This window comes from Curvibacter lanceolatus ATCC 14669 (genome assembly GCF_000381265.1).
GTDB classification, from domain to species: Bacteria; Pseudomonadota; Gammaproteobacteria; order Burkholderiales; family Burkholderiaceae_C; genus Curvibacter; species Curvibacter lanceolatus.
Genome location: NZ_KB906262.1, coordinates 56,102 through 113,554, shown reverse-complemented (window position 1 = coordinate 113,554; position 57,453 = coordinate 56,102). Strand labels below are relative to the sequence as shown.

48 protein-coding genes (1 of these 48 running past the window's edge) are annotated in these 57,453 nt (G+C 68.5%); 22 read left to right on the top strand and 26 right to left on the bottom strand.

Annotation, left to right across the window (positions count from 1 at the left end):
• Positions 1–176 precede the first annotated feature (176 nt).
• Complete coding sequence (gene putA, locus F624_RS0118055; protein ID WP_019575740.1) at positions 177–3,962, bottom strand: trifunctional transcriptional regulator/proline dehydrogenase/L-glutamate gamma-semialdehyde dehydrogenase; 3,786 nt, start codon at positions 3,960–3,962, stop codon at positions 177–179.
• 147 nt (positions 3,963–4,109) lie between these two features.
• On the opposite strand from putA, the gene F624_RS0118050 reads away from it, so the two are divergent.
• The 6 genes from F624_RS0118050 to F624_RS0118025 all read left to right on the top strand — a co-directional run bounded on the left by F624_RS0118050 (position 4,110) and on the right by F624_RS0118025 (position 9,353).
• Entirely contained in the window at positions 4,110–5,111 is a 1,002-nt protein-coding gene (locus F624_RS0118050; protein ID WP_157443510.1) for an LLM class flavin-dependent oxidoreductase, read from the top strand.
• 287 nt (positions 5,112–5,398) lie between these two features.
• Positions 5,399–5,878 carry a cupin domain-containing protein gene (locus F624_RS0118045; protein ID WP_245573679.1) on the top strand — a complete coding sequence of 160 codons (480 nt, stop codon included), beginning with the start codon at positions 5,399–5,401 and terminating at the stop codon, positions 5,876–5,878.
• Between the two features lie 32 nt (positions 5,879–5,910).
• Positions 5,911–6,876 (top strand): VOC family protein, encoded by a 966-nt coding sequence (locus F624_RS0118040; RefSeq protein WP_019575737.1) that lies wholly within the window; start codon positions 5,911–5,913, stop codon positions 6,874–6,876.
• A gap of 53 nt (positions 6,877–6,929) precedes the next feature.
• Positions 6,930–7,157, top strand: a complete 228-nt coding sequence (locus tag F624_RS0118035; RefSeq protein WP_019575736.1) for a recombinase-like helix-turn-helix domain-containing protein — start codon at positions 6,930–6,932, stop codon at positions 7,155–7,157.
• Between the two features lie 26 nt (positions 7,158–7,183).
• Positions 7,184–8,221 carry an aromatic ring-hydroxylating oxygenase subunit alpha gene (locus F624_RS0118030; RefSeq protein ID WP_019575735.1) on the top strand — a complete coding sequence of 346 codons (1,038 nt, stop codon included), beginning with the start codon at positions 7,184–7,186 and terminating at the stop codon, positions 8,219–8,221.
• 172 nt (positions 8,222–8,393) lie between these two features.
• Entirely contained in the window at positions 8,394–9,353 is a 960-nt protein-coding gene (locus F624_RS0118025; RefSeq protein WP_019575734.1) for a PDR/VanB family oxidoreductase, read from the top strand.
• Between the two features lie 123 nt (positions 9,354–9,476).
• Here F624_RS0118025 and F624_RS0118020 read toward each other — a convergent pair whose 3' ends face one another.
• The 9 genes from F624_RS0118020 to F624_RS0117980 form a co-directional block, all read right to left on the bottom strand.
• A complete protein-coding gene (locus F624_RS0118020) occupies positions 9,477–10,544 on the bottom strand; it encodes a PDDEXK nuclease domain-containing protein (protein ID WP_019575733.1) in 1,068 nt (355 codons plus the stop codon).
• 214 nt (positions 10,545–10,758) lie between these two features.
• Positions 10,759–11,538 (bottom strand): SDR family oxidoreductase, encoded by a 780-nt coding sequence (locus F624_RS0118015; RefSeq protein ID WP_019575732.1) that lies wholly within the window; start codon positions 11,536–11,538, stop codon positions 10,759–10,761.
• 65 nt (positions 11,539–11,603) lie between these two features.
• Positions 11,604–13,076: an aldehyde dehydrogenase gene (locus tag F624_RS0118010; protein WP_019575731.1), complete on the bottom strand. Its 1,473-nt coding sequence runs from the start codon at positions 13,074–13,076 to the stop codon at positions 11,604–11,606.
• Positions 13,077–13,084: 8 nt separating this feature from the next.
• The gene (locus F624_RS0118005) at positions 13,085–13,912 is read right to left on the bottom strand and encodes an aspartate dehydrogenase (RefSeq protein ID WP_019575730.1); all 828 of its coding nucleotides are present in this window, start codon (positions 13,910–13,912) and stop codon (positions 13,085–13,087) included.
• Positions 13,909–15,582: a thiamine pyrophosphate-binding protein gene (locus F624_RS0118000; RefSeq protein WP_031255444.1), complete on the bottom strand. Its 1,674-nt coding sequence runs from the start codon at positions 15,580–15,582 to the stop codon at positions 13,909–13,911. Before F624_RS0118000 ends, F624_RS0118005 begins: the two co-directional genes overlap by 4 nt.
• Entirely contained in the window at positions 15,579–16,400 is an 822-nt protein-coding gene (locus tag F624_RS0117995; protein ID WP_019575728.1) for an IclR family transcriptional regulator, read from the bottom strand. The genes F624_RS0118000 and F624_RS0117995 overlap by 4 nt, the downstream gene beginning before the upstream one ends.
• A gap of 31 nt (positions 16,401–16,431) precedes the next feature.
• Positions 16,432–17,250, bottom strand: coding sequence for an alpha/beta fold hydrolase (locus F624_RS0117990; protein ID WP_019575727.1), 819 nt, complete (start codon positions 17,248–17,250; stop codon positions 16,432–16,434).
• A 16-nt stretch (positions 17,251–17,266) separates the two neighbouring features.
• Positions 17,267–17,776, bottom strand: a complete 510-nt coding sequence (locus F624_RS0117985) for a cupin domain-containing protein (RefSeq protein WP_031255442.1) — start codon at positions 17,774–17,776, stop codon at positions 17,267–17,269.
• Between the two features lie 141 nt (positions 17,777–17,917).
• A complete protein-coding gene (locus tag F624_RS0117980; protein WP_019575725.1) occupies positions 17,918–18,691 on the bottom strand; it encodes an SDR family oxidoreductase in 774 nt (257 codons plus the stop codon).
• 424 nt (positions 18,692–19,115) lie between these two features.
• Between F624_RS0117980 and F624_RS0117975 the strand changes: the two genes are divergently transcribed.
• From F624_RS0117975 to F624_RS0117950, 6 genes are all read left to right on the top strand, one after another.
• Positions 19,116–20,129, top strand: a complete 1,014-nt coding sequence (locus F624_RS0117975) for a Bug family tripartite tricarboxylate transporter substrate binding protein (protein WP_019575724.1) — start codon at positions 19,116–19,118, stop codon at positions 20,127–20,129.
• A gap of 64 nt (positions 20,130–20,193) precedes the next feature.
• The gene (locus tag F624_RS0117970; protein ID WP_019575723.1) at positions 20,194–21,204 is read left to right on the top strand and encodes a Bug family tripartite tricarboxylate transporter substrate binding protein; all 1,011 of its coding nucleotides are present in this window, start codon (positions 20,194–20,196) and stop codon (positions 21,202–21,204) included.
• Positions 21,205–21,315: 111 nt separating this feature from the next.
• On the top strand, positions 21,316–22,344 hold the full coding sequence (locus F624_RS0117965) for a porin (RefSeq protein ID WP_019575722.1): 1,029 nt from the start codon (positions 21,316–21,318) through the stop codon (positions 22,342–22,344).
• A 132-nt stretch (positions 22,345–22,476) separates the two neighbouring features.
• Entirely contained in the window at positions 22,477–23,085 is a 609-nt protein-coding gene (locus F624_RS0117960; protein WP_245573672.1) for a MarR family winged helix-turn-helix transcriptional regulator, read from the top strand.
• A gap of 99 nt (positions 23,086–23,184) precedes the next feature.
• A complete protein-coding gene (locus F624_RS0117955; protein WP_019575720.1) occupies positions 23,185–26,250 on the top strand; it encodes a sensor domain-containing protein in 3,066 nt (1,021 codons plus the stop codon).
• A 29-nt stretch (positions 26,251–26,279) separates the two neighbouring features.
• Complete coding sequence (locus F624_RS0117950) at positions 26,280–26,681, top strand: VOC family protein (protein ID WP_019575719.1); 402 nt, start codon at positions 26,280–26,282, stop codon at positions 26,679–26,681.
• Positions 26,682–27,010: 329 nt separating this feature from the next.
• Here F624_RS0117950 and F624_RS0117945 read toward each other — a convergent pair whose 3' ends face one another.
• A complete protein-coding gene (locus F624_RS0117945) occupies positions 27,011–27,469 on the bottom strand; it encodes a CYTH domain-containing protein (RefSeq protein WP_019575718.1) in 459 nt (152 codons plus the stop codon).
• 220 nt (positions 27,470–27,689) lie between these two features.
• Between F624_RS0117945 and F624_RS0117940 the strand changes: the two genes are divergently transcribed.
• On the top strand, positions 27,690–28,373 hold the full coding sequence (locus F624_RS0117940; protein WP_019575717.1) for a nitroreductase: 684 nt from the start codon (positions 27,690–27,692) through the stop codon (positions 28,371–28,373).
• A 28-nt stretch (positions 28,374–28,401) separates the two neighbouring features.
• On the opposite strand, the gene F624_RS0117935 is transcribed toward F624_RS0117940, so the two are convergent.
• Both F624_RS0117935 and F624_RS0117930 read right to left on the bottom strand, forming a co-directional pair.
• Positions 28,402–30,039, bottom strand: a complete 1,638-nt coding sequence (locus F624_RS0117935) for a 3-(methylthio)propionyl-CoA ligase (RefSeq protein ID WP_031255435.1) — start codon at positions 30,037–30,039, stop codon at positions 28,402–28,404.
• A 25-nt stretch (positions 30,040–30,064) separates the two neighbouring features.
• Positions 30,065–31,294, bottom strand: coding sequence for an ABC transporter substrate-binding protein (locus tag F624_RS0117930; protein WP_019575715.1), 1,230 nt, complete (start codon positions 31,292–31,294; stop codon positions 30,065–30,067).
• Between the two features lie 203 nt (positions 31,295–31,497).
• Between F624_RS0117930 and F624_RS0117925 the strand changes: the two genes are divergently transcribed.
• Positions 31,498–33,084, top strand: a complete 1,587-nt coding sequence (locus F624_RS0117925; RefSeq protein WP_019575714.1) for an MFS transporter — start codon at positions 31,498–31,500, stop codon at positions 33,082–33,084.
• 85 nt (positions 33,085–33,169) lie between these two features.
• Here the strand turns inward: F624_RS0117925 and F624_RS0117920 are convergent, their stop codons facing one another.
• Positions 33,170–34,375, bottom strand: coding sequence for a GGDEF domain-containing protein (locus F624_RS0117920; RefSeq protein WP_157443509.1), 1,206 nt, complete (start codon positions 34,373–34,375; stop codon positions 33,170–33,172).
• Positions 34,376–34,761: 386 nt separating this feature from the next.
• On the opposite strand from F624_RS0117920, the gene kdpF reads away from it, so the two are divergent.
• The 7 genes from kdpF (at position 34,762) to kdpE (ending at position 43,288) form a co-directional block, all read left to right on the top strand.
• A complete protein-coding gene (kdpF, locus tag F624_RS0117910) occupies positions 34,762–34,860 on the top strand; it encodes a K(+)-transporting ATPase subunit F (RefSeq protein ID WP_019575711.1) in 99 nt (32 codons plus the stop codon).
• Between the two features lie 6 nt (positions 34,861–34,866).
• Entirely contained in the window at positions 34,867–36,666 is a 1,800-nt protein-coding gene (gene kdpA, locus F624_RS0117905; RefSeq protein WP_031255431.1) for a potassium-transporting ATPase subunit KdpA, read from the top strand.
• Between the two features lie 25 nt (positions 36,667–36,691).
• Positions 36,692–38,782 (top strand): potassium-transporting ATPase subunit KdpB, encoded by a 2,091-nt coding sequence (kdpB, locus tag F624_RS0117900; RefSeq protein WP_019575709.1) that lies wholly within the window; start codon positions 36,692–36,694, stop codon positions 38,780–38,782.
• Positions 38,783–38,833: 51 nt separating this feature from the next.
• A complete protein-coding gene (gene kdpC, locus F624_RS0117895) occupies positions 38,834–39,406 on the top strand; it encodes a potassium-transporting ATPase subunit KdpC (RefSeq protein ID WP_019575708.1) in 573 nt (190 codons plus the stop codon).
• Between the two features lie 12 nt (positions 39,407–39,418).
• Entirely contained in the window at positions 39,419–39,757 is a 339-nt protein-coding gene (locus tag F624_RS0117890; RefSeq protein WP_019575707.1) for a hypothetical protein, read from the top strand.
• Positions 39,758–39,858: 101 nt separating this feature from the next.
• Positions 39,859–42,564, top strand: coding sequence for a DUF4118 domain-containing protein (locus F624_RS0117880; RefSeq protein ID WP_031255429.1), 2,706 nt, complete (start codon positions 39,859–39,861; stop codon positions 42,562–42,564).
• A 10-nt stretch (positions 42,565–42,574) separates the two neighbouring features.
• The gene (gene kdpE / locus F624_RS0117875) at positions 42,575–43,288 is read left to right on the top strand and encodes a two-component system response regulator KdpE (protein ID WP_019575704.1); all 714 of its coding nucleotides are present in this window, start codon (positions 42,575–42,577) and stop codon (positions 43,286–43,288) included.
• 14 nt (positions 43,289–43,302) lie between these two features.
• On the opposite strand, the gene F624_RS0117870 is transcribed toward kdpE, so the two are convergent.
• From F624_RS0117870 to F624_RS0117840, 7 genes are all read right to left on the bottom strand, one after another.
• Positions 43,303–44,112, bottom strand: coding sequence for an enoyl-CoA hydratase-related protein (locus F624_RS0117870; RefSeq protein ID WP_019575703.1), 810 nt, complete (start codon positions 44,110–44,112; stop codon positions 43,303–43,305).
• Positions 44,113–44,144: 32 nt separating this feature from the next.
• Positions 44,145–45,119, bottom strand: coding sequence for a branched-chain amino acid ABC transporter permease (locus F624_RS0117865; protein WP_019575702.1), 975 nt, complete (start codon positions 45,117–45,119; stop codon positions 44,145–44,147).
• A 9-nt stretch (positions 45,120–45,128) separates the two neighbouring features.
• Positions 45,129–46,001 carry a branched-chain amino acid ABC transporter permease gene (locus F624_RS0117860; RefSeq protein WP_019575701.1) on the bottom strand — a complete coding sequence of 291 codons (873 nt, stop codon included), beginning with the start codon at positions 45,999–46,001 and terminating at the stop codon, positions 45,129–45,131.
• A 13-nt stretch (positions 46,002–46,014) separates the two neighbouring features.
• On the bottom strand, positions 46,015–46,755 hold the full coding sequence (locus F624_RS0117855; protein WP_031255428.1) for an ABC transporter ATP-binding protein: 741 nt from the start codon (positions 46,753–46,755) through the stop codon (positions 46,015–46,017).
• Positions 46,752–47,552: an ABC transporter ATP-binding protein gene (locus F624_RS0117850; protein WP_019575699.1), complete on the bottom strand. Its 801-nt coding sequence runs from the start codon at positions 47,550–47,552 to the stop codon at positions 46,752–46,754. The genes F624_RS0117855 and F624_RS0117850 overlap by 4 nt, the downstream gene beginning before the upstream one ends.
• A gap of 7 nt (positions 47,553–47,559) precedes the next feature.
• Entirely contained in the window at positions 47,560–48,750 is a 1,191-nt protein-coding gene (locus F624_RS0117845) for an acetyl-CoA C-acetyltransferase (protein WP_019575698.1), read from the bottom strand.
• A 102-nt stretch (positions 48,751–48,852) separates the two neighbouring features.
• On the bottom strand, positions 48,853–49,635 hold the full coding sequence (locus F624_RS0117840) for an SDR family NAD(P)-dependent oxidoreductase (RefSeq protein ID WP_019575697.1): 783 nt from the start codon (positions 49,633–49,635) through the stop codon (positions 48,853–48,855).
• Between the two features lie 233 nt (positions 49,636–49,868).
• Here F624_RS0117840 and F624_RS0117835 point away from each other — a divergent pair, with 233 nt between their 5' ends.
• Positions 49,869–52,586: a winged helix-turn-helix domain-containing protein gene (locus F624_RS0117835; RefSeq protein WP_019575696.1), complete on the top strand. Its 2,718-nt coding sequence runs from the start codon at positions 49,869–49,871 to the stop codon at positions 52,584–52,586.
• A gap of 25 nt (positions 52,587–52,611) precedes the next feature.
• Here the strand turns inward: F624_RS0117835 and F624_RS0117830 are convergent, their stop codons facing one another.
• From F624_RS0117830 to F624_RS0117810, 5 genes are all read right to left on the bottom strand, one after another.
• Complete coding sequence (locus tag F624_RS0117830) at positions 52,612–53,514, bottom strand: SDR family oxidoreductase (protein WP_019575695.1); 903 nt, start codon at positions 53,512–53,514, stop codon at positions 52,612–52,614.
• A gap of 30 nt (positions 53,515–53,544) precedes the next feature.
• Positions 53,545–54,339: an enoyl-CoA hydratase/isomerase family protein gene (locus tag F624_RS0117825; RefSeq protein ID WP_019575694.1), complete on the bottom strand. Its 795-nt coding sequence runs from the start codon at positions 54,337–54,339 to the stop codon at positions 53,545–53,547.
• Positions 54,332–55,459, bottom strand: a complete 1,128-nt coding sequence (locus F624_RS0117820; protein WP_019575693.1) for a CaiB/BaiF CoA transferase family protein — start codon at positions 55,457–55,459, stop codon at positions 54,332–54,334. The genes F624_RS0117825 and F624_RS0117820 overlap by 8 nt, the downstream gene beginning before the upstream one ends.
• A gap of 121 nt (positions 55,460–55,580) precedes the next feature.
• On the bottom strand, positions 55,581–56,432 hold the full coding sequence (dinD, locus tag F624_RS0117815) for a DNA damage-inducible protein D (protein WP_019575692.1): 852 nt from the start codon (positions 56,430–56,432) through the stop codon (positions 55,581–55,583).
• A gap of 108 nt (positions 56,433–56,540) precedes the next feature.
• Positions 56,541–57,453 carry the 3' portion of an indolepyruvate ferredoxin oxidoreductase family protein gene (locus F624_RS0117810; RefSeq protein ID WP_019575691.1) on the bottom strand. It continues 2,696 nt past the right edge of the window, so the window shows 913 of its 3,609 coding nt (coding positions 2,697–3,609); its start codon lies off the right edge, out of view — the gene reads right to left on this strand; its stop codon occupies positions 56,541–56,543.

Below are 57,453 nucleotides of genomic sequence, written 5' to 3'. Positions count from 1 at the left end.
TTCTTCCCTGCATGCCTTTCAGCCCTTCAGCGGCTTGGCGCACTGTTCGCCAAGGCTTGACGACAAATGGGCTGAGAAGCCTTCCGAATGTAACAATCCGATACGAAATCCGCAAGCCCGACCGGCGCCCACGCCAGCGCCAGAGGGAGCGGCGGATCGATCTGGCGGCGTCGCGCTCAGGCCAATGTCATCAGGCTGGCATTGCCGCCTGCCGCCGCGGTATTGACGCTCAGGGCTCGTTCGACCAGCAAGCGCTCCAGCGGAATGGCCGCCTCGCCCGGCAGCAGGCCGGTGATGCCGACAATCGGGCCCGGGCGCTGGGCCACACGCAACGCCACCTGGCGCAGGGCCGCAGGCTCACCCTGGTGCAGCACGGCATCGAAATGGGTTTCGGGGCGGGTCCAGTCGCTGCACAGCACGATGCGGCCCTGCACGGCGTCGGGCAGGCGCTGCAGCAGGGCCTGCGCCTTGTCGGGCCAGACGGCCTGGCTGCCCACGGCCAGCACGGCGGCCAGTTGGCGCAGGCGGTCGTCGTCCTGATCGGCCAGGCACAGCACGGCCTCGCGCGGCAGCAGGGTATAGACATTGCGCTCTCCGGTCGGGCCGCACAGCAAGCGGGCGTGCCCGGCGCGGGCCTGCGCGCCCCATTGCGCACAGGAAGCTGCCACCGCCGTCTGGCCATTGCGCTCAGACCACTCGGCCAGGGCCTGCAACGCGGCCGGCAACACCTCCGGCTGGTGGCCGGATTGCGCCGGGGCGCCAGCCTCGTCCAGGCTGCGGGTCAGGGCCGCCTCGGGGCGCTGCGCCAGCAGGCGGTACAGGTACAGGGGGCCGCCGGCCTTGGGGCCGGTGCCCGACAGGCCCTCACCGCCAAAGGGCTGCACCCCCACCACGGCGCCCACCATGTTGCGGTTCACATACACATTGCCGGCGCGGGCCCCGGCCACCACGCGCTCGATGGTTTCGTCGATGCGGGTGTGCAGGCCCAGGGTCAGGCCGTAGCCCGTGGCGTTGATCTGGTCCAGCAACTCGGGCAGGGCCTCGCGGCGGTAGCGCAGCACGTGCAGCACGGGGCCGAACACCTCGCGCTGCAGTTCGCTGAGGCTGTTCAGTTCAATCAGGGTTGGCGGCACGAAGTGGCCGTGCCGGGTATCGTCCAGCCCGCCCCGGCCCAGGGGCTGCTGCACACGGCGGCCCTGGGCGCGCAGAGCGTCGATGTGGCGCAGCAGGCCGGCTTGCGCCTCGGCGTCGATCACCGGGCCCACGTCGGTGTGCAGCTGATCGGGGCGACCCAGGCGCAATTCGGCCATCGCACCGGCCAGCATCTCCAGCACGCGGTCGGCGGCTTCTTCCTGCACGCACAGCACGCGCAGGGCCGAGCAGCGCTGGCCCGCGCTGTCGAAGGCCGAGGCCAGCACATCGGTGACCACCTGCTCGACCAGCGCGGACGAGTCCACGATCATGGCGTTCTGGCCGCCGGTTTCAGCAATCAGGGGCACGGTGCGCCCCGCCGGGCTCAGGCGGCCGGCCAACTGGCGTTGCAGCAGGCGCGCCACCTCGGTGGAGCCGGTGAACATGACGCCCTGCACGCGCTCATCGCCCACCAGGGTGGCGCCCACGGTCTCGCCGCGGCCGGGCAGCAGTTGCAGCACGGCGTCGGGCACACCGGCCTGGCGCAGCAGGCGCACAGCCTGGGCCGCCAGCAAGGGGGCCTGCTCGGCCGGCTTGGCCAGCACCGGGTTGCCGGCAGCCAGGGCCGCCGCCACCTGGCCCGTGAAGATGGCGAGCGGAAAGTTCCACGGGCTGATGCAGACCACCGGGCCCAGTGGCTGGTGCGGCAGATCCGCCAGGTCGCGGCGCGCCTGGGCGGCGTAGTAGCGCAGAAAATCGACCGCCTCGCGCACCTCGGCCACGGCATTGGCGCAGGTCTTGCCGGCTTCGCGCACCAGCAGGCCCATCAGCACGCCCAGCTGTTGCTCCATCAGGTCTGCCGCCTGCTCCAGGGCCAGGGCACGCTGCGCCGGGGCGGTGGCGGCCCAGGCCGGCGCGGCCTCGGTGGCCGCCTGCAGCGCCCATTCCACCCCCGCCAGGGTGGTTTCCTGCACCCGGCCGACGCGGTCGCGCAGGTCGGCCGGGTTGAGCACCGGCTGGGCGGGTTCGGCCCACTCGGCCCGGGCTTCGGGGTCGGCCAGCAAAGGCTCGGCCTGCCATTCGGTATGGGCGCTGCGCAGCAGATCGGCGTGCAGGCCGGTCAGCGCGGTATCGCAGGCCAGGTCCACGCCCTGGGAGTTGCGGCGTGCCACACCGTACAACTCAGGCGGGGTGGCGATGGAAGGATGCGGCAGGCCCAGCGTGCCTTCGCGCAGGGCCATCTGCTCGACGGTCTGCACCGGGTCCTGGACCAGCTCGTCCAAGGGCAGGCTGGTGTCTGCGATGCGGTTCACAAAAGAGGTGTTGGCGCCGTTTTCCAGCAGGCGGCGCACCAGGTAGGCCAGCAGGGTTTCGTGGTTGCCCACCGGGGCGTAGATGCGGCAGGGGCGGTTCAGGCGGCCGGCGGCCTCGGGGCCCACCACCTGCTCGTACAGGGGTTCGCCCATGCCGTGCAGGCACTGGAACTCGTACTGCCCAGGCTGGTAGCGCGCCGGGTCGGCCAATTGGTAGATGGCGGCCAGCGTGTGGGCGTTGTGGGTGGCGAACTGCGGGTAGATGGCCTCGGGCGCGGCCAGCAGGCGGCGTGCACAAGCCAGGTAAGACACATCGGTGTAGGCCTTGCGGGTGTACACGGGGTAGTCGCTCAGGCCGTCGAGCTGGGCGCGCTTGATCTCGCTGTCCCAGTAGGCGCCCTTGACCAAGCGCACCATCAGGCGGTGGCCGCTGCGGCGGGCCAGGTCGATCACGTGGTCGATCACGTGCGGGCAACGCTTCTGGTAGGCCTGGATCACAAAGCCGATGCCGTTCCAGCCGGCCAGCGCGGGCTCGAAGCACAGGCGCTCCAGCAGCTCCAGCGAGAGCTCCAGGCGGTCGGCCTCTTCGGCGTCGATGTTCAGACCGATGTTCTGGCCCCGCGCCTGCAGCGCCAACTGGCGCAGCACGGGGTAGAGCTCGGCGTGCACGCGATCGTGCTGGGCACGGCTGTAGCGCGGGTGCAAAGCCGACAGCTTGATCGAAATGCCGGGGCCTTCATACACGCCGCGCCCGCCCGAGGCCTGGCCGATGGCGGCAATGGCCTGCTGGTAGTCGCGCAGGTAACGCTCAGCATCGGCCGTGGTGAGGGCGGCCTCGCCCAGCATGTCGTAGGAGTAGCGAAAGCCCTGGGGCTCCAGGGTGGCGGCATGGCGCAAGGCCTGGGCGATGGTCTCGCCCGTCACGAACTGCTCGCCCATCATGCGCATGGCCATGTCCACGCCCTTGCGGATCAGGGGCTCACCACCGCGCGCGGTCAGCCGCCCCAGGGCTGCACCCAGGCCGCTTTCGCTGTGAGTGGCCACCAGCTTGCCCGTCAGCAGCAGACCCCAGGTGGTGGCGTTGACGAACAGAGAGGGGCTTTTGCCCAGGTGGCGTGCCCATTCGCCATGGGCGATCTTGTCGCGGATCAGGGCATCGCGGGTGGCGGTATCGGGAATGCGCAGCAAGGCCTCGGCCAGGCACATCAAGGCCACGCCCTCTTGGGACGACAACGCGTACTCTTGCAGCAGCCCCTGCACCAGGCCGGCACGGCCGCCAGCGCTCTTGCGTTCGCGCAGGTGACGCGCCAGGCGCTGGGCCAGTTGCTGGGTGGCCTCGGCCAGGGGCTGGGGCAGTCGGGCCTGCTCCAGCAACTCGGGCACCACCTCGGTCTCCGGCCGGCGCCAGGCGGCGGTGATGGCGGCGCGCAACGGGCTGGCCGGCTGCAGGCCTGGCGTGAAGGGCTGGAAGGGGGTGCAGGTGTCGGCAGCGGGGCTCAGGGGCGGGCGGATGGACATGGGGTGGCTCCTCGGATTCGGTGAATTGCGCTATCTTCTTAGCCATTGGTGTGAATATTTATCCATATTTGCAATCAAAGACCGAATAAATCACCACGCAATTCACCTCCCGTGCGCAGGTCATGCGAGCGCCGCACAATGGATGGCATGAAACCACTGCAAGACATTGCCCTGTCCATGCTCGACCTGGTGGCGGTGCGCGAAGGCGGCACCGTGGCCGACGCGCTGGCCATCGCCCTGCGCACCGCCCAGCACGCCGAAAAGCTCGGCTTCACGCGCTACTGGCTGGCCGAGCACCACAACATGAGCGGCATCGCCAGCTCGGCCACCGCCGTGCTGGTGGGCCACATTGCCGGCGGCACCGAGCGCATCCGCGTGGGCTCGGGCGGCGTGATGCTGCCCAACCATGCGCCGCTGGTGGTGGCCGAGGCCTTCGGCACCCTGGCCGAGCTGTACCCGGGCCGCATCGACCTGGGCCTGGGCCGTGCGCCGGGTACCGACGGGCTGACCATGCGGGCGCTGCGCCGTGACCGGGTGGAGACCGAAGAAGACTTTCCGCGCGACGTGGCCGAGCTGCAGCGCCTGCTGGGCCCGGCGCAACCCGGCCAGCGCCTGATCGCCATGCCGGGCGCCGGCACCAACGTGCCAATCTGGCTGCTGGGTTCCAGCCTCTTCTCGGCCCAGTTGGCCGCCGAGCGCGGCCTGCCCTACGCCTTTGCCTCGCACTTTGCGCCACGCATGCTGCTGCAGGCGGTGGACCTGTACCGGCGCCTGTTCAAGCCCTCGGCCACACTGGAGAAGCCGCATGTGGTGATCGGTGTGCCCTTGATCGCCGCCCCCACCGATGAAGAGGCCGAGTTCCTGGCCAGCAGCACCTACCAGCGGGTGCTGGGCATCCTGACCGGCGACCGGCGCCGCCTGCAGCCCCCTGTGCCGCACTACCGGGCCCAGTTGGCCCCGCAGGAGCGCGCCGCGATCGATGATTTTCTGGCCGCCGCCGTGGTGGGCGGGCCGGGCACCGTGCGCGAAGGCCTGGCCCGGCTGGCCGACCTGACCCAGGCCGACGAGTTCATGCTGGTCAGCGATGTGTTCGACCCTGCGCTGCGCCTGCGCTCGCTGGACATTGCCGCCGCAGCGCTGCGCGGCTGAACCGCCCCCCCCCGGGCGCTGCGCGCCCGCTTCTTGCATGCACACCGGCGGGCCATGACGGCGGCCAGACCGGCCCGCCGGATGTGCACGCCCCCCTCCCCAGGCCCCGAGTTTTCCACTCAAGCATTGACCTGAAATTCTTGGAATTTCGGCCACTCTGCGATAGACTCGGCTCGTTTCAATCACGAAACTATGTTTTACCTAAGAAACGAACCGGATTGGAGAACGTCATGAGTGCATCAGCGGCCGCCGAAGGCGTGCAAACCGCGTACCAGCCCCCCGAGGGCATGAACCTGGCGCAATGGCTGAAGTCGCGGGTGGCCACCCGTGCCACCCGGCGCTACGACTGGGAGGCCTTGAAGTTCCAGGCCGACTTCGACCCCAAGTACGCCCGGGCCCAGATGCGCTACGTGGGCACGGGCGCCACCGGCGTGGCCAGTGACGAAAACACCGTGGTGGCCGAGCACTTCACCTTCTCCACCATGATCCTGCCGGCTGGCGCCGAAGGCCCGCTGCACATCCACACCGATGCCGAAGAAGTGTTCTTCGTGCTGCGCGGTCGGGTGAAGCTGATCGCCGAACTGAACGGTGAAACCTGGGAAATGGAAGCCGGCGAGCGCGACTTGATCTCCTGGCCGGTGGGCGTGTACCGTGGCGTGATCAACATCGGCGACGAAGAAGCCCTGATGTGTGTGATGGTGGGCAACCCCAAGCCGGTGACCCCGACCTACCCGCCCAGCCACCCCCTGGCCAAAGTCAAGCGCTGAGCCTGCGCAACGCACCCCCACGAGGAAACAACATGAGTGTTCAGGGCATTGACGAAATCACCTTCGGTGCGGCGGATCTGGCCAAGTGCCGCCAATTCTTCAGCGACTGGGGCCTGCACCTGGTGGCCGAAGAGCCGCAAGAGCTGGTGTTCGAGTCGCTCAACGGCTGCCGCGTCAAGGTGGCCCATTCCGACAAGCCCGGCCTGCCCGCCGGCATCGAGGCCGACCCCACGCTGCGTGAAGTGGTGTGGGCCGTGGGCTCCAACGCCGAACTGGAGGCGCTGCGCAAACGCCTGGCTGGCCAGCCCGGCTATGTGGACGACGGCCAGCGCATCGGCTGCACCGACCCCAACGGCCTGGCCGTGCGGGTGCAGGTGACCCGCAAGCGCGTGCTCGACCTGCCCTGCGCCCAAACCAACACCTGGGCCACACGTGGTCGGGTGAACCAGCCCAGCCCGGCCTACGACCGTGCCACGCCGGTCGAGGTGGGCCATGTGGTGTTCTTCGTGAAAGACCTGGCGGCCACCACCGCCTTCTATGAACAGCACCTGGGCTTTGTCGTGTCCGACCGCTACCCCGGTCGCGGCCACTTCATGCGCTGCGCCCCCGAGGGCGGCCACCACGACCTGTTCCTGCTGCAACTGCCCGAGCCCCGCGCCGGCCTGAACCACGTGGCCTTCACGGTGCGTGACCTGCACGAGGTGATTGGCGGCGGTATGCACATGTCGCGCTGCGGCTGGAGCACCGAACTCGGCCCGGGCCGGCACCCGATCTCGTCAGCGCTGTTCTGGTACTTCATCAGCCCGGCAGGCGCCCTGGTCGAGTACTACACCGACGAAGACGAGCTGACCGCCGACTGGCAGCCTCGCGATTTCACCCCCGGCCCCACCGTGTTTGCGGAATGGGCCATCAAGGGCGGCATCGACGGCCAGACACGACGCCAGGTCAACGCCGACGCGCCGAGCGGCCGTTTCATGACGGACCGCCCCAAAGACTGATCACCGCCTATTCGTCCCTAACTGACACCCACCGAAGCACCCGGAGGTTTTTGATGAGCAACACCCCCCCTCTCTACAACGAAACCCATCAGCACCGTGACGCCACACCGACCGCGTACGAAAACCTGCTGGGCGACTCGATCGAGCGCGCCTTCGCGCAAGGCCTGCACGAGATCGAACCCCTGATCGACTACCTGAACAAGGCCGGCCCGGCCGGCCCCAACAGCCAGCCCTGGACGGTCGAGACCTTCAAGGCCGAGATGGCCCGCCTCGGCGCCTGATTCACCCCACCCTGGAGCACATCAAGATGCAAACGTCCAACGTCTATTTCCAGCAAGACCCGGTCGACGCCGCCCTGGCCGTGGGCCTGAAAGACCTGTGGTTCCCGATCTGCCCGTCGTCCTTCCTCAAGAACGACCCGATCTCGCTGCGCCGCATGGGCTACAAGATCGCCTTGTGGCGCGACCACGAAGGCAAGGTTCACGCCCTGGAAGACCACTGCCCGCACCGCGGCGCACCGCTGTCGCTGGGGGTGATCCTGGGCGACCGCATCGCCTGCCCTTACCACGGCGTTGAAGTGAGCCACGACGGCACCGTGACCAGCGTGCCCGCCATGCCCGGCTGCAAGCTCGAAGGCTCGCGCACCACCCGCATGTTCCACGCGGTGGAAAGCAATGGCGCGATCTTTCTGTTCAACTCGACCGAGCCGCAGATCGACACCCCGCCGCCGCTGCGCCTGCCCGAAGAGCTGACCTCGCCCGAGTGGTCGTCCTTCCTGTGCTACACCGAATGGGGCTGCGACTACCGCTATGTGATCGACAACGTGATCGACCCCATGCACGGCACCTACCTGCACAAGCAGTCGCACACCATGTACGAAGGCGATGTGACGGCCGAATTCCACATCCGCGACACCGACACCGGCTTCGTGTTCGAGAAAAAGGGCCAGCGCAACGTCAACTTCGACTGGACCGAGTGGATCGACACCGGCATCCACCTGATGCGCCTCGAGATCCCCTACCCGAAGACCGGCGGCCCTGGCGGCAACTTCGCCATCATTGGCAGCTACACCCCCATCAGCCGCCAGGCCTCGGGCGTGTTCCACTGGCGCTGCCGCAAGGTGGATGGCTGGCAGCGCGACACCTGGCGCTTCCTGTACAAGAACCGCCTTGAGCAGCGCCACTGGAATGTGCTGGAGCAGGACCGCGTGGCCGTCGAGACCATGGAGCCCGATGCCAACCAGCGCGAGTTCCTGTACGCCCACGACATGGGCATCGTGCGCCTGCGCCGCCACCTGAAGGGCCTGGCCCAGGCCCAGATCGACCGCGCCGCCACCCCGGCCTGAGCGCAAGCGGCCTGAACCTGAACCGCCCGGCACGCCCTGAAAGCGGCCACCAAGCGCCCCCGACTGCACCTGGCAAGCTCTGGCTACCAGCCTGCCTCGGGGGCGCGGCGCTCTGTGACCAACATTAAACTCAAGCCCTCCCGACCCTCACCCACAGCCCCCCGTCACGGCCATGTCGAATCCAATCAAAGCCTACATCCACGCGCTTCGTTACGAGGCCGAGGACATCCACAGCGTCGAACTGCGGCGCGCCGGCGGAGGTGAACTGCCCGAGTTCGCCGCCGGCTCCCACATCGACCTGCACCTGCCCAACGGGCTGGTGCGCAGCTACTCGCTGCTCAACGCCGCCGGCGAACGCCACCGCTATGTGCTGGGGGTGCTGAAAGACCGGCGCAGCCGCGGCGGCTCGCGCTGCGTGCACGAAGCCCTGCGCGTGGGCCAGAGCATCGACATCAGCGAGCCGCGCAACAACTTTGCGCTGCACGAAGACGCCGGCCACTCGGTGCTGGTGGCCGGTGGCATCGGCGTCACGCCCATCCTGTGCATGGCCACGCGGCTGAAGCAGCTGGGCCGTTCCTTCGAAGTGCTGTACTTTGCCCGCTCGCGCAAGAGCGCCGCCTTCATCGCCGAACTGCAGGCCCTGGGCGCCCCGCTGCACCTGCATTTCGACGACGAACAGAACGGCCCGCCTGACCTGAAAGCCCTGCTGGCCGCCCGGCCGGCCCAGGCCGACACCCATTACTACGCCTGCGGCCCCGCCGTGATGCTCGACGCCTTCGAAAAGTTCTGCGCCGAGCTGGGCTATGCCAACGCCCACATCGAGCGCTTCACCGCCGTCGAAGTGGCCGCCGCCTCGGACGCCCGCCAGAGCTACACGGTGGAGCTCAAGCGCAGCGGCAAGACGATCTCGGTCGAAGCCGGCCAGAGCCTGCTGCAAGCCCTGAACGCCGCCAAGGTGAACTGCGTCACCAGCTGCGAAGAAGGCATCTGCGGCGCCTGCGAAACCCGCGTGCTCGACGGCCAGCCCGACCACCGCGACTCGGTGCTCAGCACCGCCGAACGCGCGGCCAACAAGGTGATGATGATCTGCGTGTCCGGCTGCAAGAGCGAGAGACTGGTGCTGGATCTTTGAGCGAGCCGCCCTCAACCGGTGTCAGCCAAGCATTTGGAGTGATGCAGGTGGGCCTCAGGGCCCCGCCCCCCCTGGGCGGGGCCCGCTCAAGCAGCATGCGATGAGAAGGTCTCCAGGGCGTTGTCAGGTCTCGCGAGGGAACGACTTGCGCGCCAGTGGCTCGATCTCCTCCCAGGCAGCACGCTCCTGCTCAATGGCCTCACGCAATTCATCCTCAGACGGCAACACCAGCCTGTATTGAGAAGCAAATATCTGTTCGCTGCCTTTCAAGATGGAATATCGGGCCACCGACAGATCTTTCTGATCGCACAACAGGATGCCCACCGTCGGGTTGTCTGCCGGCCCACGTCTGAGCTCGTCGTACATGCGCACATACATGTCCATCTGCCCGATGTCCTGATGGGTCAGTCGACCCGCCTTCAGATCGATCAACACAAAGCACTTGAGAAGGTAGTAGTAGAACACCAGATCGATGTAGAAGTCCTGAAAATCTGTGCTCACGCGCTGTTGGCGTGCCACGAAGGCAAACCCTTTCCCCAGTTCCAGCAGAAAAGATTGCAGTTTGTCCATCAAGGCCTGCTCCAAGCTGGACTCCAGCAAACGCCCTGACCCGGGCAAACCCAGGAACTCCAGCATCACGGGGTCTCGCAAAAAGTCACGCGGCTTTGGCGCTGGTCCGCGGGTGGGGGGCACGCTCTCGGAAGTCGATACGACAGGATCGCTGCCGAGCAGTCGCCGCTCGTAATAGAGGGTGTCGATCTGTCGATCAAGCACCCGGGAACTCCAATTCTGGCTGGCCGCTTCGGTCATGTACCAACGACGGGCTTGCGGATCGCCGACGCGCAAAAGCATTCTGTAATGGGTCCAACTCAATTCCCGACGCAGTGCGTCGCGAATTGGGAAACTCAGGAAGAAGCCACGCATGTGCCTGAGGTTGGAGACGTCAAAGCCCTTGCCAAATTCCCGGCTGAGGGCTTCCGCCAGCCGTGGCAGCAGCTTTTGACCGTAGGTGGCCCGAGACGCTCCGCCTTGCTCAAACTCGACAATGTGACGCCCGATCTCCCAACATGTACTCACCTGTGCCACATCCACCGCACGCAGGGCCTGACGACGCCCGCGATGAATCGCGTCTCGCAAAGCCTCCAACAGACCGGAAAGGGGCGCAGCGTCTGAGGCAGGCGCGTGTTTCATGCGAGAACTCCTTGCAGGGTGGGCCCCCTGAGTTGCAAAGAGTGTGTTGCCACCAGCGCCTGTGGCCGTCATGGCCATCGGGCCTGGAACGATCAGGGGTGCATGGAAGTGGCCACGCGGCCCGGTGGACGGCGAAGCACAGACATGAGCCGCCCAAAGCCAGGGACAAACCGCTGCACGTCAAAAGCTCTGCCTTGAAGCAAGCTTCAGAGCCTCAGAAAGTGCCCGGGTAAGAGCCCCCATCCAGCAACACGTTCTGCCCGTTGATGTACCCCGCATGCACGCTGCACAGGTAGGCGCAGGTGTTGCCGAGTTCCTCGGGCTGGCCCAGGCGGCGGGCCGGGTGGCGGGCGATGCGGGCGGCGCGCACGGCCTCGGCGGTGCTGCCTTCGCGCCGCGCCTGGGCTTCGAAGTTGCCGGCCAGGCGGGCCGTGTCGAAGGTGCCGGGCAGCACGTTGTTGATGGTCACGCCGCGCGCCACGGTGCTGCGCGCCAGCCCGGCCACAAAGCCGGTCAGGCCGCTGCGCGCGCCATTGGACAAGCCCAGGCCATCCACCGGCGCCTTGACCGCGCTGGAGGTGATGTTGACGATTCGGCCGAAGCCGCGCGCCATCATGCCGTCCAGCGTGGCCTTGATCAGCTCGATGGGCGCCAGCATGTTGGCGTCCAGGGCCTTGATCCAGTCCTCGCGCTGCCACTGGCGGAAGTCGCCGGGCGGCGGGCCGCCCGCGTTGGTGACCACGATGTCGAAGTCGGGGTGGGCGGCAAAGATGCGGGCGCGCCCTTCGGCGCTGGCCACATCGGCGGCCACCCATTCGGCCCGGCCCGGCCCGAGGGCGTTGAGCCGCTCGGCAGCCTCGCGCAGCGGGCCTTCCGTGCGGGCCACGATGACCACCTGCACGCCTTCACGCACCAAGGCGGTGGCACAGGCCAGGCCCAGGCCCGAACTGGCGCCGCACACCAGGGCCTTGCGGCCCGAAATTCCAAGATCCATGACTCAGTTCTCCTTGATCGGCGCCGCGCCAGCGCACTCAACAGGCGTGGCGCCTGGCGGATGCTTCAGGCCGTGGCCCAGGGCATAGGCGACTCGTTCAGGCCCCAGTACCAGCTTTTCTGGGCCGTGTACTCCAGGATGCCCAGGCGGCCCTTTTCGCGCCCCGTGCCACTCATCTTGACGCCACCGAAGGGCGTGCTGACCGAGAACACCTTGTAGGTGTTGACCCAAACCGTGCCGGTCTGCAGGGCCTGGCCTAGGCGCCAGGCTGTCTTGTAGTCGCGCGTCCAGATGCCCGAGGCCAGGCCGAACACGTTGTCGTTGCACTGGGCGACCAGGTCGGCCTCGTCGCGCCAGGGCAGCAGGGCCAGCACCGGGCCGAAGATCTCTTCCTGGCACATGCGGGTGCTGTTGCTCAGGCCTTCGATCACGGTGGGGGTGTAGTAGCTGCCGCGCTCGAACTGGGCGCCCTCGGGGCGCACGCCGCCGGCCAGCAGTTGGCCGCCCTCGTCCAGGCCGAGTTGCACATAGCGTTCGACCGAAGCGCGGTGGCCGGGGTTGACCAGAGGGCCCATCTGGGTGCTTTCGCTGGACGGGTCGCCCACGCGCAGCGCCTTCACGCCGGCCAGCAGGCGGGCCTTGAATTCGGCATAGACGCTTTCGTGCACAAAGGCCCGCGAGCCGGCGATGCAGGATTCGCCGGAGGAGCTGAAGATGCCGTACAGCACCCCGGCCACGGCGTGGTCCAGGTCGGCATCAGCACACACGATGGTGGGCGACTTGCCGCCCAGCTCCAACGAGGTGGGCATGAGCTTTTCGGCCGCCAGGCGGGCGATGCCCAGGCCCACGGTGGTGCCGCCGGTGAAGGCAATGCGCTTGATCAGGGGGTGCTTGACCAGGGCATCGCCCACGATCGAGCCCTTGCCCGGCAGCACGCTGATGATGCCGTCGGGCACGCCGGCCTGCTGGGCGATGCGGGCCAGTTCGATGGCCATGCGCGGGGTGATTTCGGCGGGCTTGAAGACCACAGCACAGCCGGCAGCCAGCGCCGGGGCCAGCTTTTGCGCCTCGCTGGCGATGGGCGAATTCCAGGGCGTGATGGCCCCCACCACGCCCAGCGGCTCGTGCGCGCTGAGGGTGAAGTAGTCGCCGCGCGAAGGCGTGAGCTGGTCTTCCCAGGTTTCGCAGGCGGCGGCAAAGAACTGGAAGGTGCCAGCCGCGCTGGCCACCAGGGCCCGGGTTTCCTTGATCGGCTTGCCGTTGTCCAGGCGCTGCAGCTGGGCCAGCTCTTCACCGCGCTCGCGGATGCCTGCGGCAATGCGGTGCAGGATGGCGGCGCGCTCATGCCGCTTGAGGCCGGCCCACGAGGGCTGTTGGCGGGCGCGCTCGGCGCATTGCACCGCCTCGTCCACATCGGCCGCGGTGGCCGCGTGCAGGGTGGCGACGGTGCTGCCGTCGTGCGGGTACTCGGTGGCGTATTCGGGGCCGGAGGCGTCGCGCCAACGCCCGGCCAGCAGGGTTTGCAGTTTTTCGCTCATGGGAGTTCTCAGACAGTGACGGCGGCGCCGCGGTTGTGCAGGAAACGAAGGCCCGACAACACGGTCAGTGCCGAGGTCTTGGGGTTGTCGGCCAGGGGCTTGCCGCGCATGGTCAGCTCCATCTCGCCGAACTCGCCGCGCACGCTGATCTGGTGGATGTTCTCGCTGACCGTGGGGTCGGCGATCAGGCACACCCGGGTGGCGTCCAGGCCCAGGCCGGCCAGGGAGAGGGTGGCGGCCACGTTGGCGTTCTTGGGGTAGAGCTGAGCCGCTTCGCGGGCCGTGGCCTCCAGGATCACGGTGGGCTCGGTGATGGCGGCAAGATCGCACACCGCTTCGGCCGGGGTGCCGCGCCAGCCCGAGGGCGGCTTGCGGCCGGTGTAGCGCACCTCGGTGAGGCCGGCCAGGCGCGCAGCCGCGATGGCATCCACCCCGCCAATGGCGCCCGACAGCAGGTGCAGCTGGGTGGCGCCCTGCTCGGCGGCCGCGGCCAGCTGCTCGGCCATGCCGGGGCCCGACAGGGCACCGATCGACAGCACCGCGCATTCCACGCCGCGCTGCAGCGCCGGCACCACGTGCTCGATCAGGGCCGCATGGCCGGCGCATTCCAGCACCAGGGTGGCTTCGGCGGGCACTGCCGTGGTCACGGTGGCGGCCTCACCCACCACGGCACGGGCCTCGTCCAGACCGGCGGCCTGGACCACGATGTGGGTGATGCGCACGCCCGGGTCGCCGGCTATGCGTTGGAAGATCGATTTGCCGATCGCGCCAAAACCGATCAGGGTGACGGGCTGGGCTGCACGCACGGGACGGGCCTGCATGCTGGCGGAGTTCATGCGGCCTCCTTCTTGAGGATCGGGCCGGCGAACTTGGCGGCGAACGGGCCCCAGGCCTTCATGTCCACCTCGACCACCACCGGGCCCTTGGCAGCCAGGGCCTGGCCCAGCACCTCGGCGGTGCGCGCCGGGCTGTCGAGCAGGAAGTGGTGGGCCTGGAGGCTGGCACAGAAATTCGCGAAATCAGGGGTGTGCAGCTCGACATAGCAATGGCGGCTGCCATAGATGTCGTCCTGGATGTTCTTGATCACGCCATAGCGGCTGTCGTTCATCAGCAGCACCACCAGGTCGGCGTTCTCTTGCACGGCGCAGGCCAGCTCGCCCACGTTGAGCATGAAGCCGCCGTCGCCCACCAGGGCCACCGTCTTGCGGCCGAGCTGGTGCTCGGTGTTGGCCACCGAGGTGCCGATGGCCATGGCCAGGCCCTGGCCGATGCCGCCGCCCAGGGCGTGCACGCCGGCCCGGGGGTGGTCCAGCACCGGGGCGCGGTTGCCCCACATGCTGTTGGACAAGGTGATGTCGCGCACCCACCACAGGTTCTTGCCGGCCACGGCACCCACCTGGTTCTTGAGTTCAGCGTACGCACCCAGGGTGTCGTCCACATGGGCGGCGGCGGCGGCACGCGCCTTCTGCACGTCGGGCACCAGTTGCGGGTCGACCTGCATGCGGCCTTCCAGCAGATCGGCCAGCGCGTTCAGCGTGAGCTCGGCATCGCCCTGCACAAAGTACTGGCTGTTGTAGCCACGGTTGTGGGCCAGGGCATTGGCGTCGATGCGGTAGAGGGCCTGCGGCAGCTTGAGCTTGTAGCGCAGGGTTTCGTTGCTGCGCAGGCGCGAGCCCACCACCAGCAGGGCGTCGCAGCTCTGGTACAGGTCTTCGGCGGGCTTTTGCAGGTTGTACGAGCCCAGGCTGGCGGGGTGGTCTTCGGCCAGGATGCCGCGCCCCTGCACCGAGGTCACCACGCCCCAGCCCAGCTTCACGAAGCGGGCCACGGCGGCGCTGGCACCGCGCGCACCGCCGCCCAGCCACAGCAGGGGGCGCTTGGCACCGGCCAGGGCATCGGCCAGGGCCTGCACGCTCTCGGCCTCAGGCTGCACCGGGCGCAGCGGCAGGGGGCGCAGATCGGCCGGCAGATCGAGCAGGGTGGCCTGCACGTCGATCGGGATTTCGATGCTGACGGGCCCACAGGGCGGGGTGAAGGCCAGGCGGGCCGCCTCACGCAGCGTGGCCAGGGCGGTTTCAGCGTTGCGGATGCGGAAGGCCGCCTTGCCCACCGATTGCAGCATGGCCAGTTGGGCCGGGGCTTCGTGGATGTAGCCGAGGTCGCGGTCCAGGTAGGGCGACTCGATCTGACCGGTCAGGTGCAGCAGGGGCGTGCCGGCGGTGAGGGCCTCGATCAGGGCACCAGCGGCATTGCCGGCACCGGTGCCGGTGCTGGTGACGCACACCCCCAGGGCACCGCTGACACGGGCGTAGGCATCGGCCATGTTGCAGGCCCCGGCCTCGCCCCGTGCCGACACGAATCGGATCTTCTGACGCCGGTGGAAAGCGTCGAGGATGGGCATGTTGTGAATCGAGATCACGCCAAAGGCGGCGCGAACACCACATTGCTCTAGGAATCGGGCGGCAAGTTCGCCAACGGTGATGCGATGGGGGGCTGCTGTGGTCATGGTGTGGGGGGTGGGAGGGGGTTGACGTTCATGCCGCCGCGCTGGGGCAGGTGGCTGATGCGTTGGGTGACCTGGGCAGCGGCTTGCTGCACCAGTTGGACCAGGCTGCGGGCCTGATCGGCCTCGATCTGCTGCGCAGGCACGGTCAAGCTGACGGCCGCCACCACGTTGTGGCGGTCATTGAAAACAGGGGCGGCAATGGTCGAGATGCCGGTCTCGAAGCCGCCCTGGCTGATGCCGTAGCCATTGGCCATGTCCTGATCGATCAGGGCCTTGAGCTGCACCAGGGTGGTGGGCGTCTTGGGGGTGTAGGCATGCAGTGCCGGCTCGGGGTAGAGCTGGGACAGGCCGGCCATGTCGAGGTTGGACAGCAGCAGGCGGCCCAGCACGGTCGCATGGGCCGGCAGACGCGCACCGACCTGGATCGAATGGAACACCGACTGGCGGCCCATGGCCTTGGCGACAAACACCACCTCGCGCCCATCGCGGACCACCAGATGGGCCGAGTAGCCGCTCTGGTCGCGCAGGCCTTCGATGATGGGAATGCCGTGCTCGGTCAATTCCATCGAGGCCAGGTATTCGAAGCCCAGGCGCAGCACCCCGATGCTCAGCTTGTAATTGGGGCTGTCGCTGACGCGCTCGACAAAGCCCATCTGCTCCAGGGTCTGCAGCAGGCGGAACACCGAGGCGCGCGGCACATCGAGGCGGCGCGACAGCTCGGCGCCGGTGAGCTGCGGCTCCTGGCGGGTGAAGCAGCCCAGCAATTGCAGGCCACGGGCCAGGCCCGGGACAAGGTAGCGGTCGCTTGCGTTGTTCATGTGTTGGTTCTCCTGGTCTCTCGATCTGTGTTCAGGGGGTGGCCTGCAGCAGGGCATTGACCGCATCGGCGGCCTCCAGCGCGCAGGCATGGCCCACCGGGCCCAGTGAGAGATAGGGAGCACCCACCCGGTGCGCCAGCGCTTCGCAGGCGGCCGCCGGGGTGATGGTGTCAGCGCTGCCACTGGCCACGGTGACCGGACAGGTTACCGCAGCCAGCAGGCTGTCGAGATCGGCGTTGGCGAGCAGCCGGGCGGCCTGGGTGTAACCGGCCGGGACGATGGCTGCCATGATCGATTTCACATACGCCACCAGGGGCGCATCGGCCTGGGCCGAGAGCATGGCGGCCCCCCGGTGCTCGGCCATGCCGGCCGGGCCCAGGCGCTCCAGATTGGCCAGGCGGTCGCGCAGCTTGCTGTCGCGCAGGGCGGGATCAGCCAGGCCATAGCCCAGCGCCGGCGAGAGCAGGACCAGCCGCGCCACCGCCTGCGGGCGCTGTGCCACCGCCGCGGCCGCCATCAGGCAACCCAGGGAGTGGCCAGCCAGCCGGATTGGTTGCTGCGCCAGTCCCAGGGCCTGCAGCCATGGCCAGACCCGCGCGCCGTAGTCGGCGGCCGTCGGCCATTCGGCTTCGACCGGGGTGCTTTGGCCGTAACCGGGGGCGTCCCAGGCCAGCACGGTGAAGCGGCTTTGCAGGGTTTGCAACTGACGCAACCAACTGCCCGAGGCCGACCCAATGCCGTGCAACAGCACCAGCAAGGGGCCTTGGCCCGCCCGGCGGTAGGCGATATCACCCCCGGCGGTCGACACCACCTGGGCAGGCCACTGCTGTGCCAGTTCTTGCAAGCTCATGTTCGTGGCGCCTGCTTCAGCGACCCAGGTCGCGCTTGATCTTGGCCAGGGGCGAATCCGGCGGGTAGACCGGGGTGATGGGCTTGGGCGAGCCCAGCATCACACACATCAGTGCGTCTTCGTCGCCGATGTTGTGCTCTTCGCGGTACACGCCGGGCGGCACCGAGATCAGATCGCGCTCGCCCACCACGGTCTCCCAGCGCTGGCCGTCTTTTTCGCAGATCACTTTCATGGCGCCGCGCATCACGAAGAAGATCTCTTCCACGTCGTAATGGATGTGCGAGGGGCCGATGTTGCCCGCCGGGATCACCATGGTCGAGAAGGTGAAGTGGGCCGAGGGCACGGTGTTGTTGTCAGCGGCCACACCGGTGCCGCCGGTGCCCACATAGCGCATTTGGGCGCGGCGGTACTTGGGGTCGAAATCGGCCTGGAACTTCAGCGCGTCCCAGTCGTAGCGGCGGGTGGAACGGCGCGCCACGCGCGACTCCATCCACTCGGCAAAGCTCTGGCCCGGGGCCTGCATCATGGCCTGCTGGATTTCAGCCTCGGGCGGGATGCGCGCATCCTGCAGGCCGCGTTCGTTGAACACCGGCTCGTTGGCCGCGGGGGTGTGGGGTGTGCTCATGGGGACTCCTTGCAAAACAATGCGGTGGGTTGGTAGGGGGGGTCAGTTCATGACGAAGCCGCCATTGACCGGCAGCACCTGGCCGGTCACGTAGCCGCTGCCTTCGGACAGCAGGAACAGCACGGTGGCGACCACATCGTCAGGCACCTGGGCCCGGCTGATGGCGCGGCCTTCGCTGTACAGGCGGTGGCGGGCTTCGGGCACGTATTCGGTGGCCTCGACCAGGGTCAGACCCGGCGCCACCGCATTGACGGTGACACCGTGCGCGCCCAGTTCGCGCGCCATCGAGCGGGTCATGGACATCACGGCGCCCTTGCTGGCCACGTAGGCCATCAGGCGCGGGGCCCCCCACAGCGCGGTGTCGGAGGCGATGTTCACCACCCGGCCCCGACCCGAATCCTGCAGCCAACGCTGTGCGGCCACCGTCACCAGCCAGGGGCCGCGCACGTTGACGGCCATCACCCGGTCCCAGGTGTCGACTGTGATGTCGGCCATGTCCTTGCCGCCCGAGTTGGTGATGGCGGCGTTGTTCACCAGGCCATCCAGGCCGCCCAGGCGCTCGGCCGCAGCGGCCGTGGCCTGCTCGATCGCCTGCGGATCGGACACATCCATGGGCAGGTAATGCGCCACGGGCTGGGCCCGGCCCTGGTTCAGTGCGGCGGCCAGGGCCTCGCCACGTTCATGCAGCACATCGGTCAGGGCGACCCGGGCACCGGCGGCCACACAGGCGCGGGCAAAGGCCTCGCCCAGGCCACGGGCACCGCCCGTGATGAGGATGCGGTGGCCTTCAAGAGAGGGAACGCTGGTCTGATTCATGCTTCGATTCCTGTGTCTGCCGTGCGCCGCCCTGTCTTGGTGATCGGGCTTCAGCGCGGCCTTTTTCAGTCTCACTTATGAAACGTTGATTCGTATTTGAATCGCAATTGTGTCACCAACCCACAATTCCACCCCTATCCCGACTATCACACAGGGTTTTTGAAACACCCAGAAGGGTCGCCGATGCCACTTTTTCAGGCGGCCAACACAGGCATTCGTCCATGCGCCAGATCAACAACACAGATGTGACCACCCCATGAATACGTGCTTTTACTTATTTGAAAAACGGGGGGTACTTCGTATTCTCCCTCAAATAGTTTCATCTATTGATCACCGTTTCGTATATAAAACGAAAGGCCCCCATGCTCACCCCAGGTTCTGTTGGCTCCCTCAGCCCGCCACAATGCGGCGGCAAGGGTTTGACATGAAGCGTCCCGTCCTGGCCCTGGCTCGCCGTTGGGCGGTGGCGTGCTGCACCGTGCTGGGCACATCCAGCCTGTGCCACGCGGCCCCCGGCGAGCTCTCGGAGGCCCAACGCAGCCTGGCGGCAGCGCCGTTCACGCTGGTGGCGCCCTTCCCGGCCGGTGGCCCGGTGGACACGCTGGCCCGCATGCTGGCCAACGGCCTGGGTGAGCGCTACAAGCAGGCGGCCATCGTGGACAACCGCACCGGCGCCAATGGCAACATCGGCATCGAGGCGGTCAAGCGGGCCGCCCCCACGGGCCACACCCTGCTGGTGGTGCCGGCCGGCAACCTGACCATCAACCCCACACTGATGCCCCGCCTGGGCTACGACGTGGAGGCCGACTTCAGCCCCGTGGCCTCGCTGGCCAAGGCCCCCAACGTGCTGGCCGTGAACCCCGCGGTGCCGGCACGCAGCATCCGCGAACTGATCGCGCTCAGCCAGGCCCATCCCGGCACCTTGAGTTACGCCACGCCGGGCGTGGGTTCGGGCCTGCACCTGGCCGGCGAGCTGTTCAAGCAACAAAGCGGCGCCGACCTGCTGCATGTGGCCTACAAGGGCTCGCCGCCTGCGCTCAACGATGTGCTGGGGGGCACGGTGCCGGTGATCGTGGGCAACCTGCCCACCCTGCTGCCGCACATCCAGCAGGGCAAGCTGCGCGCCCTGGCGGTGACCGACCCCGTGCGCGCCCCCCTGCTGCCCGAGGTGCCCACGCTGGCCGAGGCCGGCGTACCCGGCGTGGCCGTGACCTCGTGGTACGGCGTGATGGCCCCCAAGGGCACGCCCGAGGCCGTGCGCACCCAACTGGCCACCGACATCGGCCAGATTCTGAACACGCCCGCCAACAAAGCCCAACTCGAAAAACAAGGCCTGGTCGTGTGGATCACCGCAGGCGCCGCCTTTGGCGACGTCATCCGAAAAGAGACAGCGACCTGGCTGCCCGTCATCAAGAGCCGAAAGATCGAAGCCCAGTGACGGGCCGTGCCCGATTCAAGAACCCTCACCGACCCACCCCACAACATCTCCCAGGACCCTCCCCATGCCCACCCCCACGTCCAAACGCCTTGCCCTCACCCGCCGCCATGCCCTGGCCCTGACCGCCGCCGCCCTCGGGCTGGGCGCGGTCGCCCAACCCGCCCTGGCCCAGGGCGGCTACCCCAACAAGCCCATCACCCTGGTGGTGGCCTACCCCGCCGGTGGCGACACCGACGCCATGGCGCGCCTGTTCGCCGAGAAGCTGCAAGGCCGCCTGGGCCAGCCTGTGGTGGTGGACAACCGCCCCGGCGCCAGCGGCATCATCGGCAGCGCCTTCGTGTCCAAGGCCCCGGCCGATGGCTACACCCTGCTGCTGGCGCCCAGCACCTTCTCGATCGCGCAACTGGTGATGAAGACCGGCCCGGGCTCGGGCTACGACGTGCTCAACGGCTTCACCCCCATCATCCAGACCGTCACCATGCCCATGTTCGTGGCCGCCTCGGGCGCCAGCGGCATCAAGGACATCAAGGATCTGGTGGCCCAGTCCAAGGCCAAGCCGCTGACCTATGCCACCCCGGGCAGCGGCTCGCCCATGCACATCCTGGCCGCCATGTTCACCAAGGCCACCGGCGCCGATCTGGCCCACGTGCCCTACCGCGGCGTGGCGCCGGCGGTGAACGACGTGCTGGGCGGCCACGTGCCGCTGACCTTCATGACCCTGGGCCCCGTCGCCCCGCACCTGGCCACGGGCAAGGTCAAGCTGCTGGGCGTGGCCGACACCCACCGATCCACCCTGGCGCCGGATGTGCCCACCCTGGCCGAGCTGGGCTACAAGGACATCGAGCTCACCGCCTGGCAAGGCCTGTTCGGCCCCAAGGGCCTGAGCGCCGACATCGTGAAGACGCTCAACACCCACATGAACGACATCCTGAAGATGCCCGATGTGGTCAGCAAGGTCGGCACCTTCGGCGGCCTGCCGCTCGGGGGCGACCCGGCCCGTCTCGAAAAGAGCAACGCAGCCGATCTGGCCCGCTTCGGCAAGGTCGTGAAGGACTTCGGCATCCAGGCCGATTGAGCCTGGCACCCACCACGTTCCCCCGCCCGGCTGGGCTGCCCTGGCCGGAACTCCCCACGACGAAGCAGCGCTTCGTTTCCTCAATCGGCACATCTCTTGGAGGAGAAGCCCATGAAAAAATCCCTCATCGTTCTGGCCGCCCTGGCCGCAGCCACCGGGGCCTCGGCCCAGACGGCCCCCAGCTCGTCGGTGACCCTGTTCGGCACCATTGACGTGGGCCTGGCCCGCGTCACCGGCGACACCCTGAGCCGCACCGGCCTGTCCACCAGCGGCGCCAACATCAGCCGCATCGGCTTTCGCGGCACCGAAGACCTGGGTGGCGGCCTGGCCGCCGGCTTCTGGCTCGAAGGTGGCCTGGACGTGAACACCGGCGCGGGCAAGACCAGCGGTGCCTTCAGCTTCAACCGCCGTGCCACCGTCAGCCTGCTGGGCAGCTTCGGCGAGGTGCGCGTGGGCCGCGACGATTCGGCCACCTTCCTGAACACCCTGATCTTCGACCCCTTCCTGACCAACGGCGTGGGCGGCACCGGCACCTTTGTCATGAACGGCGCCCCGATCCAGATCAGCAATGCGGTCAGCTACTTCCTGCCAGCCAACCTGGGCGGCTTCTATGGCCAGGCCCAGGTGGCCTTCGGCGGCCAGGCCTCCAACTCGACCACCCCCAACCTGGGTGACTACCGCGGCCTGCGCGGCGGCTACCGCCAGGGCCCGGTGCACGTTGCACTGGCCACCGGCAAGCTCAAGGGGGCCTCCGCCGCCGCCGACGTGACCGCCAACAACATCGCCGGCTGGTATGACTTCGGCGTGGTCAAGCCCTCGTTCATCTGGGCCAGCGAGAAGACCGCCACCGCCAAGATCACGGCCTTCCAACTGGGCGCCAGCGCACCGATCGGCGCCAGCGAACTGCGCGCCTCGGTGGGCCGCTACGACACGTCGGGCAACAACGCCGACTGGACCAAGGTGTCGCTGGGCTACGGCTACAACCTGTCCAAGCGCACCCAGCTCTACACCAGCTACGGCCACATCAGCAACAAGGCCGGCGCCCAGCGCGCGATCAACATCCAGGGCCTGGGCGCAGCCGGTACCACGCTGGGCGGCACCTCCAGCGGCTACGAAGTGGGCATGCGCCACTTCTTCTGATCGAAGGTTTCTCCGAGGTTGACTTGGCCTGCCACGGCCCGGGGTTTCTCCCTGGGTCTGGCAGGCTTTTTTGCGATCGGGCGCCCCGTGTCCTGTGAAAGAATCAAGCTACCGCCGCTGCCCATCTGCCCCGTGCCACGACGCCGCCCCACCCTGTCAACCGAACCGCCAGAACTCACCCCTGCGCCCGCCTGCCCCTGGGCCGATCTGGACGAGCACGGCAGCGGCCTGTCGGTGGACAACTTCATCAGCTCCTGGATGAACCAGCTCAGCCACGCACTGCGCCGCACCTTGACGCTGAGCTATGCCGAGCCCTTTGGCGTCAGCGTGGCCGAATGGCGCATGCTGGCCTTCATCGCTCACGAGGGCCAGCTGTCGTTCTCACAACTGGCCCAACTCTCCAGCACCGACAAGGCCCTGGTCAGCCGCACACTCAAATTGCTGGAGCAGCGGGGTCTGGTGCAATTGCAGGCCAGCGGGAGAGGTCGCGCGCGCAAGCTGATGTGCCGCCTGAGCCCCGCAGGCCTGGACCTGCATGACCAGATGATCCGCGTGGCCCGCGAACGCCAGGCCGCCATGCTGCGTGTGCTCAGCACCACCGAGCGGCAAGGGCTGTACCAGACGCTGAACAAACTCAAGGCCGAATGCGCTCGACAGGACAGACTGCATGACGCCGCCCACCAGGACAGTGCCCCGCTTCGTGACAAGGTTGCCAGATCGTCCGCACCTGATGGGCTATAAACAACTTTGCATCCACCGTCACAGCCCGTCATTTCCGTGCAAGCCACCTGAGGCCCAATCGGACAAAAAGCAGGCCTCACAGCCCGCAGAAAGAGACGCATGAGTGAGCCCAGCCGCAGCAGCTACATCCTGCGGGCAACAGCGTTCTACCTGCTCTTCGGGCTGGGCTGGATCGTGCTGTCGGACCGCGTGCTGCTGGCTCTGGCCAACCCGCTGGACCTGGCGGCCCTGTCGGCGGCCAAGGGCATCTTTTTTGTGCTGGCGTCCGCGGCAGCCCTGTTCATGGCCTTGCGCTCAGTGCCGGGAGGCCGGGTCGTGGCCAGCGATTCAGGGCTGCCCGAGCCGGCGCCTCGGGTCAGCACCGGCCAGCGTTGGCTGCGCTACGGATTCGCTTTGCTGATCACCGGCTGCATGCTGCTGGTCCATCAGGCCATGACCCCCATGGATGCGGGACACCCGCAATTCATCCTGTTCGTGCTGCCCATCGCCCTGAGCGCGCTGGTGGGGGGCCTGGGCCCGGGTTTGCTGGCCACGTTCACGGCGCTGATCGGCGTCGATCTCACGTCACAGCCTGCACTGCACAGCCTGGCCGCTTCGCCGCAAAACCAGTTCCGCTGGGGCCTGCTGCTGCTCAATGGGCTGGTGCTGAGCCTGCTCAGCGATCGCCTGAGGCGTGCCAGTGCGCGCTTGCAGCGCAGCAGCCGGCTGCTCCATGCCGTGGTCACCGGCACCTCGGACGCCGTGTTCGTGAAAGACCCCCAGGGACGCTACCTGCTGGCCAACGGTGCCGCCGGGGCCTTCGTCAACCAGGCCCCGGAGAGCATGCTGGGCGTCACCGATGCGCAACTGTTCGACGCCGCCTCCGCAGAGCACTTGCGCGAACTCGATCGGCAGGTGATGCAGAGCGCCGAGGTGCAGACCCACGAGGAGAGCCTCACCACGCTGGAGGGGCAGCAGCGGGTGTTCATGGTCACGAAAGGCCCCGTGGTCGACGATGTCGGCACGGTCAACGGTTTGTTCGGCATCGCGCGCGACATCACCCACCTCAAGGCCGATCAGGAACGCCTGCTGGCGAGCGAGGCGGCGCTGCGCGACCGCGAACAGCAACTGGCCCGGGTGCTGCAGGGCTCAGACCAGGGTTATTGGGACTGGCACCTGCCCAGCAACACCTTCCTGGTGAGTGAACGCTGGGAGACCATGTTGGGTTTCGAGCCCGGCGAGATGGACGTGGCCACCAGCCGTTGGCCCGAACTCGTGCACCCGGAAGACCTGCCAGCCGCACTGGCCTCGATCGAGCGCCACCTCAAGGGCGAAAGCGATGCCCATGTGGTCGAGATCCGCTGCCGCACCAAGCCAGGCGGCTGGTGCTGGATCCTGTCGCGCGGCAGCATCGTCACGCGCCGTGAGGACGGGCAGCCCCTGATCATGGCGGGCACCCACACCGACATCACCGAACGCAAGCAGTCGGAACTGGCGCTGCGCGAGGCCAGCGTGGTGTTCGAGAGCAGCCACGAAGCCATCATGATGGTCAACCCGGAGGGGCTGATCACCAAGGTCAACCCCGCCTTCACGCGCATCACGGGCTTCTCCGAAGCCGAGGTCAGCGGGCGCTCACCCCGGCTGCTGGCCTCCGGCCAGCATGGCGAGCCCTTCTACCAGGAGCTGTGGCGCGCCCTGCAGCAGCACGATTTCTGGCGCGGTGAGATCTGCAACCGACGCAAAAGCGGTGAGCTGTACGTAGCCCAGGAAACGATCTCGGTGGTGCGATCCCCTCAGGGCCAGGTGCTGCACTACATCGGCGTGTTTGCCGACATCAGCCAGCTCAAGGCCCACGAAGCCGAACTCGACCGCGTGGCGCACCACGACCTGCTCACTGGCTTGCCCAACCGCCACCTGCTGTCAGACCGCATGAGCCAGTCGATCCTGCGCTCGCAGCGCAGCGGGCACCCCTGCGCGGTGTGCGTGCTGGATCTGGATGGCTTCAAGAGCATCAACGACCGCCATGGCCACAGCGTGGGCGACCAGCTGCTGCTGAGGCTGAGCACCCGCCTGCAGCAAGTGCTGCGCGCCGAAGACACGCTGGCCCGCACCGGGGGCGACGAGTTCGTGCTGGTGTTGTCCGAAGTCGGCTCCACCGAAGAGTGCACACTGATACTCGACCGCCTGTTGCAGGCCGTGCGCCAGCCCTTCGCACTGGCGCCCGACCTGAACCTGGGCGTGAGCGCCAGCATCGGCGTGAGCCTGTACCCGGCCGACAATGCCGACCCCGACACCTTGCTGCGCCATGCCGACCAGGCCATGTACCTGGCCAAGCAGGCCGGCAAGAACCGCTACCAGTTGTTCGACCCCGAAAGCGACCGCCTGGCCCAGGCCCACCGGCAAGGCCTGGAGACCCTGGAGCGGGCCCTGGCACAGGGCGAGTTCGTGCTGTACTACCAGCCCAAGGTGGACCTCGACAGCGGCGAGGTCATCGGCGCCGAAGCCCTGATCCGCTGGCAACACCCCGAACGTGGCCTGCTGCCGCCGGCCGACTTTCTGCCGCAGCTGCACGGCAGCGCGCTGGAACCATCGCTGGGCGAGTGGGTCATTGCCAGCGCCCTGGATCAACTCAGCCACTGGATCGCTCAAGGCCTGCCCATGAAGGTGAGCGTCAACATCAGCGCCAACCACCTGTTGCAACCCGAGTTCTGCGCCCGCCTGGCCCAGGCCCTGGCCCGCCACCCCGAGGTGCCCCCAGCCCACCTGGAGCTGGAGGTGCTGGAGAGCGCCGCCATCGCCGACATGGGTCAGGCTGTCGAGATCCTGCGCAACTGCCGGGCCCTGGGTGTGTGCTTTTCACTCGATGATTTCGGCACCGGCTACTCCTCGCTCACCTACCTGCGCCAGTTGCCCGTGGACACGCTGAAGATCGATCAAAGCTTTGTGCGCGACATGCTCACCGACGCGGACGACCTGCGCATTGTGCAAAGCGTCATCCAGTTGGCCGGCGTGTTCCATCGTCAGGTGATTGCCGAAGGCGTGGAAACCCTGGAGCATGGTGCCCGGCTGCGCCAGATGGGCTGCCACTGCGCACAAGGCTATGGCATCGCCCGCCCCATGCCCGCCCAGGACCTGCCCGGCTGGTGCGCCGGTTGGTTGCAGGCCCAGGCCTGGCAACACCTCTGAGCTGGCCTCGAAGGCCTGAAGGAACCCCCATGCTGTCCCACATCTTTGTCGGCATCGCTGACTTCAACCGCGCCCTGCGCTTCTACCGCCCCGTGCTGGCCAGCCTGGGCATCGAAGAACGCTTTTGTGAACCGGAACGCCCCTGGGCCGGCTGGCACAGCGCCGGCGGCCAGCGCCCCCTGTTCGTGATCGCCCGCCCCCACGACGGCCAGGCCCCCAGCCCCGGCAACGGCCAGATGACCGCCTTCCTGGCCCCCACCCGAGCCGCAGTCCACGCCGCCCACGCCGCCGCCCTGGCCCACGGCGGCACCTGCGACGGCCCCCCCGGCCCCCGCCCGCACTACCACGCCCACTACTACGGCGCCTACTTCAAAGACCCCGACGGCAACAAACTCGCCGTCGCCTGCCACACCCCCGAACATCAACCGTGAAAAACCCCTCAGAACGGGGCAAGGGCCCGTCTTTTCATCTAGCAGGCCTGCAACGAAGGAGTCAGGCCGGCGCCGGGCCGCCCCAAGGCGGACAGTTTGTAATGGGAACTGTGCGTCAGTCGTCGCCGCGAGTCTTGTCTTGAATTCGGCAGACCTCAAACGAAGAGGTCAGCCCGCCGCCCGGCCGCCCGAAGGCGGGCTGCGGCCCCCTCGGGGGGCTGAGCCCTGCGGCTCCAGGCCTGCCTGCGCAGGGCTGGACAGGGCGAAGAGCGTCCGCGTCTCGCGGCCGCACGTGGGAGTGACACGCAGTGCACGACCGTGGGGGCCATTTATTCAGGCCACCCCACCCTGGCCAACGACTCGTTGTCCCAGCCCTTGCGCCCCGTCAACTCCTCGCCCACCCAGTCAGGCAGATCCACCGCGGTCTGCTCGCTGGGCAACTCAACCTCCACCGTGTACAGGCCCTCCAGCCCGCCGTGGTAGCGGTCCACCTCGAAGGTGTGGCCCTGGTGCTCGATGAAAAAGCGCGTCTTCTCCAGGGCATAGGCGCCCGGCTGGCGCGCCATCTGCTGGGCATCGGCCACCGGGATCTCGTACTCCCACTCATGGCGGGTGGCTGCACTCAGGGGCGCACTCTTGAGCGTGAGCCAGGCCCGGTCCTGCGACACCCGCACCCGCACCAGCACCGCGCCCTTGGCCAGGTAAGCCTGCAGAAAATGGGAGCCGCTCAGGCCCTCCAGGATTGCCGGGGTCCTGAGTTTGAATTTGCGTTCGATTTCCAAGGCCATGGTGATTTCCTCCTGAAGGCTGCCGCTGCTTTTTGAATGAGGCCCGATTGTGTCGCACCGCCACCCCAGCGCCAGGCTCGTGAGCCCCACATCGTCATTTCAGACGATTGAAAGTCATTCACAAGACAGCCAAGCTACAAGCCCATGCCGGATGATGGACAAGTCATCCGACCCAACGCCCTCTCACCCACTGCCCCACCCAACCTGCCCCACCGCTGCCATGAACCTGCATGACGCCATCGCCTCGCGCCGCTCGGTGCGCGACTTTCTGGACACCCCGGTCCCCGAAGCGGTGATCCGCCGCGTGCTGGAGCAGGCGCTGCGTGCGCCCTCCGGGGGCAACCTGCAGCCCTGGCACCTGCATGTGCTCACCGGCGCACCGCTGGCCGACTTCAAGGCCAGGATGCAGCAGCGCCTGCAAGACGAGGCGGCCGGCAGCGCGGCGCCCGAGCCCGGCGAATACACGGTTTACCCGCCCGAGCTGGTCTCACCCTACCGCGAGCGCCGCTTCCAGGTGGGCGAAGCCATGTACGCCGAGCTGGGCATCCCGCGCGAAGACAAGGCCGGGCGGCTGCGCTGGTTTGCCCGCAACTACGCCTTCTTCGGGGCCCCGCTGGCCTTGTTCTGCAGCGTGGACCGCCGCATGGGCCCACCGCAATGGTCTGACCTGGGCATGCTGCTGCAGACGCTGATGCTGCTGTTGCGCGCCGAAGGCCTGGACAGCTGTGCCCAGGAGTGCTGGGCGCGCTACCCGCAGACCGTGGGCCAGACCCTGAAGCTGCCCCCTGAGCGCATGCTGTTCGCGGGCATGGCCATCGGCTACGCCAACCCCGAGCACCCGGTGAACCGCCTGCAGACCGCGCGGGCACCCCTGTCCGAGGTGGTCGAGTTCATCGGCTTCTGAGCCCGCACCGCCGACCCAGCCCTGCCGCTCAGGCCGTGGGCAGGCGGTGGTCCTTGAACTGCTCGCGCAATTTCGTCTTCAGCAGCTTGCCCGTGGCGGTGTGCGGCAGGCTGTCGACAAACACCACGTCGTCGGGCAGCCACCACTTGGCGATGCGCTCGCCCAGGTGCGCCAGCACCGAGGCGGCATCGACCTCGGCGCCCGGGCGCTTGACGGCCACCAGCAACGGACGCTCCTGCCACTTGGGGTGCGGCAGGCCGATCACCGCAGCCTCCAGCAGGCCGGGGTGCGAGCAGGCCGCGTTCTCCACGTCGATGGACGAGATCCACTCGCCGCCCGACTTGATCACGTCCTTGGCGCGGTCCACCAGTTGCAGGTAGCCATCGGGGTCGATGGTGGCCACATCGCCGGTCGGAAAATAGCCCTCGGCATCGAGCACCTCGCCCCCTTCGCCGCGGAAGTAGCCGCTGCAGATCCAGGGGCCACGCACATGCAGGTGCCCGTAGGCCACGCCATCCCAGGGCAGGGTCTGGCCGGCAGCATCGACGATCTTCAGATCCACCCCCCAGACGCCCCGGCCCTGCTTGAGCTTGACCTTGAGCAGCGCATCGCCGTCCAGCTCAGCGTGCTTGGGCAGCAGCTTGCTGATCACGCCGATGGGGCTGGTCTCGGTCATGCCCCAGCCCTGCACCACCTCGGCGCCGAAGTCGCGCTCGAAGCGTTCGAGCACCGCGCGCGACACCGCCGCCCCGCCGATGCCGATGCGCTTGACCCCGATCTCGCGCGGGTCGATCTGCGGGTGGGCATCCAGGTACTGGAACAGCATCAGCCACACCGTGGGCACCCCTTGCGAGAAGGTGCAGCGCTCGTCACGCATCAGGTTGTAGACGCTCTGCCCGTCCAGGTGCGGCCCGGGCAGCACCAGCTTGGCCCCCACCATGGCCGCCGCATAGGGCGTGCCCCAGGCATTGGCGTGGAACATGGGCACGATGAGCAACACGGTCTCGGACGAGCTGATGCCGAAGGTGTCGGGCGCCAGCTCCATCAGCGTGTGCAGCACGGTGGATCGGTGCGAATACAGCACCCCCTTGGGGTTGCCCGTGGTGCCCGAGGTGTAGCACAGCGAAGAGGCCGACTTCTCGTCGAACTCGGGCCACACATAGTCGCCGCTCTGGGCGTCCAGCAGTTCCTCGAAGCACAGCAGGTTCGGCACCTCGATGGCGGGCATGTGGGCCCGGTCGGTCATGGCCACGAAGGCGCGCACCGACTTGAGCCGGGGCGCCAGCTGCGCCACCAGGGGCGCAAAGCCGATGTCAAAGAACAGCACCTGGTCTTCGGCGTGGTTGATGATGTAGTCGATCTGCTCGGGGAACAGGCGCGGGTTCACGGTGTGCAGCACCGCCCCCATGCCCGACACCCCGTAGTACAGCGCCAGGTGCCGGTACGAGTTCCAGGCCAGCGTGCCCACCCGGTCACCCGGGCGGATGCCCAGCGCCCCCATGGCCTGGGCCACCTGCCGGGCCCGGTCGCGCAGGCCGCGCCAGGTGGTGCGGTGGGTGGGCCCCTCGGGCAGGCGCGAGACGATCTCGGTGTCGGGGTGGAAGGTGGCAGCGTGCTCGATCAGCGACGAGATCAGCAGCGGCCGGTCCTGCATCAATCCTTGCATGGTGAAGTCCTCCTTGAGTTCCGGTTCAACCGCCGTACAGGCCGCCAAAGGCTTCGTAGTCCTTGCCATTGAAGCGCTGCAGCACCTTCTTCTCGATCGGGTAGAAATCGTCCGGCGCGGTCTTGACCTCGATGCCCGGGTACAGGCCCGGCGGCGTGAAGTTGAGGCTGGCGGCCTGCTTCATGATGTTCTCGCGCGTCAGGTTGTCGCCGGCCTGGCGCAGCACCTGGGCCAGCGTGGCGGCCACCGAGTAGCCCAGCACATTGAGGGTGTCCTCCGGATCGCCCGCCGGGTAGTACTGCTTCATCACCGCCACGTACTCGGCCATGTCCTTCACGCCCTTGGCCGCCGGGTCGGACGGGGCCAGCAGGTAGGTGGAGGAGATCACGCCGGTGGCGTTGTCCAGGCCTGCAGGCTTGAGCACCGAGCTCAGGGACTGCGACACGCTGACCAGGTAATGCGTGGGCTTCCAGCCCAGTTCGGCCGCCTTGCGGATGGCCTGGGCTGCGAACTTGGGCGTGCTGATGTTGAAGAACACATCGGCCCCGGACGACTTGAAGGTGACCATCTGGCTGTCGATGGTGGGATCGGTCACCTCGTAGGTCAGGTGCTGCACGATCTGGGTCTTGGCCTTGTCGCCCAGGGCGTCGGTGAAGCCCTTCATGAAGTCCTTGCCGAAGTCGTCGTTCTGCATCAACACAGCGATGCGCGCATTGGGCTTGGTGGCCAGGATGTGCTGGGCGTAGGCCCGGGCCTCGGCCTGGTAGGTGGGCTGCCAGCCCATGGTCCAGGGGAAGTTCTTGGGGTCGCCAAAGCGCGTGGCGCCGGTGTTCACGAACAACTGCGGGATCTTCTTGGCCGTCAGGTAGCGCTGCACCGCCATGTTCTGCGCCGTGCCCAGCGAGGCGAACATCAGCAGCACCTCGTCCTGCTCGACCAGCTTGCGCGTCTGCTCCACCGACTTGGCCGGGTTGTAGGCATCGTCCTGGGCCAGGAAATTGATCTTGCGCCCGTTGATGCCGCCGGCCGCATTGAGGCGGTCGAAATAGGCCGCCATCGCCTTGCCCGCAGTGCCATAGGCCGAGGCCGGGCCTGAGTAGGGAGAGAGGCTGCCAATCTTGATCTCGGTGTCGCTGGCGCCGGGGTCGTATTTCTTCTGGGCCTGCGCCACCAGAGGCAGGGCACAGGCCAGCAGCAGGCCTGCGGCGGCCAGCTTGAAGTGCCGGCACAGGCCGGCTTGGAAGCGAGTGAACATGAGTGTGTCTCCGAGTGTTGTGGGCAGGCCGGGGCCAGGGCGGACAGCCTGCGGGCATCGTAGAAGCCCCCCTGGCCACTCACATCGTCGGAACTGACGATATTGCCCGGGGCCCCGGGGCCCTGCGGCCGGCACGAAGAATGGGCCTCGCGCCCCCTGAATGCGCCGCACAGAAAAAGCCGTGCTGGGGAATAATCGTCCGGATGACTGCTGCTGCCTCCACCTCGATCTGGGCGCCCCTGCGCCAACCCGCGTTCAGAGGCCTGTGCCTGTGCGGCGGCATCTTCTTCATCGGCAGCGGCATGCAGTCGATGGCGGCCGCCTGGCTGATGATCGAGCTGACGGGCTCATCCTTTCTGGCCGCGCTGGTGCAGACGGCGGTGTTCCTGCCCATGTTCTTGCTGGCCCTGCCGGCCGGTGTGCTGGCCGACACCACCGACCGCCAGCGCCTGATCTCGGGCTCGCTGCTGGCCTTGGCCGCGGCCTCGGCCTTGCTGGCCGTGCTGGTGCTGGGGGGCTGGGGCGGCCCCCACTCGGTGCTGTTGCTGATCCTGGTCTGCGGCTGCTGCCTGGCGGTGCTGACGCCGGCCTGGAACTCGTCCGTGATCGACCCCGTGCCGCGCGAGGAGTGGCCGCAGGCCATCACCGCCATCAGCATCGCCTACAACGCGGCCCGCGCCATCGGCCCCACGCTGGCCGGGCTGGTGTTCACGCAGCTGGGTGCCGGCTGGGTGTTCGTATTCACGGTGGCCTGCACCGCCGTGATGTGGGAGTCGATCCGGCGCTGGCCGCCGCGTCCGCACCCGCCCTCACGCCTGCCTCCCGAGCGGCTGTGGGGCGGCACCCTGAGCGGGCTGCGCTTTGCCTGGCACTCGCGCATGGTGCTGGCCCAACTGGTGCGGGTGATGGCCTACAGCGCCGCCGGCTCGGCCCTGTGGGCGCTGCTGCCCGTGATCGCGCAGCGCCAGCTGGGCACCGGGGCCCAGGGCTTTGGCCTGCTGATGGGCTGCATGGGCACCGGGGCGGTGCTGATCGGCCTGGTGATCGGGCGGGTGCGGGCCCGTTTCGGCCTGGATCCGCTGATTGCCTGGAGCAGCGCGGTGTTTGCCGCCGCCATGCTGCTGGCGGCCTGGGTGCGCCAATCGGCCGTGGTGTACCTCGCCATGGCGTTCGGCGGGGCGGCCTGGATGGCGGCCCTGTCCACCTTCAACAGCGCCACCCAGGCCAGCGCACCACCCTGGGTGCGCTCGCGCGCCGTGGCCCTGCACATCGTGGCCTCGCTGGGGGCGTTTGCCATTGGTTCGGCCTTCTGGGGTGCGGTGGCGGAAATGGCCGGGCTCAATGCCGCCCTCACGGCCGCGGCGGTGGCCATGGCGGCCAGCCTGCTGCTGGCCCGGCCCATGCCGCTGCGCATGGGCGACCGCCATGACGTGACCCAGGCCACGCCCTGGGAGGATCTGTTCGTGGCCGACGAGCCCGAGGCCAGCGCCGGGCCGGTGGCGGTGGAACTGGGCTACCGCATCCTGCCCGGTCAGGACCGGGCCTTTCTGGATGCCGCAGCCCAGCTCAAGGCGCATCGCAAACGCGACGGCGCCACCTTCTGGCGTGTCTACAAGGACCTGGGTGAGCCTTCGCGCTACGTCGAGCGCTTCATCGTCACCTCCTGGGCCGACTACCTGCACCAGCGCGCCCGCTCCACGCTGGCCGATCAGGCCCTGGAGGCCGAAGTGCGCCAGCACCTGGCGCCGGGTGAGAGCGTGCACATGTCGCACTACATCGCCGAACGCTGACGCCGCGGCATCGGCTTCAAGGACCGTGCCAGCCCAACGCTGGGCCGGTGCGACCGCCGCCTGGACGCAAGAAACGGCAAAGACATCAGGCCCCGGACGCTCCAGCCTCTGGGATGGCTGCAGCGGCCGGCCCACCCGGATCGGCCGTCAGCACCCTGTTGCGCCCCTGCGCCTTGGCCTTGTACAGGGCGGTGTCGGCCCGCGCCACGGCTTCGCTGCCTTCCTCGGGCGGTCGGTATTCGGTCAGGCCAAATGAGACGGTGAAGCGCAGCGTCTGGCCATCAGGCAGCGGAACTGCCAGGGACTCGACATGCTGGCGCAGGCGCTCCAGAGCCTGGCTGGCTTGCGCCGCATCGGCCATACCCAGCAACAGCAAAAACTCTTCGCCACCCCAGCGCGCGAGCACATCACCCTCGCGCAACAGCGGCATCAGCTCGGAGGCAAAGCGGCGCAGCACCAGATCACCGACCGCATGGCCGCACCGGTCGTTGACCGCCTTGAAGTGATCGAGATCGGCCAGCGCCACACAAAAGCCGGCTCCGCGGCGGGCCTGGGCACACCGCTCCTGCAGTTTTTCCACGGCACGGCGCCGGTTCATCAGGCCGGTCAGTTCATCCTGGCCGGCTTGCTCGTCCAGCCGCGCCAAAGCCCGCTGCAACTCGGCTTTCTGCCGGCTCAATTGAGCACGCAAGCTGCTTTGTCGCCCGGCCAGCAAGGCAAAGGCGGGCAGCACCGTCAACACAATGATGAAGTTGGCCAACTCCTCACCCGCGGGATAGCGGCTGGGCTGCCAATGCGGCAGGATGGCCATGGCCAAGGCATACAGCGACACCACAAAGACAGTCAACCAGCGCACCTGACGCGCCGACAGGGCAAAAATGCTGAACACCAACGCCAGGCAGGCCATGGCCAGGGAGGGGCCCCGCATCGGACCCACCGCGGCGTAGCAGGCCACGGCCGACACCGAGGAGTAGGCGATCTGCAGCACGGTCAGGGTCGGGTCACGCCAGCGCAGCCCGAACCCCAGCGACAGCCCCAGCAGCACCCAGAGGGTGAGCGCCATCGACAAAGGCGCCCACACCAGCACAAAGACCCAGGGCGCATGGCCCAGCCGGGCCGCGAGCACCATGAACAGGATGCCTCCGATCTGGCAGAGCAGCGCAGCCAAGGCTTGCAGTTGCCAATAGCGGACGCGTCGGGCATCACGCGCCGGGCCGGAAAGCGGCCCGGCAGCCAGCAAGGGCGACGGGACATGACCCGCAGGCCAGGAAGGGGTTGAAAGGTAGGACAAGTGACGGCTCCCTGCCCCTCTCAGCGACCGCGCTGGCCGGGGGCTGCGTGATCATGGCGCGAACCAGCCTCTTTTGTACAGAGCCCGTCGTCTGCCAGGCCCACTTTCAGGCGCCTGGCCCCGTACAAAGCCGGCTCAGGCTGGCGCTCAAAGCGGACAGGATTGACGTTGCCAAGCGCCCGCTTTTTACGCTTTTTATACGGCCCCCAGACCCAATTCAACCCGCTTTTTACACCTGAAATCCTACGCTTGGCCCATCGTTTTTCACCTCGATGGAGCGTTGATATGGACATTGCCTGGCTCGCCTGTGCGGCCTTGCTGGGGGGCCTGATGGCCGCCCTCACCCGGGGCCTGCAGGCCCTTGAACCCCGCGCAGGAGACGCGTCATGAGCGCCGCCGAGGGGCTTTACGCACTGGGCGCCGTGCTCGCATGCGGCCTGCTGGCCTATCTCGTGTTCGCGCTGATCCGCGCCGAGGAGTTCTGAATGGGCATGAATTCCTCCGCCTGGGGCCTGCTGGCCCTGTACCTGGTGCTGCTGCTGGCCTTGGCCTGGCCACTGGGTCGCTACCTCGCCGCCCTGTGCGCCGGGCGCCTGCCCGCCTGGATGCTGCGCACCGAAGCCGCCCTGTTGCGCCTGGGCGGCCAGGGCAGCGACGCGCCGATGCGCTGGACCCACTACACCTACGCCTTGCTGGCCTTCAACCTGCTGGGTGTGTTCGCGGTGTATGCCCTGCAGCGCCTGCAGGGCTGGCTGCCCTTGAACCCGCAGGCCTTTGCGGCCGTGTCGCCCGACTCGGCCTTCAACACCGCGGTGTCCTTTGTCACCAACACCAACTGGCAGGGCTACTCGGGTGAATCCACCATGAGCTACCTGACCCAGATGCTGGCGCTGACGGTGCAGAACTTCGTCTCGGCCGCCACCGGCATCGCCGTGGTGTTCGCGCTGATCCGGGGCTTTGCTGCGCGCTCGGCCCAGGCCATCGGCAATTTCTGGGTCGACCTGACGCGCGCCACCCTGTGGCTGCTGCTGCCCCTGTCACTGCTGCTGGCCCTGATGATGGTGAGCCAGGGCGTGATCCAGAACTTCAGCCCCTACCAGGAAGTGCACACGCTGGAAACCCAGGCCTACACCCAGCCCAAGCTGGGGGCCGATGGCCAGCCCGTGCTCGACGCCCAGGGCCAGCCGGTACAAGAGGCCCAGAGCACCGACACCCAACTGCTGCCCATGGGCCCCGTGGCCTCGCAAGAGGCCATCAAGATGCTGGGCACCAATGGCGGCGGCTTCTTCAATGCCAACTCGGCCCATCCGTATGAGAACCCGGGGGCTTTCAGCAACCTGCTGCAGATGCTGGCCATCTTCCTGATCCCGGCGGCGCTGTGCCTGGCCTTCGGCATCGAGGTGGGCGACCGGCGTCAGGGCGTGGCGGTGCTGGCCGCCATGACGCTGATGTTCGTGGCCGCCGTGCTGGTGATCACCCCGGCCGAGCAGGCCGGCAACCCGCAGCTGACCGCACTGGGCGTGGACCAGATGGCCAGCCTGCAGCAGGCCGGCGGCAACATGGAGGGCAAGGAGACGCGCTTCGGCGTCAACGCCAGTGCGCTGTTCGCGGTCATCACCACCGCCGCCTCGTGCGGCGCCGTGAACGCCATGCACGACTCGCTCACTCCCCTGGGCGGCATGGTGCCGCTGGTGATGATGCAGCTCGGCGAGGTGGTCTTCGGCGGCGTGGGCACCGGCCTGTACGGCATGCTGGTGTTCGCGGTGCTGGCGGTGTTCATCGCCGGCCTGATGATCGGCCGCACGCCCGAGTACCTGGGCAAGAAGATCGAAGCCTACGAGATGAAGATGACCTCGATCGCCATCCTGGTCACCCCCCTCGTGGTGCTGGTGGGCACGGCCGTGGCGGTGCTGGCCGAGGCCGGCCGGGCCGGCGTGGCCAACCCGGGGGCGCACGGTTTCAGCGAGATCCTGTACGCCTTCACCTCGGCCGCCAACAACAACGGCAGTGCCTTTGCCGGGCTGTCGGCCAACACCCCGTTCTACAACCTGGCGCTGGGCCTGGCCATGTGGCTGGGGCGCTTTGGCGTGATCGTGCCGGTGCTGGCCATGGCCGGCGCCCTGGCCCGCAAGCAGCGCCTGCCGGCCAGCGCCGGCACCCTGCCCACGCACGGGCCGCTGTTCGTCGTCCTGCTGGTGGGCACCGTGCTGCTGGTGGGCTTGCTGAACTATGTGCCGGCCCTGGCCCTGGGCCCGGTGGTCGAGCACTTCATGCTCTGGCCCAGCCATTGAACCCGCCCAAGAAGGAACCAAAATCATGAGTCAATCCAGTGGTTTCGCACTCTTCGACCCGGCCCTGGTCAAGCCCGCCATCGGGCAGGCCTTTGCCAAACTCAACCCGCGTGTGCAATGGCGCAACCCGGTGATGTTCGTGGTCTACGTGGGCAGCCTGTTCACCACCGTGCTGGGCCTCCAGGCCCTGGGCGGTCAAGGTGAGGCCTCGCCCCTGTTCATCTTCAGCGTGGCGGTGTGGCTGTGGTTCACCGTGCTGTTCGCCAACTTCGCCGAAGCCCTGGCCGAGGGGCGCAGCAAGGCGCAGGCCGCCTCGCTGCGCAACATCCAGCAGACCGGATGGGCCAAGAAGATGCAGCACCCACGCCACGGCAGCCCCTGGCTGCCGCTGGAGTCGCCCCTGCTGCGCAAGGGGGATGTTGTGCTGGTCGAGGCGGGCGACGTGATCCCGCTCGACGGCGTGGTGATCGAAGGCGTGGCCTCGGTGGACGAATCGGCCATCACCGGCGAATCCGCCCCCGTGATCCGCGAATCGGGGGGTGACTTCTCGGCCGTCACCGGGGGCACGCGGGTGCTCTCCGACTGGCTGGTGGTGTGCATCGCAGTCAACCCGGGCGAGAGCTTCATCGACCGCATGATCAGCATGGTGGAAGGCGCCAAACGCCAGAAGACCCCCAATGAGATCGCGCTCAACATCCTGCTGGCGGCGCTGACCATCGTGTTCCTGGTGGTCACCGTGACGCTTCTGCCGTACTCGGTGTTCAGCGTGCAGGCCGCGCAAAGCGGCGCCCCGGTCACCATGACCGCCCTGGTGGCGCTGCTGGTGTGCCTGATCCCGACCACCATCGGCGGGCTGTTGAGCGCCATCGGCGTGGCCGGCATGAGCCGGATGATGCAGGCCAACGTCATCGCCACCTCGGGCCGCGCGGTCGAGGCAGCGGGCGACGTGGACGTGCTGATGCTCGACAAGACCGGCACCATCACCCACGGCAACCGCCAGGCCGCCACCCTGCTGCCCGGCATCGGCCACACCGAGGCCGCCCTGGCCCAGGTGGCGTGGCTGGCCTCGCAGTCCGACGAAACCCCGGAAGGCCGCAGCATCGTGACCCTGGCAGCGCAAAAGCTCAATGCATCGGCCCTGGAACGCCTGCAGACCGGCCTGGACCGGGCACTGCCCGTGCCCTTCACCGCCCAGACCCGCATGAGCGGCGTCGACCTGCCGGAGGGCGGCAGCACCCGGGTGCTGCGCAAGGGAGCGGTGGACGCCGTGCGCCGCCACGTGGAAGCCCTGGGCGGGCGCATGCCGCCCGAGCTGGTGCGCGCCGCCGAAGAAGTGGCGCGCCGAGGCAGCACGCCGCTGGTGGTGGCCGATGGCGCCGTGGCAGTGGGCGTGGTCGAGCTCAAGGACATCGTCAAGTCGGGCATCAAGGAGCGCTTCGAGGCCCTGCGCCGCATGGGCATCAAGACCGTGATGATCACGGGCGACAACCCGCTCACGGCGGCCGCCATCGCCGCCGAGGCCGGTGTGGACGACTTCCTGGCCGAAGCCACCCCCGAAGCCAAGCTGGCGCTGATCCGGCAATACCAGCAGCAGGGCCGCCTGGTGGCCATGACCGGCGACGGCACCAACGACGCCCCGGCCCTGGCCCAGGCCGACGTGGCCGTGGCCATGAACTCGGGCACCCAGGCCGCCAAGGAGGCAGCCAACATGGTCGACCTCGACTCCAACCCCACCAAGCTGCTGGAGGTGGTGGAGACCGGCAAGGCCCTGCTGATGACCCGCGGCTCGCTGACCACCTTCTCGATCGCCAACGACGTGGCCAAGTTCTTTGCCATCATCCCGGCCATCTTCGTGGTGACCTACCCGCAACTGGGTGCGCTCAACATCATGGCCCTGGCCAGCCCCAGCTCGGCCATCCTGTCGGCGGTGATCTTCAATGCGCTGGTGATCGTGTTCCTGATCCCGCTGGCGCTGCAAGGGGTGCGCTACCGAGCCATCGGCGCCGCCGCCCTGCTGCGCCGCAACCTGCTGATCTACGGCCTGGGCGGTCTGGTGGTGCCTTTTGCCGGCATCAAGCTGATCGACCTGCTGCTGGTGGCACTGCACCTTGCCTGAACCTCATCCAACCCTGACTCGAGAATCGCCATGTCTCCCATGCCTCATTCCATGCCTCCCCTGGTCCGACCCGCCCTGGTGTTCTTCATCGCCCTGAGCGTGCTCACCGGGGTGCTCTACCCCCTGGCCGTCACCGGCCTGGGCCAGGCCCTGTTCCCCGACCAGGCCAACGGCAGCCTGCTGCTGCGTGAGGGCCGCCCCGTGGGCTCGCGCCTGATCGGGCAGAGCTTTTCCGACCCCGCCCACTTCTGGGGCCGCCCCTCGGCCACCGGCCCCATGGCCTACAACGCCAGCGCCTCCAGCGGCTCCAACCAGGGCCCGCTGAACCCAGCCCTGACGGAAGCGGTGAAGGCCCGCATCGCCGCCCTGCGCGAGGCCGACCCCGATCAGAAAGCCCCGGTGCCGGTGGACCTGGTGACGGCTTCGGCCAGCGGGCTGGATCCGCACATCAGTCCGGCCACGGCGGCCTACCAATTGCCGCGCGTGGCCCGGGCACGCCACCTGGACCCGGCGCAGCTGCAGGCCTTGATCGAGCAGCACACCGAGCGCCCCCTGGTCGGCGTGCTGGGCGAAGCCCGGGTGAACGTGCTGACCCTCAACTTGGCGCTGGACGCGCTGCACTGAAAGGACGCTGACATGGCCTATGCCGCCTATGCCGAAGTCTTCGGCGCCAATGCCCTGGAAGATCAGGCGCTGCGCCCCTGCAAGCCTGAGCTGTGGGTGCTGGACTTGCGCGTGAGCGTTGATCTGGCACGCCAGGCGCGCCAGATCTTGGCAAGCTGCCCCGGCGTGGGTGTGCTGCGCTGCCGGCCACACCCCCTGATGCGTGAGGTCGACCTGGAGGTTCTGCTGCCGGCCCGGCAACATGCGGCCGTGGTGCACGCCGTGCTGGCCGGCCTGCCCAATGCCCAATTTGGACGCCTGCAGGATTGGGCGAGCGTGATGCGCCACCAAGGTGAACGCCATGCTGGATGATCTGGGCTTGGCCTTGTGCGCGCTGGCGGTGCTGGCCTTGCCCATGGCGCTGGCCTGGCTGCTGACCGGCCGGGCAAAATGAAGCCCCAAAGGAGTTCTGCTTGGCCTTAGCCACTGACGGTCGCCCCGACCCCGACCAATTGCTGGACCAGATCCGCGGCGCCGAAGCGCGCGCCACGCAGGGCCGCCTGCGCATCTATTTCGGTGCCAGCGCGGGCGTGGGCAAGACCTACGCCATGCTGGCCACGGCCCAGCGCGAGCTGGCCGCCGGGCGCGATGTGGTGGTGGGTGTGATCGAGACCCATGGCCGCGGCGACACCGCGGCCCAACTGGCCGGCCTGCCCAGCCTGCCCCTCAAAGAAGTGCCCTACCGCGGTCGCGTGCTGGGCGAGTTCGACCTCGACGCCGCGCTGGCCCGCCGGCCCCAGATCCTGCTGGTGGATGAACTGGCCCACGCCAATGTGGAAGGCAGCCGCCACCCCAAGCGCTGGCAGGACGTGAACGAGCTGCTGGAGGCCGGCATCGAGGTCTGGACGGCACTCAACGTGCAGCACCTGGAAAGCCTCAATGGCACGGTGGGCGCCATCACCGGCGTGCGCGTGCACGAGACCGTGCCCGACACCGTGCTGGACCGAGCCGACGAGATCATCCTGGTCGATGTCACGCCCGACGAGCTGCTGACGCGCCTGAAGGCCGGCAAGGTCTACCTGCCCCAGCAGGCCGAGCGGGCGGCGCAGAATTTCTTTCGCAAGGGCAACCTGATCGCGCTGCGCGAGATCGCCCTGCGCCGCACCGCCGAGCGGGTGGAAGACGATGTGCGCCACTACCGGGTGCAGCAGTCGCAAGGGCCCCAGCCGGTGTGGAACACCTCGGGTTCGCTGCTGGTGGGCGTGGACGAACTGGAGGGCGCCGAGCAGACCGTGCGCGCCGCGGCCCGGCTGGCCGGGCAGCTCAACGCACGCTGGCTGGCCACCTATGTCGAGACCCCGCGTCTGCAGCGCCTGCCCTCGGCCGAGCGCGACCGCATCCTGGCCGTGCTCAAGCTGGCCGAGGAGATGGGGGCCATCACCTCGGTGCTGGCCGGTGACGACATCGCGGCCGAGCTGCTCAAGCTGGCACGCCAGCAGAACTGCGCCACCGTGGTGCTGGGCCGGCCACGCCGGCGCCCGCGCTGGCGCGCCCCACTGGCGCGCCGGGTGGCCGACGCCGCCCCCGAGCTGGACCTGGTGGAAGTGGGCCGCAGCCCCGCCTCGCGCCGCCTGCCCAGCGCCCTGCCCCGCGAGGTCGAAGACGACACCCCGCCCGGGCTGCCACGCCGCTGGCTGCGCTACGCCACGGCGCTGGCGGTGTCGGTGCTCACCGCGGTGCTGGCCACGCCCCTGATCGGCTGGTTCGACCTGGCCAACATCGTGATGTTGTTCCTGCTGGGCGTGGTGGGCGTGGCGGTCAAGCTGGGGCGCGGGCCGGCGGCGCTGTCGGCCGTGCTCAACGTGGCGGCCTTCGACTACTTTTTCGTGCCGCCGCGCTTCTCGTTCGCGGTCAGTGATGTGCAGTACCTGCTGACCTTTGCCGTGATGCTGGCGGTGGGCCTGCTGACCGGGCAGTTGACCGCCGGGCTGCGCTTTCAGGCGCGCATCACGGCCGGGCGCGAACGCCGGGCGCGCTCGCTGTTCGAGCTGACACGCGAGCTGTCTTCGGCCCTGCAAAGCCAGCAGGTGGCCGAGATCGGCGAAGCCGCGGTGCGGGCCAGCTTCGGCGGCCAGGTGCGGGTGCTGCTCAGCGATGCCGACGACCACCTGCCGGCACCGCCCGAGCTGCCGCCGGGCTTTGACCTGGCCGTGGCCGACTGGGCCTTCCGCAACGGCCAGCCGGCCGGGCTGGCCACCAGCACACTGTCGGCCAGCGCCTGGCACTACCTGCCGCTGAAAGCCCCGATGCGCATCCGTGGCGTGCTGGCCTTGCAGCCGGCGCAGGCCCGCTGGCTGCTGATCCCCGAGCAGTTGCAGCAGCTCGACACCCTGGCCCGGCAGATCGCCATCGCCCAAGAGCGCGTGCACTACGTCGAAGTGGCCCAGCAGGCCCTGGTGCAGATGGAGTCCGAGAGCCTGCGCAGCGCCTTGCTGGCCTCTATCTCGCACGATGTGCGCACCCCACTCACCGCCCTGATCGGCCTGGCCGAATCACTGCGTGCCTCGCGACCAGCGCTGGATGCGGAGCAAGACCGCATGGCCCAGGCCATCACCGACGAGGCCCGCCAGTTGCACACCCTGGTCAGCAACCTGCTGGACATGGCGCGCCTGCAAAGCGGCGCCGTGAAGCTGCGCAGCGACTGGCAATCGGTCGAAGAGGTGGTGGGCGCCGCCATCCGCCTGGCCGCCCCGGCCCTGGCGGGCCGCCCCGTGCAGGTGCAGCTGCCGGCCGAGCTGCCGCTGGTGGAGTTTGACGCCACCCTGATGGAGCGGGTGCTGGTGAACCTGCTGGAGAACGCGGCCAAGTACGGCCAGCCGCCGATCGAGGTCCACGCCGGCGTCGAGCCCCAGGCCCTGTGGATCACGGTGCGCGATCACGGGCCCGGCCTGCCGGCCGCCATGCGCGGGCGCGAGCAAGCGTTGTTCGACACCTTCACCCGGGGCGAGCGCGAATCGGCCACGCCGGGCATGGGCCTGGGCCTGGCGATTGCCCGCGCCATCGTCGAAGCCCACCACGGCCAGATCACGGCCACCGATCTGTCGCAGCGCGGCGGCGGTGCAGAATTCACCCTGCGCCTGCCGCGCGGCACCCCGCCCGCCATCGACCCCACCGAGTGACCTGATTGCCATGCCCAGCCCCACCGCCATCCTGATCGAAGACGAGCCGCAGATCCGCCGCTTCGTGCGCGCCGCCCTGGAAGCCGAAGGCTGGGGGGTGCACGAGGCCGAAGGCCTGCGCCGCGGGCTGATCGAGGTGGGCACGCGCAAACCCGACCTGATCGTGCTGGACCTGGGCCTGCCCGATGGCGACGGGCTGGAGCTGATCCGCGATGTGCGTGGCTGGAGCCAGGTGCCCATCGTGGTGCTGTCGGCACGCAGCGACGAGGCCGACAAGATCGCTGCGCTGGATGCCGGTGCCGACGACTACCTGGCCAAACCTTTCGGCGTGGGCGAGCTGATGGCCCGGGTGCGTGCCAACCTGCGCCGCCCGCGCGGCCTGCCGGCCGAGGCCGGCCAGCACGGTGAGGCCGCCGATCCGGTGTTCCGCTTCGGCGGCGTGGAGATCGACCGGGTGGCCCGGCTGGTGCGACGCGATGGTCAGTTGGTGCACCTGACCCCGATCGAATACCGGCTGCTGTCGGTGCTGGTCACCCACGCGGGCCGGGTGCTCACCCACCGCCAACTGCTGCGCGAGGTGTGGGGCGCCTCGCACACCGAGCAAAGCCACTACCTGCGCATCTACATGGGCCACCTGCGGCAAAAGCTCGAACACGACCCGGCCCAACCGCGCCACTTGCTGACCGAAACCGCCGTGGGCTACCGGCTGCAGGTCGAGTGCTGAGCCCCTAGGGGCTGTCAGCTGCGCGGGGCGAACGCCGGCTCACGCTTGGCCAGAAAGGCCTGCACGCCTTCGGCAAACTCGGGCCGGTCGATCAGTTCGCGCTGGCGTTCGGCCTCGTAGCGCATCTGCTCGTTCAGGCTGTGGTGGGCGGCATGCTCGTACACGCTGCGGATCTCGCGCGCCGCATGGGCCGGCAGACGCGCCAGCCGCTGCGCCAGGGCCAAGGCCTGCTCGCCCAGCGCTGCATCGTCCACACAGGCCCAGGCCAGGCCCCATTGCGCGGCCTGCTCGCCTGACAAGCGCTCGCCCAGCAGCGACAGGGCCACCGCCCGTGAGCGGCCCAGCAGTCGCTCCAGGAACCAGGTGCAACCCAGGTCGGGCACGATGCCCAGGCGCGGCATGAAGGGCAGGTAGAAGTAGGCCGAGCGCGCCACCAGTACCACGTCAGCGGCCAGCGCCAGGCCCACGCCAGCCCCCGCACAGGGGCCATTGACGGCGCTCAGCACCGGGAAGGGCATCTGGCGCAGGTCTTCGATCAGGCGGTTGGACAAGGCCTCCATGGTGGCTGCGGTCTGCTCGCCCAGGCTCTGGCCGGCGGGGGGCGCCTGCATGCTGCCCAGATCGGCGCCCACACAAAAGCCCTTGCCCACCCCGGTGAGCACCAGGGCCCGCACGCTGCGGTCGTCGGCCAGGCGGGCCAGATGCGCACGCAGGGCCTGCTGCAGGGGCTGCGCGAGCGGGTTCAGGCGCTGGGGCAGATTCAGCCGCAGCACGGCCACCTCGCCATGGCGTTCTTCCAGCACGGGATCGTTGTCCGGGGTCATGGGGTCTCCTCCTCAAGGGGCGTCAAGGGGCGTCAAGGGGCGCGGCGCGCCAGGGCCTGGAGCTTGCGCAGCCCACCCACCACGCCCCCCGGCAGCACGAACATCAGCAGAATCAGCACCACCCCATAGACCGCCCAGGGCGCCGCCTTGGAGACCTTCTCGGCCAGGTTGGGCACGAACAAAATGAACAGCGCGCCATACAAGGCCCCCCACAGGGTGCCCACCCCGCCGACCACGATGCCCACCAGCAAGGAGATCGACAGGAACAGCGAGAACGAATCCGGTGACACGAACTGCACCGCAATCGCCGACAGCGCCCCGCCCACCCCGGTGTAGGCGGCCGACACCGCAAAGGCCGTGGCCTTGCAATGGCTGCGGTCCACCCCCATGGCCTCGGCGGCCATGGCGTGGTCGCGGATGGCGCGCCAGGCCCTGCCCCAACTGCCGCGCAGCAGGTTGTGTGCCAGCCAGAACAGCAGCAACGCCACGCCCAGCGCAAACAGGTACAGCCATTGGTCCGGGTCCAGGGGCAGGCCGAAGGGCGCGTCGGGCTTCATCAGCACCAGGCCCTGGGCGCCACCCGTCCAGGCCTCCAGGTGCTTGTACTTGAGCAGCTGGGGCATGGCCAGGCCCAGCGCGAACGTGGCCAGGGCCAGGTACAGGCCTTCGAGCTTGAGCGCGGGGCGGCCGAACAGGTAGCCGGCCCCACCGCAGACACAGAAGGCCGCGGGCACGGTGGCCCAGTACGGCAGGCCCGCGTGCTCCATCAGCGCCCCGGCGGCATACGCCCCCAGCGCGAAGAAGGCCCCATGACCCAGCGAGATCTGACCGTTGTAGCCGGTGAGGATGTTCAGGCCCAGCAAGGCCATGGCATACGACAGCACCATGGTGGCCTGGAACAGCTGGTAGCCCTTGAGCACAAAGAGCAGGCTCAGGGCCGGCGCCAGGGTGGCCAGCCACAGCCAGCGTGAGTGAAAAAATCCGGATGGGCTGGGCGCATTCAGCATGGGGGTCTTTCAGACACGGGTGACAAGGCGCCGCCCCAGCAGGCCCTGGGGCCGCACGATGAGCACGCCGATGATCAGGGCCAGGGCCACCGACAGCTTGAGCTCGGTGCCCACCACGTAGGTGCCGATCAGGTTCTCCAGCACGCCGACGATGAAGCCGCCCAGCACGGCGCCCACGGGGCTGTCGATGCCCCCGATCAGGGCCCCGGCGAAGGCATACAGCAGCACCCCCGTCATCATGTTGGGGTCGAGGAACACCACCGGCGCCACCATCATGCCGGCCACGGCACCGATGGCGCCGGCCAGGCCCCAACCCAGCATCAGCATGCGGCCGACCGAAATGCCCACCAGGCGCGACGACACCGGGTTCTGCGCCGCGGCGCGCAGCGCCAGCCCCACCCGGGTGAAGCGGAACAGGCCGAACAGCAGCGCCACCATCAGCAAGGCCACCACGATGGCGCCCACCTCGTGCGCCGACATCAGGGTGGAGCCGTACCAGGCATCGCGCGGAAACGGGCTTGGGAAGGGCTTGATGGTGTAGCCGAACAACCAGCCCGCCAGGCTGTGAAAGATCACCAGCAGGCCGATGAAGACCACCACCACCGACAGCTCGGGCGCCCGGTGCATGGGCCGGATGACCACGAACTCGACCGCTGCGGCCACAACAAACGACAGCAGCACCGTGAGCGCGAAAGCCCCCCAGTAGGGCAGGCCCGCGTCGATCAGCGCCCAGGCCACGAAGGTGGAGAACATGGCCATCTCGCCCTGGGCGAAATTGATGTGGTGGGTGGCCTGGTAGATCATCACCAGGGCCAGCGCCACGCTGGCGTAAATGCCCCCGGTGGCCAGGCCGGCCAGCAACTGGTGCAGGAATTCATTCATGGGGGGCCTCGCCTCATTCGCCCAGGTAGGCGCGCTGCACGGCCGGGTTGCTGCGCAGCTCGGCCGCACTGCCCGACAGCACCACGCGACCGGTCTCCAGCAGGTAGGCCTGGTGGGCCAGGGCCAGGGCCAGGCGCGCGTTCTGCTCGACCAGCAGGATGGTCACGCCCTCTTCCTGGTTGATGCGCCGCATGATCGAGAAGATGTCTTTCACCACCAGCGGGGCCAGGCCGAACGAAGGCTCGTCAAGCAAGAGCAGGCGCGGGCGGCCCATCAGGGCGCGGCCGATGGCCAGCATCTGCTGCTCGCCCCCCGACAGGGTGCCGGCCTGCTGCCGGGCCCGCTCATGCAGGCGCGGAAAGTAGCCGTAGATGCGCTCCATGTCGGCCTCGGCGCCCTGCTGGCTGGCACGGGCATGGCTGCCCAGGCGCAGGTTCTCCTCGGTGCTCAGGCCCAGGAAGGTGCCACGACCATCGGGCACGTGCCCCACGCCCAGGCGCGCGATCTGCTCGGTGCTGCAGGTCTCGATGGCCTGGCCGCCCAACACCACCTGCCCTGTGGTCTGCACCGACAAGCGACACAGGGCGCGCAAGGTGGTGGTCTTGCCGGCGCCGTTGGCACCCAGCAGCGCCGTCACCTGGCCCTGCGGCAGGTCCAGATCCAGGCCATGCAGCACCGGGGTGTTGCCGTAGCGGGCGTGCAGCCCACGCACCTGGAGCAAGGGGGCGCCTGCGGCGGCGGCTGGGGGTCTCATGCGGCCTCCTGCGGGGTGTCTTCGAGTTCGTCGCCCAGGTAGGCGCGGATCACCTCGGGATGCTGGCGCACTTCGGCCGGCCGGCCCTCGGCGATCTTCTTGCCGAAGTTCAGCGCCACCACCCGGTCAGACAGGCCCATCACCAGGCCCATGTGGTGCTCGACCAGCAGCACGGTCACGCCCAGGCGGTCGCGGATGTCGCGGATCAGCTCGCCCAGGCCTTGCAGTTCTTGGTGGTTGAGGCCGCAGGCCGGCTCGTCCAGCAGCAGCAACTGGGGCTCGGCCGCCAGGGCGCGCGCCAGCTCGACCCGCTTTTGCGTGCCGAAGGGCAGATCGGCCACAGGGCGTTCGGCGTCGTCGCCCAATTGCACGAAGTCGATCAGCTGCTGGGCCCGCTCGTGCGCCCGCGCCTCCAGCGCGGCCACGCCGGGCAGGCGCAGCGCATTGCGCCAAAGGCCCGCGTGATACCGGCTGTGGCAGCCCAGCAGCACGTTGTCGCGCACCGTCATGCTGCGGAACAGGGCCAGGTTCTGGAAGGTGCGCCCGATGCCCAGGCGCGCCATGCGGTGCCGCGGCAGCGCGGCCAGCGGCTGGCCCTCGAAACAGATGCGCCCGGCGCTGCATTCGTACAGGCGCGACAGGCAGTTGAACAAGGTGCTCTTGCCGGCGCCATTGGGGCCGATCAGGGCGCAGATCTCGCCGCGCCGCACCTCGAAGGACACACCATCGAGCGCCACGATGCCGCCAAAGCGCACCGTGACGTCTTCGACAGACAACAGGGGCTGGCCGGTGCTCATGCCGGGCTCAGAGCCGTTCGATGATGGTGACGTTGGCCATGCCGCCGCCCTCGCACATGGTCTGCAGACCGTAGCGTCCGCCGCGCCGCTTGAGGGCATGGATCAGGGTGCTCATGAGCTTGGTGCCCGAAGCACCCAGCGGGTGGCCCAGGGCAATGGCCCCGCCGTGCACGTTCAGGCGTTCGGGGTCGGCGCCCAGGGCTTTCAGCCAGGCCAGCGGCACCGAGGCAAAGGCCTCGTTGACCTCGTACAGATCGATGTCGGCGATGTTCAGGCCAGCCTTGCGCAGGGCCCGCTCGGTGGCCGGAATCGGGGCCTCCAGCATGATCACCGGATCGTGGCCCAGCACGCTCATGTGGTGGACGCGGGCCAGAGGTTGCAGGCCCAGGGCCTTGAGGCCGCGCTCGTTGACCACCAGCGCGGCGGTGGCGCCATCGCACACCTGGCTGGCATTGGCCGCGCTGATCACCCCGCCCTCCTGCAGCAATTTGACGCCCTGGATGCCAGCCAGCGTGGCATCGAAGCGGATGCCTTCATCCACGCTGTGCAGGCCGCCATCTTGGCTGCCACCCTGGCTACCATCGGCGCGCCGCACGGGCACCGGCACGATCTCGTCGGCAAAGGCGCCGGCCTCGGTGGCCGCGATGGCGCGCTGGTGGCTCAGCAGGGCAAACTGGTCGAGCGCGTCTTTGCCCAGGCCGTACTTGCGCGCCATCATCTCGGCACCGGTGAACTGGCTGAACACCACGTCGTGGTAGCGGCGGTTCACGCTCTCGCTCTGGTAGAAGCCCAGACCGGCCTTCTGCGCCAGGGCCGAGGGGCTGAACATCGGCACCCGGGTCATGGACTCGACGCCGCCGGCCAGCACGATGTCCTGCGCGCCCGACATCACGGCCTGGGCCGCAAAGTGCAGGGCCTGCTGCGAAGAGCCGCACTGCCGGTCGATCGAGGTGCCCGGCACCGCCTCAGGCAGGCGCGAGGCCAGCACCGCATTGCGCGCCACATTGGTCGACTGCTCGCCCACCTGGCTGACGCAGCCCAGGAACACATCGTCCACCAGCGCCGGGTCCATGCCGGTGCGGTCCAGCACGGCATCGATGACCTGGGCCGCGAGCTCCACCGGGTGCCAACCGGCCAGACGCCCGCCCCGGCGCCCTCCGGCAGTGCGAACAGCGGCAACCACATAGGCTTCGGTCATGGCGGGCTTCCTCGTCAAAAAGAGATCAGATGGCTGGATTGTTCGCCCACCCGACACGCTGGGGCGTCGTCGGAACAGACGATATTGCGGGGGTGCGGGGCCTCAGCGCGGCGCCATGCGGATGGCCCCGTCGAGGCGAATGCTCTCGCCGTTGAGGTAGCCGTTGAGGATCAGGCTCTCGGCCAGTTGGGCGTATTCGGCGGGTTGACCCAGGCGCTTGGGGAAGGGCACCGAGGCGGCCAGTGCTGCCTTGACATGTTCGGGCGCGCCTTGCAGCAGCGGGGTGTCGAAGATGCCGGGCAGGATGGTGTTGACGCGGATGCCCTCGTTCATCAGGTCGCGCGCAATCGGCAAGGTCATGCCCACGATGCCGGCCTTGGAGGCGGTGTAGGCGGCCTGGCCGATCTGGCCGTCTTGTGCGGCCACCGAGGCGGTGTTGACGATGGCGCCCCGGTCGCCGTCGGGCAGAGGCGCGAGGGTGAGCATGCCGGCCGCCGACTTGGCGATGCAGCGGAAGGTGCCCACCAGATTGATCTGGATGATGCGGTCGAAGTTGGCCAGCGGAAAGTGCCGAATCTCGCCCGTGGCCTTGTCGCGGCTGGCGGTCTTGACGGCATTGCCGGTGCCGGCGCAGTTGACCAGCACGCGCTCTTGCCCGTGGGCGGCGCGGGCCTGGGCAAAGCCGGCGTCGACCTGCGCCTCCGAGGTCACGTCCACCCGGCAGAACACCCCGCCGATCTCACGCGCCAGCGCTTCACCCTGGGCCGCGTTGAGATCGAACAGCGCCACCTTGACGCCGTGGCTGGCCAGACGCCGTGCCGTGGCCGCGCCCAGGCCCGAGGCCCCTCCGGTGACGACGGCGGCAATGCTGGAATCGAGTTGCATGGTGGGGCTCCTGGACGGGGATGCGTGGGGTTGTGATGCAAGACGAGTCTAGAAATCCAGCGACACCGATGCATCGTCCGAAGCGACGAAATAGCGAGAGGGGTTGGCGGGCCGGGTTGACGCGCAAGGCACCCGGCGCCACCGAGGTGACTCGCGCGTCTGGACTTGTGTCGCAGAATGCCCCACGCCCCACGCCCCACGCCCCACGCCCCCACGTCCACCAGATACAAGCCATGGATGCTGCCTCCGTCGCCCCGCCCACCGAGCCCGGCCCACCCGCGCGCGGCTTCGAGACCAAGCTGAACCCGCCCGCCCCCACCGCCACCCAGGTGGTGCGCGAGGGCCTGTGCCAAAGGATCACCGAAGGGGCAGGCCAGCTGGTGCTGGTGCGCGCCCCGGCCGGCTTTGGCAAGACCACGGCCATGGTGCAGGCCCAGGCGCGGTTCGAGGCCCAGGGCGTGAGCACGGCCTGGCTCACGCTGGACCGCTCCGACAACGACGTGTCGCGCTTTCTGGGCGGGCTGGACGAGGCGATCCAGCGCCTGGGCGCCACCGCGGCCGGTGCGGGTTCGACACTCGACGCGCTGCGCGCACTGGCCTTGTTTGACGAGCCCTTTGCCCTGTTTCTGGACGACTTCGAGGCGGTGCACGAGCCTGCCGTGCTGGGCCTGGTGCGCGAGATCATCGAACAGTTGCCGCGGCGCGGCCACCTGGTGCTGGGCTCGCGCAGCCTGCCGGCCCTGGGCCTGGGGCGGCTGCGGGCGCGTGGCAAGCTGATCGAGGTGGATGCCGAGCGCCTGCGCTTCAGCCTGGACGACACGGCCGCCTTTCTGGCACGCAGCCTGCCGCAGGGGCTGGGGGCCGACCTGCTGTACCGGCTGCACGAAAAGACCGAGGGCTGGATTGCTGCGCTGTGGCTGGCCTCGCTGGCGCTGGAACGGCAGGGCCAGCAGGCGCAGGCGGTGGAACAGTTCGTGGCGCGCTTTTCGGGCTCTGACCGGGCGGTGGCCGACTACCTGGCCGAAGACGTGCTGCAGCAACAACCACCCGAGGTGCGCAACTTTCTGCTGCGCAGCAGCATCCTGCGCCAGCTCGATGCCGAGGTGTGCGCGGCCCTGATGCCCCGAGCCGACTGCCAGCGCCTGCTGGCCCGGCTCGATGAGGCCCACCTGTTTCTGACCCCGGTGTCCAGCGAGCAGCGCACCTGGCGCTACCACAGCCTGTTTGCCGACTACCTGCGCAAGGAGCTGCAGCGCGAGTGGCCCGACGAAGTGGCGCGGCTGCACCTGGCGGCCGCGGGCTGGTACGAGGCCCAGGGCCGCCCCGTGCCCGCCATCGACCACGCCATCGAGGGCGGTGACCACCCGCTGGCGCTGAGCCTGCTGGACCAGCATGCCGAGTCGTTTCTGCGCGCCGGGCGCATGCGCCTGCTGGCGCGCTGGTTTGACGCCGTGCCCGCCCCGCTGCTGCACCAGCGCCCGGCGCTGGAGATGGTGGCGCTGTGGGCCACCTGCTTCACCCGCGGGCCCTGGGCGGCGGGCGAACAGCTGGAGCAGGCCCTGCTGCGCCACCCGAACGACCCGCAGGTGCTGGCCCAGGCCGCCTGCATGCGCCCCATGCTGCTGGCCATGCAGGACCAGAGCGAGCAGGCCCTGGCGATCGGGCGCGACAGCCTGAAGCGCCTGCCCACCGGACTGCCCTTTGCCGACAGCACCCTGCTCAATGCCATGGCCCACATCCTGTCGGTGATGGGCGACCCGGGCGAGGCGCAGCAACTGCTGGATGCGGCGCGGCGCGAGCAGGGTGGCGCCAGCACCTTCCACCGCATGTACACCGAGTCGACCGAGGGCCTGATGGACCTGCAGCAGGGACGACTGCGCCAGGCCACGGCGCGCTTTCGGCTGGCCGTGGATGCCACCCACGCGGTGAACTACAACCACACCCACGGCAACGCCTGGGCCGGGGTGTTCTATGCCTGCGCGGTGTACGAGGCCAATCAGCTCGACCAGGCGGACCACCTGCTGAATGTGTACCTGCCGCTGGCCCGCGATGTGGGCCTGCCCGACCACATGATCCTGAGCCACGCGATGCGCTCGCGCATCGCCTTCGTCAGCGGCGACGTGGATGCCGCCTCGCTGGCCCTGACCGAGCTGGAGTACCTGGGCCACCAGCGCAAGCTGCCGCGGGTGGTGGTGGGCGCCAAGCTGGGGCGGGCCCGCCTGCTGCTGCGCCAGGGCAACACGGCCGCAGCGCGCGACGAGCTGCGCCGGGCCGAAGACCCCACCGTGTGGGCCCGTGAAGAACGGCTGCGCCTGCTGGCGCACGACATCGAGTACCTGGGCCTGGCGCGGCTGCGCTGGCAGATTGAGGCGGGCCAGGCCAGCGAGGCGCTGCCGGCGCTGGAGCGCGAGATCGCGGCAGCCCAGGCGGTGGCCCGCAACCGGCGCCTGCTGAGCCTGCGCGTGCTGCGCAGCCTGGCCCTGGCGCGCAGCGGCGACACCCCGGCCGCCGTGACCCAGATCGGCCAGGTGCTGCAGCAGGCCAGTGCCGAGGGCTTCATGCGCCTGATCCTGGACGAGGGCCCGGCCGTGGGCCCGCTGGTGCAGCGCTACCAGGCCCTGCACGACAGCGGCACGGTGCGCGACCCCATCCTGGGCGACTACCTGCAACGCCTGTTGCAGGCCTTTGGCCCCCTGCCTTGCGAGACCGACAGCACCCCGGACAAGCCCGACGCCCCTGCGCGAGGACTGGCGGAGCCGCTCACCCGCAAGGAACTGCACGTGCTGCAACTGCTGGTGGAGGGCTACTCGAACAGCGCCATGGCCGAGAAGCTGTTCGTGTCTGATAGCACCGTGCGCACCCACCTGCGCAACATCTTTGCCAAGCTGGGGGCGCACAGCCGCACGCAGGCGGTGGCCTTGGCGAGGCGCCTGAAGTTGATTCCCCCTTGAACCCCTTGAGGCAGCGGTTCCTGGCTCAGGCGAGTCCTTCAGGCTGACGCTGACGCCGGTCTTCTGCGTTGCGCTTCTGGATGTTGTGGCGAGCCTGGTCCCAGTCGTCGTCGGTCCAACTGGCCATGCGAGAGAAGTTGCCGCCGGTGGCCTGGAACTGTGCGCCATCGATGGCGATCGTCTGGCCGGTGAGGTATTCCGATCCCGGACCCAGCAGAAAGACGGCCAGATTGGCCAGCTCGGGCATGCGGCCTGTGCGGCCCATGGGGTTGCCAACGGCTTGGTGCTCGCCGCCTTGCGGGTTGAGCCGCGCGCTCATGCCCTCGGTGGGGAACAGGCCCGGTGCAATGGCATTGAAGCGGATGCCACGGCCGCCCCACTCCACCGCCAGCGACTGGGTCATGGCATGAACACCGGCCTTGGCCATGGCCGAGGGCACGGTGTAGGGCGACCCGTTCCAGACCCAGGTGGTGAGGATGGACAGCACCGAGGCCTTCTGCCCCGCCGCCAGCCAGCGTTTGCCACACTCCAGCGTGAGCACGAAGCTGCCGCGGAACACGATGCTGGCGATGGCATCGAAGGCGCGCGGTGACAGGTCTTCGGTGCGACTGATGAAGTTGCCCGCCGCGTTGTTGAGCAGGCCGGTCAGGGCGCCGCCGTCGTCCCAGATCTGCTGCACCATGGCCGCGATGGCGGCCTCGTCGCGGATGTCGCACACCAGGGGCACGACACGACCACCGTGGGCCGCCATCAGCTCGTTGGCCGTGGCCTCCAGCACATTGGCGCGGCGGCCGCAGATGTAGATCTCGGCCCCGAGGATCAGCAGCGCCTCGGCCATGACCCGGCCCAGGCCGGTGCCGCCGCCGCTGACCAGAATGCGTTGGCCGGCCATGAGGCCGGGTTGGTAGATCAGGTCGTCCAGAGTCATGAGGGGTCTCCCAAAAGTTCCGCGTCCGTCTCAGCGTTCGCGGTAGCGCGGCGGGCGCTTGCCCAGAAAGGCCTCGATGCCTTCCTGGAAGTCGTCTGTCTGGCTGCACAGGATCTGGTTGCGGTCTTCCAGCGCCACCACGGCCTCCAGGCTGGCGGCGTCCACCGCATGGCCCAGGGCGTCCTTGGTCAGGCGCAGGCCCAAGGGGCTGGCGCGCAGCATGTCGTGGGCCAGCGCACGGGCCTCCTGCTGCAACTCGGCCCAGGGGGCCACGGTGCTGACCAGGCCCAAGGCTTGGGCCCGGGCCGCGTCCATGAAGCGCCCCGTGAGCAGGTAGTGCGCCGCCACCGAGCTGCCTACCATGCGGGGCAGAAAGTAGCTGACGCCGACATCGCAGGCCGACAGGCCGATGCGGATGAAGGCTGCATTGAAGCGCGCATCGGGCGTGGCCAGGCGGATGTCGGAGGCCAGCGCCAACGCAAAGCCGCCCCCGCTGGCCGCGCCCTGCACCAGGCTGATGATGGGCTGCGGGCAGCGGCGCATGGCGATCATGATGTCGCGCAGATCGCGCTGCACCTCGAGCATGCGGGGCACACCCAGGGCGCGGGCATCGGGGGCCTCTTTCAGGTCCAGTCCGCTGCAGAAGGCGCTGCCGGCGCCCTGCAGCAGCACCACCCGCAGTTCTGGGCGGCGGTACAGCGCCTGAAAGTAGGTCAACAGGGCCTGCACCAGCGCTGGGTTGAGGGCGTTCAGGCGCTCGGGGCGGTTCAGCGTGAGGCAGGCCACGGCGCCTTCTTCGCGCACCTGCAGCACCGGCTCAGTCATGGGAGGCCCCGGTGGGCAGGACGGCGCTCAGGGCGTCTGCATCAAGGCCCCATCGGCGCAACAGCTCAGCCGCGGTCGGCGCCGGGCGGGTACCAGGCTGATCGGGCACGCTGCGGCTGAAGCGCGGGGCCGGCGCGGGCTGGGTCAGGCCATGGGCGGTCACGAAGGTGGCACGGGCCTGGTTGTGCGGGTGCTGCGGGGCCTCGTCCCAGTCGAGCACAGGGGCAAAGCAGGCATCGCTGCCCTCCAGCAGGGCACACCACTCGTCTCGTGTGCGGGTGCGGAACACATCGGCCAGGCGCAGCTTGAGCAGAGGCCAGGCGGCGGGGTCCATCTGAGCATCGAAGGCGGGGTCGTCGGCAATGCCACAGCGCTCGCGCAACAAGGCATAGAACTGGGGCTCGATGGCGCCGATGGCGACGTAACGCCCGTCGGCGCAGGCATAGGTGTCGTAAAAGTGGGCCCCGCCATCGAGCAGGTTCTCGCCACGCTGGTTGCTCCAGCGCCCCGCGGCCTTGAAGCCATACATCATGGCCGAGAGCAAGGCCGCACCATCGGTCATGGCCGCATCGATCACCTGCCCCTGGCCCGAGCGCTGTGCCTCGTAAAGCGCACTGAGCACGCCAAAGGCCAGCAGCATGGCGCCGCCCCCGAAATCACCCACCAGATTGAGCGGCGGCACCGGTCCTTCGCCGCTGCGGCCGATGGCATGCAGGGCCCCGCTGAGGGCGATGTAGTTGATGTCGTGCCCGGCGGCCTGGGCCAGCGGTCCGTGCTGGCCCCAGCCGGTCATGCGGCCATAGACCAGGCGCGGATTGCGCTGCAGACAGGGTTCAGGCCCCAGGCCCAGGCGCTCCATGACGCCGGGGCGAAAGCCCTCGATCAACACATCAGCCCGCTCGATCAGACCGAGCACCTGGTCTGCCGCCCCGGCGGCGCGCAAATCCAGCGCAAGGTGGGTGCGGCCCCGGGCCAGGATGTCGTGGGGCGTGTGGGGTGTGCCAGGCCGCTCGATGCGCAGAACCTCGGCGCCCATGTCGGCCAGCAGCATGGCGCAAAAAGGGCCTGGCCCCAGACCGGCCATCTCGATCACCTTGAGCCCTTGCAGTGGACCGGCCATGTGCGTCTCCTGCCGCCACAGTGGCGACTGTTGTGGTCACCATGATGGTTCAGTCCAGGCGCCGTTTGCATCGTCGGAACAGACGAAACTGCAGCAACGGTGATGGCGGTTCAACGGCACCTCAACGGTGTTTGCGACCCAGCTTGGGGGTCAGGCGCGGGAGCTTCTGGGCTTCGGACTTCAGGCGCCGCTCCAGCTTCTTGGCGTCTTCAGCCGCCGGAAAATCTTCGGGCACGATGTCGCGCTGGGTCAGCAGTTTGCGCACATCGCGGTTGTTCTTGACGTGTTCACGGGTGATGCCGGGCTCGCCCTGCAGGTCCTGTTGTTTGACCTGGGTGTTGGTGATTTCGTTGGCGAAGTCCTTCGCCTTGATGGTGATGGTGGGCAGGAAGTCTGCCAGGGGCCGGCTCCCAGGCACTTCAAGGCGCTGTTTCATGTCCTGGGTGCTCAGGCCGCCAAACAAGGCTGCATCGCCTCGGCTGAGAATGCGACTGAAGCCGGGGCTGTCGATACCGCGCTCGAACAAGACGCCTGACAACTCCTTTTGCGAGAGCGTCAGCTTCTCGCGGGCGCGCAAGCGTTCCCATTCGGCCATGCGGGTTTCGATCAGTTCCTGCTTGCGGGTTTGTACCGCGAAGTAGGTCATGGCAAAGGCGACAGCATCCTTGCGTGGGTCGCCGTTCTGGGCAATGAGGTAGCAGGCATAGCGGGTCAGTGCGATGTCACTCACTTCACGCTCAGCCGTCTTGCCGACTTCGATCATCTTGTTGACGTCAACAAAATGATCCGTCACAGCCTGCCCAGCGTTCTGACAGGCCACCTTGGCCTTGTCGATCACGAGATCAAAGTTGCGCCATTCCTTGTAGCCCAGCAGGACTTGCAACTCGCGAGCCAGCCAATATTCCACGCCGTCGTTCTGGCGTGCACAGTCCTCAAAGTTCTTGTGAAGTTGGTGAATGACTTCCTTTTTCATGGGGTCTCCCTGGAGTGAGGGCGCGTGCCCCCGGTTTGGAAAACCCCATGTTGACGTGCCGGTTGCCAGGCCCTTGGCTCCGGCAGGCTGAGCGTCGGTGCCTGCGGGTCAGGCGGCGCGCACCTCAATGCCCTTGAACTGGCCGGCCTGCGCCCCCCCTGGCGGGCGCGGGTAGCGCTGAGGGTCCAGGCGGTGCAGCAGCTCGGCCTCGCGCTGGCGGGCGCGCTCGACGTTGCGCGCCTTGACGTGACCGAAGCCGCGCATGGACAGCGGCAGGGCGAGCAGTTCCAGCGCCAGGGGCAGTCGCTCGGCGTTGATCAGGGGCAGCAGTTCGTGCACACGGGCCTCGTAGGCCTGGATCAGCGCGCGCTCCATGCGGCGTTCATCGGTGTGCCCGAACACGTCCAGCAGGGTGCCGCGCAAGACCTTGCCGCGCGCCAGCAGGCGCATGGCCGGCAGCATCCAGGCCCCCAGGCGCAGCTTGGCCGGTGGCTGGCCCTGGCGGCCGCGTGCGAGCAGCGGAGGGGCCATGTGGAATTCAAGTTGCAGCTCGCCCTCGAACTGCTGGGCCAGGGCCTCACGGAAGGCCGGTGTGCTGTAAAGGCGGGCCACCTCGTACTCGTCTTTGTAGGCCATGAGCTTGAGCGCGCTGCGCGCCACGGTCTGGCTCAGGGCGCCACCTGCGGGCAGACCCAGGGCCAGCTCGCGCGCCAGCACGGCTTGCACGAGATCCTCGTGCCGGCGGGCATAGGCCGCACTCTGGTAGGCACGGAGCAGATCACGGGCCTGGCGGCGCAGGGCCGCCAGATCGTCTGGCGCCTGCGTCGCCTTGTTCTGCGCGGGGGCCTCCAGCAGACTCTGGCAAAGCTCGGGCCGGGCGGCGGCCAGGCGCCCCAGCGAAAAGGCCAGCAGGTTGGTGGGCACGGCCACACCATTGAGTTCGATGGCGCGTTGCATGGCCACCAGGCTCAAGGGCACCAGGCCACGTTGCCAGGCGTAGCCCATGGCCAGGATGTTGGCC

Coding starts and splice junctions, on each gene's coding strand:
- F624_RS0117835 (WP_019575696.1), top strand. CDS start 49,869: ATGGATGCTGCCTCCGTCGCCCCGCCCACCGAGCCCGGCCCACCCGCG.
- F624_RS0117970 (WP_019575723.1), top strand. CDS start 20,194: ATGCCCACCCCCACGTCCAAACGCCTTGCCCTCACCCGCCGCCATGCC.
- F624_RS0118015 (WP_019575732.1), bottom strand. CDS start 11,538: ATGGATCTTGGAATTTCGGGCCGCAAGGCCCTGGTGTGCGGCGCCAGT.
- F624_RS0117930 (WP_019575715.1), bottom strand. CDS start 31,294: ATGTTCACTCGCTTCCAAGCCGGCCTGTGCCGGCACTTCAAGCTGGCC.
- F624_RS0117950 (WP_019575719.1), top strand. CDS start 26,280: ATGCTGTCCCACATCTTTGTCGGCATCGCTGACTTCAACCGCGCCCTG.
- F624_RS0117925 (WP_019575714.1), top strand. CDS start 31,498: ATGACTGCTGCTGCCTCCACCTCGATCTGGGCGCCCCTGCGCCAACCC.
- F624_RS0117985 (WP_031255442.1), bottom strand. CDS start 17,776: ATGATGCAGGCCCCGGGCCAGAGCTTTGCCGAGTGGATGGAGTCGCGC.
- F624_RS0117850 (WP_019575699.1), bottom strand. CDS start 47,552: ATGAGCACCGGCCAGCCCCTGTTGTCTGTCGAAGACGTCACGGTGCGC.
- F624_RS0118010 (WP_019575731.1), bottom strand. CDS start 13,076: ATGAGCGAAAAACTGCAAACCCTGCTGGCCGGGCGTTGGCGCGACGCC.
- kdpF (WP_019575711.1), top strand. CDS start 34,762: ATGAGCGCCGCCGAGGGGCTTTACGCACTGGGCGCCGTGCTCGCATGC.
- F624_RS0117940 (WP_019575717.1), top strand. CDS start 27,690: ATGAACCTGCATGACGCCATCGCCTCGCGCCGCTCGGTGCGCGACTTT.
- F624_RS0118000 (WP_031255444.1), bottom strand. CDS start 15,582: ATGACCACAGCAGCCCCCCATCGCATCACCGTTGGCGAACTTGCCGCC.
- F624_RS0118025 (WP_019575734.1), top strand. CDS start 8,394: ATGTCGAATCCAATCAAAGCCTACATCCACGCGCTTCGTTACGAGGCC.
- F624_RS0118050 (WP_157443510.1), top strand. CDS start 4,110: ATGAAACCACTGCAAGACATTGCCCTGTCCATGCTCGACCTGGTGGCG.
- F624_RS0117945 (WP_019575718.1), bottom strand. CDS start 27,469: ATGGCCTTGGAAATCGAACGCAAATTCAAACTCAGGACCCCGGCAATC.
- F624_RS0117990 (WP_019575727.1), bottom strand. CDS start 17,250: ATGAGCTTGCAAGAACTGGCACAGCAGTGGCCTGCCCAGGTGGTGTCG.
- F624_RS0117840 (WP_019575697.1), bottom strand. CDS start 49,635: ATGCAACTCGATTCCAGCATTGCCGCCGTCGTCACCGGAGGGGCCTCG.
- F624_RS0118040 (WP_019575737.1), top strand. CDS start 5,911: ATGAGTGTTCAGGGCATTGACGAAATCACCTTCGGTGCGGCGGATCTG.
- F624_RS0117820 (WP_019575693.1), bottom strand. CDS start 55,459: ATGGCCGGTCCACTGCAAGGGCTCAAGGTGATCGAGATGGCCGGTCTG.
- kdpA (WP_031255431.1), top strand. CDS start 34,867: ATGAATTCCTCCGCCTGGGGCCTGCTGGCCCTGTACCTGGTGCTGCTG.
- putA (WP_019575740.1), bottom strand. CDS start 3,962: ATGTCCATCCGCCCGCCCCTGAGCCCCGCTGCCGACACCTGCACCCCC.
- F624_RS0118005 (WP_019575730.1), bottom strand. CDS start 13,912: ATGAACTCCGCCAGCATGCAGGCCCGTCCCGTGCGTGCAGCCCAGCCC.
- F624_RS0117870 (WP_019575703.1), bottom strand. CDS start 44,112: ATGACCCCGGACAACGATCCCGTGCTGGAAGAACGCCATGGCGAGGTG.
- dinD (WP_019575692.1), bottom strand. CDS start 56,432: ATGAAAAAGGAAGTCATTCACCAACTTCACAAGAACTTTGAGGACTGT.
- F624_RS0118045 (WP_245573679.1), top strand. CDS start 5,399: ATGAACCTGGCGCAATGGCTGAAGTCGCGGGTGGCCACCCGTGCCACC.
- F624_RS0117980 (WP_019575725.1), bottom strand. CDS start 18,691: ATGAATCAGACCAGCGTTCCCTCTCTTGAAGGCCACCGCATCCTCATC.
- F624_RS0117955 (WP_019575720.1), top strand. CDS start 23,185: ATGAGTGAGCCCAGCCGCAGCAGCTACATCCTGCGGGCAACAGCGTTC.
- F624_RS0117845 (WP_019575698.1), bottom strand. CDS start 48,750: ATGACCGAAGCCTATGTGGTTGCCGCTGTTCGCACTGCCGGAGGGCGC.
- F624_RS0118035 (WP_019575736.1), top strand. CDS start 6,930: ATGAGCAACACCCCCCCTCTCTACAACGAAACCCATCAGCACCGTGAC.
- F624_RS0117865 (WP_019575702.1), bottom strand. CDS start 45,119: ATGCTGAATGCGCCCAGCCCATCCGGATTTTTTCACTCACGCTGGCTG.
- F624_RS0118030 (WP_019575735.1), top strand. CDS start 7,184: ATGCAAACGTCCAACGTCTATTTCCAGCAAGACCCGGTCGACGCCGCC.
- F624_RS0117935 (WP_031255435.1), bottom strand. CDS start 30,039: ATGCAAGGATTGATGCAGGACCGGCCGCTGCTGATCTCGTCGCTGATC.
- F624_RS0117830 (WP_019575695.1), bottom strand. CDS start 53,514: ATGACTCTGGACGACCTGATCTACCAACCCGGCCTCATGGCCGGCCAA.
- kdpC (WP_019575708.1), top strand. CDS start 38,834: ATGCCTCCCCTGGTCCGACCCGCCCTGGTGTTCTTCATCGCCCTGAGC.
- F624_RS0117855 (WP_031255428.1), bottom strand. CDS start 46,755: ATGAGACCCCCAGCCGCCGCCGCAGGCGCCCCCTTGCTCCAGGTGCGT.
- F624_RS0117975 (WP_019575724.1), top strand. CDS start 19,116: ATGAAGCGTCCCGTCCTGGCCCTGGCTCGCCGTTGGGCGGTGGCGTGC.
- F624_RS0117860 (WP_019575701.1), bottom strand. CDS start 46,001: ATGAATGAATTCCTGCACCAGTTGCTGGCCGGCCTGGCCACCGGGGGC.
- F624_RS0117825 (WP_019575694.1), bottom strand. CDS start 54,339: ATGACTGAGCCGGTGCTGCAGGTGCGCGAAGAAGGCGCCGTGGCCTGC.
- F624_RS0117965 (WP_019575722.1), top strand. CDS start 21,316: ATGAAAAAATCCCTCATCGTTCTGGCCGCCCTGGCCGCAGCCACCGGG.
- F624_RS0118020 (WP_019575733.1), bottom strand. CDS start 10,544: ATGAAACACGCGCCTGCCTCAGACGCTGCGCCCCTTTCCGGTCTGTTG.
- kdpE (WP_019575704.1), top strand. CDS start 42,575: ATGCCCAGCCCCACCGCCATCCTGATCGAAGACGAGCCGCAGATCCGC.
- F624_RS0117995 (WP_019575728.1), bottom strand. CDS start 16,400: ATGAACAACGCAAGCGACCGCTACCTTGTCCCGGGCCTGGCCCGTGGC.
- kdpB (WP_019575709.1), top strand. CDS start 36,692: ATGAGTCAATCCAGTGGTTTCGCACTCTTCGACCCGGCCCTGGTCAAG.
- F624_RS0117890 (WP_019575707.1), top strand. CDS start 39,419: ATGGCCTATGCCGCCTATGCCGAAGTCTTCGGCGCCAATGCCCTGGAA.